48 protein-coding genes (1 of these 48 cut by a window edge) are annotated in these 57505 nt (G+C 66.5%); 16 read left to right on the top strand and 32 right to left on the bottom strand.

Translation table 11 applies throughout. The annotated features are described in order from the left end of the window. The 3 genes from GM672_RS12425 to GM672_RS12415 all read right to left on the bottom strand — a co-directional run. Window positions 1-271 carry the 5' end (the start) of a glutathione S-transferase family protein gene (locus GM672_RS12425; protein ID WP_155470844.1) on the bottom strand. Its footprint begins 347 nt before the window's first position, so 271 of the gene's 618 nt are visible here — the first part of the coding sequence; it begins with the start codon at window positions 269-271; its stop codon lies beyond the left edge, outside the window. Window positions 272-346: 75 nt separating this feature from the next. After that, the gene (locus GM672_RS12420; protein ID WP_371867063.1) at window positions 347-1066 is read right to left on the bottom strand and encodes a helix-turn-helix transcriptional regulator; all 720 of its coding nucleotides are present in this window, start codon (window positions 1064-1066) and stop codon (window positions 347-349) included. Beyond that, window positions 1036-1821 carry an FRG domain-containing protein gene (locus tag GM672_RS12415; RefSeq protein WP_155470843.1) on the bottom strand — a complete coding sequence of 262 codons (786 nt, stop codon included), beginning with the start codon at window positions 1819-1821 and terminating at the stop codon, window positions 1036-1038. The genes GM672_RS12420 and GM672_RS12415 overlap by 31 nt, the downstream gene beginning before the upstream one ends. 157 nt (window positions 1822-1978) lie before the next feature. On the opposite strand from GM672_RS12415, the gene gntR reads away from it, so the two are divergent. Beyond that, the gene (gene gntR / locus GM672_RS12410) at window positions 1979-3007 is read left to right on the top strand and encodes an HTH-type transcriptional regulator GntR (protein WP_155470842.1); all 1029 of its coding nucleotides are present in this window, start codon (window positions 1979-1981) and stop codon (window positions 3005-3007) included. A gap of 202 nt (window positions 3008-3209) precedes the next feature. After that, the gene (locus GM672_RS12405; RefSeq protein ID WP_155470849.1) at window positions 3210-3680 is read left to right on the top strand and encodes a gluconokinase; all 471 of its coding nucleotides are present in this window, start codon (window positions 3210-3212) and stop codon (window positions 3678-3680) included. Window positions 3681-3815: 135 nt separating this feature from the next. Here GM672_RS12405 and GM672_RS12400 read toward each other — a convergent pair whose 3' ends face one another. The 7 genes from GM672_RS12400 to queA all read right to left on the bottom strand — a co-directional run bounded on the left by GM672_RS12400 (window position 3816) and on the right by queA (window position 13487). Further along, window positions 3816-6179, bottom strand: a complete 2364-nt coding sequence (locus GM672_RS12400) for a GH36-type glycosyl hydrolase domain-containing protein (RefSeq protein WP_155470841.1) — start codon at window positions 6177-6179, stop codon at window positions 3816-3818. Window positions 6180-6190: 11 nt separating this feature from the next. Continuing rightward, a complete protein-coding gene (locus GM672_RS12395; RefSeq protein WP_155470840.1) occupies window positions 6191-7555 on the bottom strand; it encodes an MFS transporter in 1365 nt (454 codons plus the stop codon). Between the two features lie 268 nt (window positions 7556-7823). Continuing rightward, entirely contained in the window at window positions 7824-8846 is a 1023-nt protein-coding gene (gene secF / locus GM672_RS12390) for a protein translocase subunit SecF (RefSeq protein ID WP_155470839.1), read from the bottom strand. Between the two features lie 33 nt (window positions 8847-8879). Then, window positions 8880-10742 carry a protein translocase subunit SecD gene (secD, locus tag GM672_RS12385; RefSeq protein WP_155470838.1) on the bottom strand — a complete coding sequence of 621 codons (1863 nt, stop codon included), beginning with the start codon at window positions 10740-10742 and terminating at the stop codon, window positions 8880-8882. A gap of 91 nt (window positions 10743-10833) precedes the next feature. Further along, a complete protein-coding gene (gene yajC, locus GM672_RS12380) occupies window positions 10834-11166 on the bottom strand; it encodes a preprotein translocase subunit YajC (RefSeq protein WP_170300038.1) in 333 nt (110 codons plus the stop codon). 127 nt (window positions 11167-11293) lie between these two features. Next, complete coding sequence (gene tgt, locus GM672_RS12375; RefSeq protein ID WP_155470836.1) at window positions 11294-12433, bottom strand: tRNA guanosine(34) transglycosylase Tgt; 1140 nt, start codon at window positions 12431-12433, stop codon at window positions 11294-11296. A gap of 28 nt (window positions 12434-12461) precedes the next feature. Further along, window positions 12462-13487: a tRNA preQ1(34) S-adenosylmethionine ribosyltransferase-isomerase QueA gene (gene queA, locus GM672_RS12370; protein WP_155470835.1), complete on the bottom strand. Its 1026-nt coding sequence runs from the start codon at window positions 13485-13487 to the stop codon at window positions 12462-12464. A gap of 97 nt (window positions 13488-13584) precedes the next feature. On the opposite strand from queA, the gene recG reads away from it, so the two are divergent. The 5 genes from recG to GM672_RS12345 all read left to right on the top strand — a co-directional run bounded on the left by recG (window position 13585) and on the right by GM672_RS12345 (window position 20963). Then, window positions 13585-15657: an ATP-dependent DNA helicase RecG gene (recG, locus tag GM672_RS12365; protein WP_155470834.1), complete on the top strand. Its 2073-nt coding sequence runs from the start codon at window positions 13585-13587 to the stop codon at window positions 15655-15657. Window positions 15658-15752: 95 nt separating this feature from the next. Next, the gene (locus tag GM672_RS12360) at window positions 15753-16127 is read left to right on the top strand and encodes a BlaI/MecI/CopY family transcriptional regulator (protein WP_155470833.1); all 375 of its coding nucleotides are present in this window, start codon (window positions 15753-15755) and stop codon (window positions 16125-16127) included. A 2-nt stretch (window positions 16128-16129) separates the two neighbouring features. Next, the gene (locus GM672_RS29735) at window positions 16130-17626 is read left to right on the top strand and encodes a peptidoglycan DD-metalloendopeptidase family protein (RefSeq protein WP_155470832.1); all 1497 of its coding nucleotides are present in this window, start codon (window positions 16130-16132) and stop codon (window positions 17624-17626) included. A 107-nt stretch (window positions 17627-17733) separates the two neighbouring features. Then, complete coding sequence (locus GM672_RS12350; protein ID WP_155470831.1) at window positions 17734-19860, top strand: TonB-dependent receptor plug domain-containing protein; 2127 nt, start codon at window positions 17734-17736, stop codon at window positions 19858-19860. Continuing rightward, window positions 19857-20963 (top strand): acyltransferase family protein, encoded by a 1107-nt coding sequence (locus GM672_RS12345; protein WP_155470830.1) that lies wholly within the window; start codon window positions 19857-19859, stop codon window positions 20961-20963. The genes GM672_RS12350 and GM672_RS12345 overlap by 4 nt, the downstream gene beginning before the upstream one ends. Here GM672_RS12345 and GM672_RS29560 read toward each other — a convergent pair. The 6 genes from GM672_RS29560 to GM672_RS12320 all read right to left on the bottom strand — a co-directional run bounded on the left by GM672_RS29560 (window position 20923) and on the right by GM672_RS12320 (window position 26055). Next, window positions 20923-21051: a hypothetical protein gene (locus GM672_RS29560; RefSeq protein WP_260099187.1), complete on the bottom strand. Its 129-nt coding sequence runs from the start codon at window positions 21049-21051 to the stop codon at window positions 20923-20925. The two genes, GM672_RS12345 and GM672_RS29560, sit on opposite strands and share 41 nt — an antisense overlap. A 1-nt stretch (window position 21052) precedes the next feature. Then, a complete protein-coding gene (locus GM672_RS12340) occupies window positions 21053-22270 on the bottom strand; it encodes an MFS transporter (RefSeq protein WP_155470829.1) in 1218 nt (405 codons plus the stop codon). 106 nt (window positions 22271-22376) lie between these two features. Continuing rightward, window positions 22377-23387: a Gfo/Idh/MocA family protein gene (locus tag GM672_RS12335; RefSeq protein ID WP_155470828.1), complete on the bottom strand. Its 1011-nt coding sequence runs from the start codon at window positions 23385-23387 to the stop codon at window positions 22377-22379. Continuing rightward, the gene (locus tag GM672_RS12330) at window positions 23384-24193 is read right to left on the bottom strand and encodes a DUF3025 domain-containing protein (RefSeq protein ID WP_170300037.1); all 810 of its coding nucleotides are present in this window, start codon (window positions 24191-24193) and stop codon (window positions 23384-23386) included. Before GM672_RS12330 ends, GM672_RS12335 begins: the two co-directional genes overlap by 4 nt. Then, the gene (pyrC, locus tag GM672_RS12325) at window positions 24194-25255 is read right to left on the bottom strand and encodes a dihydroorotase (RefSeq protein WP_155470827.1); all 1062 of its coding nucleotides are present in this window, start codon (window positions 25253-25255) and stop codon (window positions 24194-24196) included. Between the two features lie 74 nt (window positions 25256-25329). Continuing rightward, a complete protein-coding gene (locus tag GM672_RS12320; RefSeq protein ID WP_155470826.1) occupies window positions 25330-26055 on the bottom strand; it encodes an amino acid ABC transporter ATP-binding protein in 726 nt (241 codons plus the stop codon). Window positions 26056-26322: 267 nt separating this feature from the next. Between GM672_RS12320 and GM672_RS12315 the strand changes: the two genes are divergently transcribed. Further along, window positions 26323-27585: a dicarboxylate/amino acid:cation symporter gene (locus tag GM672_RS12315; RefSeq protein ID WP_229427756.1), complete on the top strand. Its 1263-nt coding sequence runs from the start codon at window positions 26323-26325 to the stop codon at window positions 27583-27585. A gap of 69 nt (window positions 27586-27654) precedes the next feature. Here the strand turns inward: GM672_RS12315 and GM672_RS12310 are convergent, their stop codons facing one another. Beyond that, entirely contained in the window at window positions 27655-28011 is a 357-nt protein-coding gene (locus tag GM672_RS12310) for a hypothetical protein (protein WP_155470824.1), read from the bottom strand. A gap of 158 nt (window positions 28012-28169) precedes the next feature. Continuing rightward, a complete protein-coding gene (locus tag GM672_RS12305; RefSeq protein ID WP_155470823.1) occupies window positions 28170-29999 on the bottom strand; it encodes an ABCB family ABC transporter ATP-binding protein/permease in 1830 nt (609 codons plus the stop codon). A 109-nt stretch (window positions 30000-30108) separates the two neighbouring features. Between GM672_RS12305 and GM672_RS12300 the strand changes: the two genes are divergently transcribed. Continuing rightward, window positions 30109-30549, top strand: a complete 441-nt coding sequence (locus tag GM672_RS12300; protein ID WP_155470847.1) for an acyl-CoA thioesterase — start codon at window positions 30109-30111, stop codon at window positions 30547-30549. 9 nt (window positions 30550-30558) lie between these two features. Further along, window positions 30559-32133, top strand: coding sequence for an alkaline phosphatase D family protein (locus GM672_RS12295; protein WP_155470822.1), 1575 nt, complete (start codon window positions 30559-30561; stop codon window positions 32131-32133). Window position 32134: 1 nt separating this feature from the next. Here the strand turns inward: GM672_RS12295 and GM672_RS12290 are convergent, their stop codons facing one another. Genes GM672_RS12290 through GM672_RS12275 form a run of 4 tightly spaced genes read right to left on the bottom strand, consistent with a single transcriptional unit; the run spans window position 32135 to window position 37084 of the window. Beyond that, window positions 32135-33112 (bottom strand): NADPH:quinone oxidoreductase family protein, encoded by a 978-nt coding sequence (locus GM672_RS12290; RefSeq protein ID WP_155470821.1) that lies wholly within the window; start codon window positions 33110-33112, stop codon window positions 32135-32137. Between the two features lie 31 nt (window positions 33113-33143). After that, entirely contained in the window at window positions 33144-34982 is a 1839-nt protein-coding gene (locus GM672_RS12285; RefSeq protein WP_155470820.1) for an acyl-CoA dehydrogenase, read from the bottom strand. A 2-nt stretch (window positions 34983-34984) separates the two neighbouring features. Further along, a complete protein-coding gene (locus GM672_RS12280; protein ID WP_155470819.1) occupies window positions 34985-35821 on the bottom strand; it encodes an SDR family oxidoreductase in 837 nt (278 codons plus the stop codon). Window positions 35822-35839: 18 nt separating this feature from the next. Then, a complete protein-coding gene (locus GM672_RS12275; RefSeq protein ID WP_155470818.1) occupies window positions 35840-37084 on the bottom strand; it encodes an acyl-CoA dehydrogenase family protein in 1245 nt (414 codons plus the stop codon). A 130-nt stretch (window positions 37085-37214) separates the two neighbouring features. On the opposite strand from GM672_RS12275, the gene GM672_RS12270 reads away from it, so the two are divergent. Continuing rightward, complete coding sequence (locus GM672_RS12270; RefSeq protein ID WP_155470817.1) at window positions 37215-38111, top strand: LysR family transcriptional regulator; 897 nt, start codon at window positions 37215-37217, stop codon at window positions 38109-38111. A 50-nt stretch (window positions 38112-38161) separates the two neighbouring features. On the opposite strand, the gene GM672_RS12265 is transcribed toward GM672_RS12270, so the two are convergent. From GM672_RS12265 to GM672_RS12250, 4 genes are all read right to left on the bottom strand, one after another. Beyond that, a complete protein-coding gene (locus GM672_RS12265; protein WP_155470816.1) occupies window positions 38162-39832 on the bottom strand; it encodes a long-chain fatty acid--CoA ligase in 1671 nt (556 codons plus the stop codon). Window positions 39833-39911: 79 nt separating this feature from the next. Beyond that, window positions 39912-41609: a long-chain fatty acid--CoA ligase gene (locus GM672_RS12260; RefSeq protein ID WP_155470815.1), complete on the bottom strand. Its 1698-nt coding sequence runs from the start codon at window positions 41607-41609 to the stop codon at window positions 39912-39914. Window positions 41610-41911: 302 nt separating this feature from the next. Further along, entirely contained in the window at window positions 41912-43042 is a 1131-nt protein-coding gene (locus tag GM672_RS12255; RefSeq protein WP_229417700.1) for an aminopeptidase, read from the bottom strand. A 9-nt stretch (window positions 43043-43051) separates the two neighbouring features. Continuing rightward, entirely contained in the window at window positions 43052-45127 is a 2076-nt protein-coding gene (locus tag GM672_RS12250; RefSeq protein ID WP_155470814.1) for a molybdopterin-containing oxidoreductase family protein, read from the bottom strand. 169 nt (window positions 45128-45296) lie between these two features. On the opposite strand from GM672_RS12250, the gene GM672_RS12245 reads away from it, so the two are divergent. Beyond that, the gene (locus GM672_RS12245) at window positions 45297-46490 is read left to right on the top strand and encodes a M20 aminoacylase family protein (RefSeq protein WP_155470813.1); all 1194 of its coding nucleotides are present in this window, start codon (window positions 45297-45299) and stop codon (window positions 46488-46490) included. A gap of 3 nt (window positions 46491-46493) precedes the next feature. Here GM672_RS12245 and GM672_RS12240 read toward each other — a convergent pair whose 3' ends face one another. Further along, window positions 46494-47393 carry an NAD(P)-dependent oxidoreductase gene (locus GM672_RS12240; protein ID WP_260115687.1) on the bottom strand — a complete coding sequence of 300 codons (900 nt, stop codon included), beginning with the start codon at window positions 47391-47393 and terminating at the stop codon, window positions 46494-46496. A 147-nt stretch (window positions 47394-47540) separates the two neighbouring features. Here GM672_RS12240 and GM672_RS12235 point away from each other — a divergent pair, with 147 nt between their 5' ends. Both GM672_RS12235 and GM672_RS12230 read left to right on the top strand, forming a co-directional pair. Next, complete coding sequence (locus GM672_RS12235) at window positions 47541-48089, top strand: acyloxyacyl hydrolase (RefSeq protein WP_155470811.1); 549 nt, start codon at window positions 47541-47543, stop codon at window positions 48087-48089. Between the two features lie 192 nt (window positions 48090-48281). Continuing rightward, window positions 48282-50708 (top strand): glycoside hydrolase family 2 TIM barrel-domain containing protein, encoded by a 2427-nt coding sequence (locus tag GM672_RS12230; protein WP_155470810.1) that lies wholly within the window; start codon window positions 48282-48284, stop codon window positions 50706-50708. A 10-nt stretch (window positions 50709-50718) separates the two neighbouring features. On the opposite strand, the gene GM672_RS12225 is transcribed toward GM672_RS12230, so the two are convergent. Then, window positions 50719-51453, bottom strand: coding sequence for an SDR family NAD(P)-dependent oxidoreductase (locus GM672_RS12225; protein ID WP_170300036.1), 735 nt, complete (start codon window positions 51451-51453; stop codon window positions 50719-50721). Then, entirely contained in the window at window positions 51444-52490 is a 1047-nt protein-coding gene (locus tag GM672_RS12220; RefSeq protein ID WP_155470808.1) for a patatin-like phospholipase family protein, read from the bottom strand. Before GM672_RS12220 ends, GM672_RS12225 begins: the two co-directional genes overlap by 10 nt. A gap of 66 nt (window positions 52491-52556) precedes the next feature. On the opposite strand from GM672_RS12220, the gene GM672_RS28920 reads away from it, so the two are divergent. Both GM672_RS28920 and GM672_RS28915 read left to right on the top strand, forming a co-directional pair. Further along, window positions 52557-53738, top strand: a complete 1182-nt coding sequence (locus tag GM672_RS28920) for a phosphatase PAP2 family protein (protein WP_211517355.1) — start codon at window positions 52557-52559, stop codon at window positions 53736-53738. Continuing rightward, entirely contained in the window at window positions 53714-54331 is a 618-nt protein-coding gene (locus GM672_RS28915; protein ID WP_211517354.1) for a CDP-alcohol phosphatidyltransferase family protein, read from the top strand. Before GM672_RS28920 ends, GM672_RS28915 begins: the two co-directional genes overlap by 25 nt. Here the strand turns inward: GM672_RS28915 and GM672_RS12205 are convergent. From GM672_RS12205 to GM672_RS12195, 3 genes are all read right to left on the bottom strand, one after another. After that, window positions 54282-56075, bottom strand: a complete 1794-nt coding sequence (locus GM672_RS12205) for a bifunctional alpha/beta hydrolase/class I SAM-dependent methyltransferase (protein WP_155470805.1) — start codon at window positions 56073-56075, stop codon at window positions 54282-54284. The genes GM672_RS28915 and GM672_RS12205 overlap by 50 nt on opposite strands. An 8-nt stretch (window positions 56076-56083) precedes the next feature. Then, a complete protein-coding gene (locus GM672_RS12200) occupies window positions 56084-56935 on the bottom strand; it encodes a phosphatidate cytidylyltransferase (RefSeq protein ID WP_170300035.1) in 852 nt (283 codons plus the stop codon). A gap of 425 nt (window positions 56936-57360) precedes the next feature. Next, on the bottom strand, window positions 57361-57505 hold a 145-nt coding region (locus GM672_RS12195; protein WP_155470803.1), incomplete at its 5' end, for an integrase core domain-containing protein.

Here is a 57505-nt window from a genome sequence, read left to right as displayed (position 1 = left end):
CGTCGGCCCGGTCGCGCACATTCTGCGGATAGATTTGCTGACCAGGGGTGCGGTCGGCCAGGTACTGCATGATGGCGCCGGACTCCCACAGCACCAGGCTGCCGTCCTCCAGCACCGGTACTTGCGAATTCGGGTTGAGCTCGACCAGCCGGCGGCGATCCTCCGCGCTCATCAGGTCGATCACCGTCAGATCGAGCCCGGTGCCCAGATGCCTGGCCACTGCCAGGGTGCGGCGTGAATTCGAGGACTGGGGGGCGTAGTACAGGCGCATCGGACTCTCCTGGTGGACCGGGCTTGCCGGCGTTGTCGATGCGTCAATGGTAGGGGATGCCGCTGTCAGTTTCTGTCAGGAGTCTTCCTGGATGCCGTGTTCGGCGCGCCAGCCCTTGATGAGCTGGTGGCGCGGGGTCGGATAACGCTCGGCGATGGTGGCGGCGGCCCGGATGCGGTCGATGCGGAAGTGGCGCTGGGCGTCGCGCAGCTCGCACCACGCGGCGAGCAGCCGGCGCCCTTCGAAGAAGGCCAGCGCGAACGGCCAGACGGTGCGCTCGGTGGCCTGGCCCGCCTCGTCGCTGTAGCTGATGCGCAGCTTGTGCTGGTTGCGGATGGCCTCGCGCGCCGGCTGCACGAACTCGTCGAACGAGGGCTGCGGCGTGTTGATCGGCACCCACAGGCTGGTGTCGGCCATGTGGTCGCGCAAGTCCTGGGGCGCGGCCGTGGCGATTTTCGCCAGCGCGGCGGTGGCGGCGCGCGCCAGGGCCGGATCGCCCTGCCCGCGCACCCAGCGCGCACCCAGCACCAGCGCCTCCACCTCGTCGGCGCCGAACATCAGGGGCGGCAGGAAGAAACCCGTCTTGAGCAGGTAGCCCACGCCGGCCGAGCCTTCCACGGGCGCGCCCAGTTCGGCCAGCGTCTGGATATCGCGGTAGATCGTGCGTTCCGACACGCCCAGCTGCGCCGCCAGCGCGACCGCCGTCACCGGGCGCCGGTTGGCACGCAGCGCATCCATCAGCTGGAACAGGCGGCCGGCGCGGCTCATGCGGGCCCTGGGCGGTACCCCGGCCACGTGATTTCCAGCTCGTAGCCGATCGAACGGGCCAGGCCATCCAGGTCGGGAAACAGGGTCGCGTGCGTGATGTTCATCCGGTACAGCGACAGCATGGCCTCGGCCCGGATCGCCGGCGGCAGCACGAACTTGCGCAGCAGCGGCGCCTGCGATTCGTACTGCCCGATGATGGCGTCGAGCGGCTTGTCCAGCACCCCGGGCACGACGAAGGTGCCCGACTGCGCCACCAGGCGGCGGTCCATCGCTTCCGGTTCGCCGACCCAGATGATCTCCTTGCCGTTGCCGGCGAAGTGGCGCTCGAAATTGCCGGGCACGCGCGGGTCGATCGCCTCGCGCCGCAGGGAGACATCGTGGCGGGGCGCGGCCTGCCACAGGGTGGGCGTATCGAGCGCGAACACGGCGGCACTGCGGTTGGTATTGTTCAGCGCGAAAAAGGCGGCCACGAAGGGCGACTTGGTAAAGTCCAGCATGCGGGTCGGCGCACCGTGGTGCTGCATCAGGGCCAGGCAGCGCAGGTCGTCGACCAGCACGCCCGCGTCGGGCAGGTAGATGTGCGCCTTGCGCCGGAAGATGCGCAGCGCCCGCTCCTCGCGCTGGCGCCAGGAGGCGCGGTCCGGCACGAAACTGTGCAGGTAGCGCGACAATGAACTCATCAGCTGCCAGCCGGCGTCGGGCAGGCCGCGAAAGGCCCAGCCGTCGCAGGCCGACGTCAAGGTCACGAATTCGTCCCAGCTGTCGATGTGAACAATATCCATGGCGCGCGTGTCTTGCAATAAGATAAATATCTTCCCACACGGCGGCGCAGGGCGTCAAATCCACGGTGGATCGCCGGGAGCGGCGATAATTGACAGCCCGGGCGATTCATGGCGAAATCCAGCCCTGATCAGCGCCGCTAACGAAAACGATAACTTGATGAGCAAAAGCCCCTCCCCCCGCAGCCGCGCCAGCGGCCGCGTCACCCTGAGCGACGTGGCCGCACTGGCCGGCGTCGCGCCGATGACGGCCTCGCGCGCGATCAACCAGCCCGACCTGGTGTCGGCCGTGCTGCGCCAGCGCGTCGAACAAGCCGTGCAGGAACTGGGCTATGTGCCGAACCGGGCCGCGCGGGCGCTGGCGTCGGCCCAGTCGAACGTGATCGTGGTGCTGGTGCCGTCGCTGTCGAACACCGTGTTCACCGCCGTACTGCAGGGCATCCAGGACGTGCTGGACGCCGACAACTACCAGCTCCTGATCGGCAACACGCGCTACTCGGATGCGGAAGAGGAAAAGCTGCTCAATATTTATATGCAGTCCAATCCGGACGGCTTCCTGCTCTCCGGCCTGACGCACAGCGCGCGCGTGCAGCAGATGCTGGCGACGTCGAAAGTGCCGGTGGTGTCGATGATGGACCTGTCGGACGACCCGACGCAGCTGTGCGTGGGCTTCTCCCAGTTCGACGCCGGCTACACGATGACGCGCTACCTGATCGAAAAGGGCAGGAAGCGCATCGGCTTCATCGGCGCCCAGTTGGACGAGCGCACCCTGAAGCGCTGCGAAGGCTACCGCAAGGCCATGCACGATGCCGGCCTGGCCGATCCCCGGCTGGAGCTGATGGTGCCCGACCCGTCCACCATCGCACTGGGCGCGGAACTGCTGGGCCGCATGCTGGCCAAGGTGCCGGACTGCGACGCCATCTTCTGCTGCAACGACGACCTGGCCCACGGCGCGGTCTACCAGTGCCAGCGGCGCGGCATCGCCGTGCCCGAGCAGCTGGCGATTGCCGGCTTCAACGACCTGCCGGCATCGGCCTGGATGAAGCCGTCCCTGACCACCGTCGGCACGCCACGCTACCGCATCGGCTACGAGGCCGCCACGATGCTGCGCGCGGCGATCCGGGGCGAACCGGCGGCCCAGACACACGTCGACCTGGGCTTTACCCTGATGGCGCGGGAAAGCGCCTGACAGCGTGGCATTTTCCCAGCAGCTTGCGCAGATTCCGGGACAGTCCCGGAATTTTCCGACCGAGCACTTGCGCAGGGCGCTTGAGCAATCGGCGCGCTTCCATTAGACTGGCATTTTTTGTGATAGCGCTATCAGAATGAATCAAGACATTGGCGGGAACCGGGAAACCGGCGGTAACGGCGCGCCACCGCGCTGGGTGGTGATGGGCGTAAGCGGCTGCGGCAAGAGCGCCGTAGGCATCGCGCTGGCGAAGGCGCTCGACGTGCCGTTCGTGGAAGGCGACCAGTATCACTCGCCGGAGAACGTGGCGAAAATGGCATCGGGCACGCCGCTGACGGACAGCGACCGCGTGCACTGGCTGGCGCAGCTGCAGGGCCAGATCCGCGCGGCTGTCGAATCGGGGCAGGGCATCGTGCTGTCGTGCTCCGCGCTGAAACGGCGCTACCGCGACCTGCTGCGCCAGGCCGACCCGCGTCTGCGCTTCGCCCACCTGGCCGGCAGCAAGGAACTGATCGCCGAACGCATGGCCGCCCGCAAGGGCCACTATATGCCGCTGTCGCTGCTGGACAGCCAGCTGGCCGCGCTGGAACCGCTGCAGGACGACGAAGCGGGCTTGCAGCTCGACATCCGCTTCCCCGTGCCCCGGCTGGTGGACGAGATCGTCACACGCTGAGGCCCACGGCGGCGTCCCCGGCACCCGGCGCCGGACACCGAATCTGCCGCCCGTACCGGGCAGGCAGCCTTCCTGATTTCATTGCTCGAGAACCGGTGCCTGACACCGAAGTGCGAACACCGGATTGCAGTGGCGCTACGGCACTTCGACGTCGAGCCGGTAGCGGCGGCCCGGTTCGATGCCGGCGATATGCGGTGCGGCCAGCAGTTCGCCGTCGCAGCGCACGGCGATGCCTTCACGGCCCGTGCGCTTGATGGTGACCTCGAACGTGGCGCCGCGGAACTGGCGGATGGCGTGCATGCCGGGCCAGCCTTGCGGCAGCCGGGGTGCAATGCGCAGGCCTTCGGCGTCGCCGTGCAGGCCGCACAGGCCTTCGACCACGCAGCGGTAGATCCACGACACGGTGCCCGTATTGAACAACTGGCTGGAGCGGCCCGCCGTGCGGGGGTACTCGCGCCATGCGCCCCGATAGTAATTCGGGATGAAGATGGGCAGCTGGCCACGCCGCAGGTAGTCGTCCTCGCCCGGTCCGGGAATCATCCGGCGCAGCAGGTCGTAGGCGCGGTCGCCTTCGTCCACCGTGTACAGGCTGTAGATGTAGAAGGCGGCGGCATGGTTGTAGACGGCGCCGTTCTCGGCCGAGCCGGGGTGCTTTTGCGTGACGCGGCCGACGTCGTCGCGCATGACCGAATACGGCGGCGCGAACATCTGCACGCCATATGGCGTGTGCAACTGGCGCTCCACTTCTTCCAGCATCAGGGCACGCTGGGCGTCGCTGGCGGCGCCGGACAGCATCGACCACGCCTGGGGATTGAGCCAGATGCGCCCTTCGGCATCGTCCTTCACGCCGAACACGACACCGTCGTCGGTAATGCCGCGCGCGAACCAGCGGCCGTCCCACAGGTGGCGGTTGGCCGCATCGTTCAGCTGGCGCGCGCCGTCGTGGAAGCGGGCAGCGCCCGTGGCATCACCGTGCTGCGCGCACATGTTGCCCCACAGCTTCAAGGCGTAGGCGGCGGCCACCGTCAGCCAGCCCGACACGCCACGGCCCTTGTAGCCCACCATGTTCATCGGGTCGCACCAGTCGCCCTGCGCGATGAAGGACAGGCCCCGTTCGTCGCGCTCGGTCAGCAGCCAGTCCATCGCCCGGCCGATGCGCTGCGCCACCGTCAGCGTGCTGCCGTCGGCCGCCTGCACGGCTTCGTCCAGCAGCGCCCAGTCGGCCGTCTCGTCCAGGTAGGCCTTCAGGCAGACGGGCAGCCAGACGCAATGGTCCGTGTGCGGCACCTGGTTGATGTACTTCAGTTCGGCCCCGTCGACCAGCAATATCCCGTCCGGCATCGCGCCCGTCGCCTCCTGCTGCGACAGCGCGTGCAGGAAGGCGGCGCGCGCCGTGGCCGGGCGCACGAAGGTCATGCCCATATTGTCCTGCAGGTAGTTGCGCGTCTGCGGGTCGGTGGTCAGGCGGTTGACGTCGCCGTGGTAGTAGACCTGGCGCGGCAGCCAGTGGTTGACGAAGTTGTCCAGTTCCGCGTCCGGGGTATCGATGACGAGGCAGCCGGCGCCCTGGGCGATATAGTCGGCATACTCGGCGCGCGCCCGGGCGAACGGGGCTTCGCCCAGGTACCTGTCGCGCAGCGCCGCGATCTCTGCATCGTCGAAGGCGGGGCCGAACAGGAAGCGGTAGTCCTCGGCCGCGCCATCGGCCAGCGCCACGCGGTACTGCACGACGGCCGCCGGCGTCTCGTAGCGGGCGTCGCCACCGGCCAGCGTCTCGCCCTGCAGTGCCGTGGGCGCATGCAGGCCGCCCTCGCCCTCGAACGCTTCCTGCGCCGTCTCCCAGGAATCGGGCGCGCGCTCGCACAGGAAATACGTCTTGTCCTTGAAGTCCTTCTGCTTGAAGTAGTCCGCCACCTTCTGGTAAGGCGTGACGCTGCTGGCGACAATGCCGCCCAGGTCGGGCCGGTATTCGGCCGACTGGTTCATCCACGACATGTAGCCGATGGGGAAGTAGGGATAGATGCTGAGACGACGCGGCCGGCCCGAGACGTTCGTCACCCGCAGCGACCACAGTTCGACGACGTCGTCCATGGGCAGGCTCATGATCAGCTCGACGCGGATGCCCAGGTGCTCGACGGTCCACCCCAGGTCGCTTTTCCCGGCCGAGAAGGTAAAACGCGCCAGTGGTGCGCGCACCGGCTCGTATGGCGCCGAGAACAGCTCGCCCGTCTCGTCGTCCTTGATGTAGAAGAAGCGGCCCGGATGGTGCGCGTAATACCCCTGCTCCGGCTGCATGAAGGTCTTCGCTTCCAGGTTCGGCGCATGGGCGTACTTGGCCGGCTCCGGCTGCATGAACTGGGCCACCGCGTAGCCGCGGCAGGTCACCTGGATCATCATGCGGCGGTTCCACAGGAAGCCGGCGGCGCGCGGCATCGCCGTGGGCGAGGACAGTTCATAGCGTTGACCGGCATCGGCCGGGCGTAATACGTGGGACGACATCGACTTCTCCATCATGCAACGGGGTGGGACGGGATCAGCTTGCGCGCGGCCAGCTCGGCCTGGATCGCCTTCAGGCGCGTGCCGTCCAGCTGGTAGCAGCACATCACGGCCACGGCCAGCAGCGCGAACACGGCGGGAATCAAGGACATCAGCCAGACGATGCCGGCCTGCGAGCCCGTATTCTGCGCCGCGTTCGGCACATAGCCCAAGGTGGTAAACAAGGTGCCGATGACGGCCACCGCCACGGCCGTGCCGAGCTTTTGCGAGAAGGTGGCGGCGGCGAACGTCATGGCGGTGGCGCGCCGCCCCGTGCGCCATTCCGTGTAGTCGGCCGTGTCGGCATACATCGAAAAGGCCAGCGGCGACTTCGGCCCCAGCACCAGTCCCAGTGCCCCCTGCAGCACGAACATCAGCCAGACCTGGTCCGGTCCGATGGCGAAGAAGGCGGCCGACAGCACGGCCGACAGCGACATCAGGACGATCATCAGCGTCTTCTTGTCGATAAAGCGCGTCAGCAATGGCGTGGCGGCGGCCCCGAAGGCGGCAGCGACCATATACGTGGGCACGAAGCTGGCCATCAGCTCGGGCCGGCCGACGAAATACTTGAAGTAGTAAGCCGCCGTCGTGGTGCGCAGCGTGATCGTCACCATGATGATCAGGGCCAGGAAGAACAGCACCAGCCACGGTCCGTTGCGGGACAGGTCGCGCACGTCCTGCCACACGTTCGACTGCTGCCCCGGCGGCGGCGCAATGCGCTCGCGCGTGTTGGCGAAGGCGACGAGGAACAGCAGCGAGGCCGCCACGGCCCATATCGCCATCGTCAGCTGCCAGCCCACCTTCTCGTCGCCCTGCCCCAGCCAGGCCACCAGGGCGGGCGTGGCGGCCGTCACCAGGGTGCTGCCGCCAAAGGCGCAGATGAAGCGCAGGCCGTTGATGGTCGAGCGCTCCTGCGGATCGGCCGACATCACGCCCGACAGCGCGTTGTAGGGAATGTTGATGGCGGTGTAGCAGACCATCATCAGGAGGTAGCTGCCGTAGGCCCAGGCCAGCTTGCCGTCATGGTCCAGGTCCGGGGTCGTGTAGGTCAGCACGGCGGCCGCGCCCAGCGGCAGCGCGGCCCAGATCAGATAGGGCCGGAATTTGCCGAAGCGCGTCGTCGTGCGGTCGGCCAGCGCGCCGATCAGCGGATCGGTGAAGGCGTTGACCAGCTTGATCGCGAACATCATCGACGCGGCGGCGGCCGCCGAGATGCCGAACACGTCCGTGTAGAAGATCAGCAGGAAGGTGGCGATATTGGCCCAGTAAAAATTGAAGCCCATGTCGGCCACGCCGTAGCTGATTCTTTCCCGCCATGACAACGCATTCGGATCGGCCATCGCCACCTTCATTTTTGTGGAATCGCAAAAAGGCTGCGCGGACGAGCCGCCCGGCTCGTCCGCACAGTAAAAACGAGCCGTTCAAGCGCGGCCGGCTCGCCCATCGGACTTTTCAGCGCAATGATAGCGCTATCAACAGAACTCCAGTGTAATCAGGGATTTTTTCGAAGTCAACAAGAAATCGGCCTGGCAAGCGGATCGGCGCCGAAAGCGCCGGACAAAAAAAAGCCGCCCCGAAGGGCGGCTCGACTGACCGGCAGCACGGCGATTACACCACCGCGCCATCCGTTTCGTCTTTTTCCTTGACCGGCTTGATCAGGTCTTCGCGCTTCACGCCCAGCCACATGGCGATCGCGGCCGCCACGAACACGGACGAGTAGATACTGAACAGGATGCCGATCGCCAGCGCCAGCGCAAAATAATGCAGCGCCGGGCCACCCAGGAACAGCATCGCCAGTACCGACATTTCAGTCGAGGCATGGGTGATGATGGTGCGCGAAATCGTACTGGTGATGGCGTTGTCGATCACTTCGTGCACGCTCATCTTGCGCTGCTTGCGGAAGTTCTCGCGGATCCGGTCGAAGATCACGACCGACTCGTTGACCGAGTAACCCAGTACCGCAAGGATCGCAGCAAGAACCGTCAGCGAGAACTCCCACTGGAAGTATGCAAAGAAACCCATGATGATGATCACGTCGTGCAGGTTCGCGATGATCGCCGCGACGGCAAACTTCCACTCGAACCGGACTGCCAGGTAGATCATCACGCCGACGATCACCATGACCAGCGCGTTCAGGCCATTTTGCGTCAGCTCTTCGCCCACCTGGGGGCCGACGAACTCGACCCGCTGCAGTGAGACCAGTTCCTTGCCGGCTGCGTTGACGCACGCGGTGCGCGCGATACGCTCGCCCTGTGCGGTGACCTGCTCGAAGTGACGTGGCGTACCCTGGTCCGAGCGGCACAGTGCGTCGAAAGCCCGGGACGATGTCGTATCCGAACTGGAGCCCGGCATGATCGGCAGGCGGATCATCACATCGCTGGCGGTGCCGAAGGTCGATACCTCAGGGTGCTCGAAGCCGGCGGCAGACAGCGACTGTCGCATCCGTTCCAGCTCTGCCGCCTGGGGGTACTTCACTTCCAGGACAGTGCCACCCTTGAATTCGATCGACAGGTGCAGCCCGCGGTCGAACAGGAAGAACACGGCGGCGACGAACGTCAATACCGACACCACGTTGAACACCAACGCGTGCCGCATGAACGGGATGTCTTTTTGAATGCGGAAAAATTCCATGAAATCCTCTAGCTGTATCTGATGCGTTGGCGATTACTTCGTCGCCTGGCCGGGTACCCAGACGGTACCGATCGACAGCGATTGCAGTTTCTTCTTGCGGCCATACCACAGGTTGACCACGCCGCGCGACACGAAGACGGCGGAGAACATCGACGTCAGGATGCCGAGGCAGTGAACCACGGCAAAGCCGCGGATAGGGCCCGAACCGAAGATCAACAGGGCCAGACCGACAATCAAGGTCGTCACGTTCGAGTCGAGAATCGTGGCCCATGCACGCTCGAAGCCTGCGGCAATGGCGGCCTGCGGCGACGCGCCTGCGCGCAGCTCTTCCCGCACACGCTCGTTGATCAGCACGTTGGCATCGATGGCCATGCCAAGCGCCAGCGCAATTGCCGCGATACCGGGCAGGGTCAGCGTGGCCTGCATCATCGACAGGATGGCAACCAGCAGCAGCACGTTGACCGCCAGCGCGACCACGGAAAAGACACCGAACAGCATGTAGTAGGCGATCATGAAGACCGCAATCGCAGCAAAACCATACAGCGTCGCATTGAAGCCCTTCGCGATATTCTCGGCGCCCAGTTGCGGACCGACCAGGCGTTCCTCGATGACGGCCATCGGCGCATACAGGGCGCCGGAGCGCAGCAGCAGGGCCAGCTCGGTCGAGTTCTCGATATTGCCCATGCCCGTGATGCGGAAGCGGCTGCCCAGCTCATCCTGGATGGTGGCCACCGACAGCACTTCCGGCTTGCCCTTCTCGAACAGCACGATGGCCATCAGCTTGCCCACGTTGTTGCGGGTCGCTTCGCGCATCTTGCGGCCGCCGTCGCCATTCAGGTCGATCGACACGGCCGGCTGCTGGTTCTCGTCGAAGCTGGCGGTGGCGGACGAAATGTAGTCACCCGACAGGATCACGTCCTTCGACAGCACGACCGGGACGTTCTTGCCGACCGTGAAGAGCTCGGAGTTGAACGGAATCGACGCGCTCATCTCGGTGCCGCGTGGGACGGTTTCGTCGACCAGGCGCACTTCCAGGGTGGCGGTGCGGCCGATGATGGACTTGGCACGCGCCACGTCCTGCACGCCGGGCAGTTGCACGACGATGCGGTCGAGGCCCTGCTGCTGGATGATCGGCTCGGTCACGCCCAGTTCGTTGACGCGCTTGGACAAGGTGGCGATGTTCTGCTTGACGCCATTGTCCAGCGCCGCCTTCAGTGCGGCCGGGCTCATGCTGGCCGTCAGGGTCAGGTCGGCTCCGCTGGTGCCGTCGACGAAAGTCAGTTCGGCCATGTCGGCCAGCGCCTTGCGGGCAGCCTGGCGGGTGGCATCGTCGCGGAACTTGACGACGATGGCGTCGCCAACGCGTTCGATGCCGGCGTGGCGTACATTGGTATCGCGCAGTTGGCTGCGGATCGCCGCCTGGAAGCCCTGGATGCGCTTGTTCAAGGCCGCCTTGGTATCGACCTGCATCAGGAAGTGCACGCCGCCGCGCAAGTCCAGGCCCAGGTACATCGGCAGTGCGCGCACCTTCTGCATCCACTGCGGCGTATTGGCCAGCAGGTTGTTGGTGACGATATAGGTCGGGTCGTTCGGGTCGGTGTTCAGGCCGCGTTCCAGCGCCAGCTTGGCCTTGAACTGGATGTCGGTATCGGTAAAGCGGGCGCGCACGGAGTGGCTGGCGCCTTCGTCCAGCGTCACTTCGCTGGCGGGCAGGTTCTGCGCCTTCAGCACCTCGGCGACGCGGGCGGCGACGGCGCTGTCGACCTTGACGGTGGATTTGCCGCTGGTGATCTGCAGAGCGGGGGATTCGCCGAAGTAGTTGGGTGCCGTGTAGAGCGCACCCAGCAGCACGACCACGGCAATGACGATGTATTTCCAGACAGGATAGCGGTTCATATTCTTCAGCGTTCTAGTGAGACTGGCGTTGAAACGGGCCTCGATGCGGGCGTCGATACGCAAACGGGCGGCCAGGCCGCCCGCGCGTGTCTTACAGGCCTTTCAGCGTACCCTTCGGCAGCAGGGTCGTGATCGACGCCTTCTGCACGACGATTTCGGTACCGGCCGCGATTTCAACGGTCACGTAGATGTCGCTGACCTTGGACACCTTGCCGAGGATGCCACCTGCCGTCACGACTTCGTCGCCCCGGGCCAGTGCGTCCATCATGGCTTTCTGTTCCTTGGCGCGTTTCTGCTGGGGACGGATCATCAGGAAATACATGACCACGAACATCAGAATCAGCGGCACGAAGGTCGACAGGTTGCCCATCAGCGAAGCGTCGGCGGCGCCGGCGGTTTGAGCATATGCGTTGGAAATGAACACGGGTGACTCCAATATAGTTAAAAAATGCAGCGCTGTATTCTAGCACTGGCTAAAGTCGCAAAGATTGGGCAAATGGCGGATATTGCAAGAACTTTTCATTCCGCCACCATTTGCCCGGGCGGCGGGTTTACACGCCCCGGGCGCGGTCGGCATGGAAAGCCTTGACCCAGTCCGGGAAGCGGTCCTCATCCAGGGCCTCGCGCATCTGGCGCATGATGTCGAGGTAGTAGTGCAGGTTGTGGATGGTATTGAGCCGTGCGCCGAGGATCTCCTGGGCGCGGTGCAGGTGGTGCAGGTAGGCGCGGCTGAAATTGCGGCAGGCGTAGCAGGAGCAGGTGGCGTCGAGCGGTTCCTTGTCGTCCTTGTAGCGGGCATTCTTGATCTTGACGTCGCCGAAGCGGGTGAAGATCCAGCCGTTGCGGGCATTCCGGGTCGGCATCACGCAGTCGAACATGTCGACCCCGTTCGATACGCCAGCCACCAGGTCTTCCGGCGTGCCGACGCCCATCAGGTAGTGCGGCTTGTTGGCCGGCAGGCGCGGGCCCACGTGGGCCAGCACGCGCATCATGTCTTCCTTCGGTTCGCCCACCGACAGGCCGCCAATGGCCAGGCCGGGGAAGTCGATTTTTTCCAGGCCCTCGAGCGACTCGTCGCGCAGCGACTCGAACATGCCGCCCTGGACGATGCCGAACAGCGCGTTGGGGTTTTCGCCCCGCTTGAACTCATCCATCGAACGCTGGGCCCAGCGCAGCGACATGCGCATCGACTTGGCCGCCTCGTCGATGGTGGCGGGACGGCCGTTGATTTCGTACGGCGTGCATTCGTCGAACTGCATGACGATGTCGGAGTTCAGCACGCGCTGGATCTGCATCGAGATCTCGGGCGACAGGAACAGCTTGTCGCCGTTGATGGGCGAGTTGAAGTGCACGCCCTCTTCCGTGATCTTGCGCATCTCGCCCAGCGAGAACACCTGGAAGCCACCCGAGTCCGTCAGGATGGGCTTGTCCCAGCCCATGAAGCCGTGCAGGCCGCCGAATTTCGACATGACGTCGTTCCCGGGGCGCAGCCACAGGTGGAAGGTATTGCCGAGGATGATCTCGGCCTTGATTTCCTTCAGCTCCAGCGGCGACATCGCCTTGACCGAGCCATACGTCCCGACCGGCATGAAGATGGGCGTCTGGACTTCGCCGTGGTTCAGTTTCAGCGTGCCGCGGCGTGCCTTGGTCAGGCCGGTGGCATCGGTCTTGTGCAGTTTAAATTCCAGCATGGGTTTTCCGTTAGGGGTTACGCCGGGCTCAGGCCCGGTTCGGCGTCGTCAGCAGCATGGCGTCGCCATAGCTGAAGAAGCGGTATTCGTTGGCGATCGCGTGGGCATAGGCCGCGCGGATCTCGTCATAGCCGGCAAAGGCCGACACCAGCATCAGCAGGGTCGACTTGGGCAGGTGGAAGTTGGTGATCAGGCGCGTCACAGTCTTGAACAGGTAGCCCGGCGTGATGAACAGGGCCGTGTCGGCGCTGCCGGCCGCCAGCGCGCCCGTCTGCGAGGCCGACTCCAGCGCGCGCAGGCTGGTGGTGCCGACGGCGATGACGTCGCGCCCGGCCGCGCGCGCCGCCTGCACGGCGTCCACCGTCGCCTGCGGCATCGTGTACCACTCCGTGTGCATCTTGTGCTCGGCCAGGTTCTCCGTCCGCACGGGTTGGAAGGTCCCGGCGCCCACGTGCAAGGTGACGTAGGCGAACTGCACGCCCTTGTCCTTGAGCTTTTGCAGCAGCGCTTCGTCGAAGTGCAGCCCGGCCGTGGGCGCGGCGACGGCGCCGGGCACCTTGTTGAACACGGTCTGGTAGCGCGTTTCGTCGAATTCGCCCGGCGCGTGCTCGATATACGGCGGCAGCGGCAGGCGGCCGTACTGTTCGATCAGGTCGAAGACGTCGTCCTCGAAGGCCAGCGTATAGAATTCGCCGGCACGCTCGCCGACGGTGACGTCGAAGGCATCGGCCAGGCGGATTTTCACGCCCGGGCCGGGCGACTTGGACGCACGCACCTGGGCCAGCACGGTACGGGTGTCGAGCACGCGCTCGACCAGCACCTCGACCTTGCCGCCGCTGTCCTTGACGCCGAAGAAGCGGGCCTTCAACACGCGGGTGTCGTTCATCACCAGCAGGTCGCCCGGAGCGAGCTGGTCGAGGATGTCGGTGAACTGGCGGTCGACCAGGCGCGCGCCGTCGACGTGCAGCAGGCGCGAGGCACTGCGGTCCGGTAGAGGAAATTGAGCGATACGCTCGGGCGGCAAGTTAAAATCGAAGTCGGATAGCGAATACATGACGTGTTCAGATGCAGTACGTGGCGGATGCCGAGAAAACCCCAAAAACCAACAGGCAACCCTCTATTTTACGCTACTGCCCAAAAATCGCGCAAAAATGGCTGAAACGAAGCAAAGCAAGCCCGCAGTAAAAAAAGCGGCGACCGCCGAAAGCAAACTGGCCAGACTGGGATTGCGCACCGATATGGACCTGGTGCTGCACCTGCCGATGCGCTACGAAGACGAAACGGAAGTCATTTCCATTCGCGAGGCCTGCCTGCGCGGCGGCCACGTGTCGCAGGTGGAAGGCATCGTCACGAGCAACGAGATCACGTACAAGCCGCGGCGCCAGTTCATCGTCCATATCGCCGACGACACGGGCGAACTGCAGCTGCGCTTCATGAATTTCTACGGCAGCCAGGTCAAGCAGATGGCCGAGGGCACGCGGGTGCGCGCGCGGGGCGAGCTGAAACACGGCTTCTTCGGCGCCGAGATGGTCCACCCGGCCTACAAGATCGTCACCGAAGGGGCGCCGCTGCCGACGTCGCTCACGCCCGTCTACCCGTCCGGCGAAGGCCTGTCGCAGGCCGTGCTGCGCCGTTCCATCGCCGAGGCGATGCGGCGGGTCGACTGGACCGATACCCTGCCGGCAGCGCTGCGCGAGCGCCTGCACCTGCAACCCTTCGAGCCGGCCATCCGCCTGCTGCACTACCCGCCGCACGACGTCAACGAACACGAGCTGGAAGAGCGCAGCCACCCGGCCTGGACGCGCATGAAGTTCGACGAGCTGCTGGCCCAGCAGCTTTCGCTGAAACGCGCGCAGCAGTCGCGCCGGCAGAAGGGCGCGGCGCCGCTGCACGCCATCGGTTCGCTGTCGGCCGCGTTCCAGGCCGTGCTGCCGTTCCAGCTGACGAAAGCCCAGCAGCGCGTGCTGGACGAGATCCGTACCGACCTGCGCCAGCAGTACCCGATGCAGCGGTTGCTGCAGGGCGATGTCGGCAGCGGCAAGACCGTGGTGGCGGCGCTGGCGGCCGCCCAGGCCATCGACAGCGGCTTCCAGGCCGCCCTGATGGCGCCCACCGAGATCCTGGCCGAGCAGCACTTCCGCAAGATCGCCGCGTGGATGGAACCGCTGGGCGTGCAGGTGGCGTGGCTGACGGGCAGCCTGAAAAAGAAGGACAAGCAGGCCGCCGTGGAGCTGGTCGAATCGGGCGCGGCCCGCCTCGTCATCGGCACGCACGCGCTGATCCAGGACACCGTGCAGTTCGACCGTCTCGGCCTCGTCATCGTCGACGAGCAGCACCGCTTCGGCGTGGGCCAGCGCCTGACCCTGCGCAACAAGGGCGCGGACGGGCTGGTGCCGCACCAGCTGATGATGTCGGCCACGCCGATCCCGCGCACCCTGGCGATGACGTATTACGCCGACCTGGAAGTGTCCGTCATCGACGAGCTGCCGCCCGGGCGCACGCCCATCGTCACACGGGTGATCGACCAGAACCGGCGCGACGAGGTGATCGAACGGGTCCATGCGGCCGCGCTGGAAGGACGCCAGGTCTACTGGGTCTGCCCCCTGATCGAGGAATCCGAGGCACTGCAGCTGCAGACGGCGACGGAAACCTACGAGACGCTCGCCGCCGCCCTGCCCGACCTGCGCGTGGGCCTGGTGCACGGACGCCTGAAGCCGGCGGAAAAGCAGGTCGTCATGGATGCGTTCACTGCGGCCGAGGTGCACGTGCTGGTGGCCACCACCGTCATCGAGGTGGGCGTGGACGTGCCCAATGCGTCGCTGATGGTGATCGAGCATGCGGAGCGCTTCGGCCTGTCGCAGCTGCACCAGCTGCGCGGGCGGGTCGGACGCGGCTCGGCGGCCAGCGTCTGCCTGCTGCTGTACCAGAGTCCGCTGGGGCCGATCGCCAAGCAGCGCCTGATGACGATGCGCGAGACGACGGACGGCTTCGAGATCGCCCGGCGCGACCTGGAAATCCGCGGCCCCGGCGAGTTCCTCGGTGCGCGCCAGTCCGGCCAGGCCATGCTGCGCTTCGCCGACCTGGAAACGGACGGCTGGCTGGTCGACCAGGCCCGCGACCTGGCGCACGCCTTGCTGCACGACGAGCTGCCCGGCAGCGCCGCCATCGTGGCAGCCCACCTGGAGCGCTGGCTGGGCGGGAAGGAAGAGTTCCTGAAGGTGTAAGGTGCCGTCGCCCCTGCGCGACACGTGTCGCATATAAGCATTGCAACCATGCGACAACTGTCGTACGATAGCGGCACTCGTCACAAGGAGCCGTCATGTCCATCCCGTCCGTTACCGAACTCACGCTGCTCAAATGCCTGTGGAAGCAGCAGCCCCTGTCCGCCCGCGAAATCCACCAGCAGGTCGAGGCCGAACTGCAGTGGTCCTATTCGTCCACCCGCAAGACGCTCGACCGCATGCTGGAAAAACAGATGGTGGTGCAGCAGGTGGCCCATGGCATCAACGTGTATGCCGCCGCGCTGGACAAGGTGGAGACCCTGGCCGCCTTTGCCCGCGACTTCGGCAGCCGCGTGATGGAGATGGACCACCCGCTGCCCGTGAATATGTTCACGGGCTCGAAGCTGGTCAACCGCAGCGAGCTGGCGGAGTTGGAACAGCTGCTGCACGACTGGCCGGTGGACAAGGAGTGACGATGGCCTACTCCAGCTATCCCCTGGTGTTCCTGCAGGCCAGCCTTACCGCGCTGGCCGTGTGCACCGCGGCCTGGGCCGGGCTGCTGCTGGCAAGGCGTCGCTGGCCGGGACTGGCGCAGCGCCGCTTGCCCTGGCTGCTGGCCCAGCTGGCCGGTGCCGCGTCGCTGGTATTGGCGATGCTGCCCGGCCTGCCCCGTTACAGCCTGCTGCCGGCCGACGCGCCGGCGGCGGCGTCCATCACGGCACCGGCCGGCGGCAGCGCGCCGCTCGCCGGGGGCGGCACCGGCAGCGACGACCTGGACGAGGCCGAACGCCTGCCCTTGTTGGGCTGGCTGTGGCTGGCCTGCTATGGCGGCGGCCTGGCGTGGCACGCAGGACGCTGGCACAGGGCCCACCGTGCCGTACGCGGGCTGCTGCATGCGGGCGAACGCTGCGACGTGCAAACGCATCCGGCATTCGCCGCCGTGCATGCCGCCACGCCGCCCGTGCGCGAAGTCGATGCCCCGATCGCGCCGATGCTGGCCGGATTGCGCCGCCCCGCCCTGCTGCTGCCACGTCACCTGCGCGCCTTCCCGGCCGAACAGCAACAACTGATCGTGGCCCATGAGCTGGCGCACCTGCGCCGCCGCGACCACCTGTGGCAGCATGCCGGCGTGCTGCTGCAAACGCTGCTGTGGTTTATCCCGGCGGCCCACGGCCTGCGCGCCCACCTGCACTGGGCCCTGGAACTCGGTTGCGACCGCGCCGTGCTGGCCGGCCGGCCGGCGGCCACGCGCCGCAGCTATGCCGCCGCCCTGGTGGCGCAGCTGGCCGTACAGGTCGATGCACGGCATGCCGGCACGCCGCTGGCGGCCTTGGGCTTCGGCTGGTCCGCCACGGGCGCCGCCGCCCTTGCCGACCGCATCCGCATGATCCGTGATACGGGTCCCGCCGCGCCGGCACCGCTGGCCGGAGCCATCGCCCTGCTGCTGCTGGCGCCCCTGTGCGGTGCCAGCGTGCTGCTGCAACCGCAACCGGGCTGGCGCGACGAGCCCGGCATGCCCGCCCCGCCCCAAGCCACCGTGGCCCCCGCCGTTCGCTGGCAGGCGCCATTGGCGCAAGTGCAGGTGACGAGCGACTTCGGTACCACCAACCGGCCCAGCGGCAAGCCGCACCGGGGCATGGATCTGCGCGCCATGCGCGGCACGCTCGTCATGGCGCCGGCCGATGGCATGGTGGCCGTCTCCACCGACACGTATGCAGGTGGGCAGCGATACGGCAAGGTCGTCGTCATCGAGCATGCCGATGGCCTGCGCACCCTGTATGCCCACCTGGACAAACGCACCGTTCGCGCCGGCGACCAAGTCCGGGCCGGCCAGCAGATCGGGACGAGCGGCGCCACCGGCAAGGTCACCGGCCCGCACCTGCACTTCGAAGTGCAGCGTGGCGGCGCACAGGTCGACCCGCGCGACGTGCTAGGCGCTTCACTGCCGCCGATGGCCTCCACCCGACGCTGAAATCCCCGCCGCCGTCCCGGCGGCGTTCCCCGACCCCGACGTTCCCTTTACATCGAACCGCTGCCGCCAGGCGGCGCGGCTTCGCTCATCCATCGAAAAGAGACACCATGCAGTCATTTCGCCTTGGCCGCCTTCGGCTTGTCATCGCCATCGCCAACGCCATCGCCTGCGGCCATGCCGTGGCTTCCGAACCGCCTGTCGTGCAGGTCACCGGCGCGCGCTACGACCAGCGCCGCGAAGACACCGCCAGCACCGTCGTACTGGGCCGCGCGCAACTGGCGGCGGACGGCGGGCGCACGCTGGCCGACGCCTTGCAGCGCGTGCCCGGCATCACCGTCGATATCACCGGCCGCGGTACGGAAATCCGCATGCGCGGCCTGGGTGCCGGCTACACGCAGGTGCTGCTGAACGGCGTGCCGGCGCCGGCCGGTTTCAGCATCGACACCCTGGCGCCGGAACTGGTGGAGAAGGTGGAGATCGTGCGCGCCGCATCGGCCGAACTGGGGACGCAGGCCATCGCCGGCACCGTCAACATCGTGCTGCGCAAGTCGGCCGGCAAGGCCGGACGAGAACTGAACGCGGCCACCGAACGGCTGGGCCGGCGCTGGTCGCCCCGCGCCGGCGCCCAGTGGTCCGGCAAGGATCATCACTGGTCATGGCTGGCCGGCGTCAACGTCTTGCGTACCGCGCTGCCGGAACGGCAGTTGCAGCAGGAACGGGGCAGCGACGGTGCACGCGATACCGCCTTCGACAGCCTGGGCGTCATCGACAGTGCCGCGCTGACGCCGCGCCTGGCGTGGAAGCCCAACGATACCGACACGGTGACGTCGCAAAGCTTCGCCAGCTTCACGCGCCGGCGCATCGGGCTGGCGGGCCGGGAAACCCTGCTGGCCGGCGCGGCCACCGACTTCCCCGAACTGGACAGCCGGTTCCGTGCGCGCGCAACCCTGCTGCGCAGCGACCTGACGTGGCTGCACCGGCTCGAGTCGGGCGCCACGCTGGAACTGACGGCCGGCGCCAGCCACCATCCACGCAGCACCGACTTCACGTTTGCCGGTCACGCCGGCGCTGACACGACCACGCGGCACGTCCAGGCCGACATCGGCGACGACCTGCTGCTGACGAAGGGGAAGTTCACGGCCACGCCGTGGGGGCGCCATGCGCTGGTGGCAGGTTGGGACGTCAGCCGGGGCGAGCGCACGCAGACGCGGGTCGAGCAGGAATATGCGCCGGACGGCACCTTGAACTTTGCTCTGGACCAGCGCTACCGGGGCCGGATCGACCGCACCGCCTTCTATTTGCAGGACGATTGGACTGCCGGCGCGTGGTCGCTGTCGGCCGGGCTGCGCCACGAAACCCTGGTCACCGCCATTGCCGGTGGCGATGCCGCGCGCACGCGGCAGGTCGGCCGGCTGTGGAGCCCCGTGCTGCAGGCCGCGTGGAAGCTGGCGGACACCACCACCTGGCGCGCCGGCGTCAGCCGCACCTTCAAGGCACCGACGATGGTCGAGCTGATCCCCCGCCGCTACACGACCGACAACGGCAACAGCGCCACCAATCCGGACACGGAAGGCAATCCGGCGCTGCGTCCGGAACTGGCATGGGGCCTCGACACCGGCATCGAGCGCTACCTGGGTCCGGACGCCCTGGTCGGCGCGAGCGCCTATGCGCGACGTATCGAGGACGTGACCTTGCAGCAGCTGTACCAGGATGGCAGCCGTTGGGTGAGCCGGCCCGCCAACAGCGGCCGCGCCAGCACGCATGGTGTCGCATTCGAGGCCAGGCTGGCATTGACGCCGGCGCTTTCCGTGCGCGCCGACGTGGCACGCAACTGGTCGCGCGTCGCCGCCGTTCCGGGCCCGGACAACCGGCTGGACCGGCAGGTGCCCGTCAGCGGCACGCTGGGCCTGGACTACCGCACCGGCGCCATGGCATTCGGGGCCAATTTCGGCTACCAGGGCGGCGCGCGGACACGTCCTTCCGCGCGGCTGACGACGGCCGCGTCGGCGCAGCGCAAGCTCGATGCCTACGCCACGTGGCAGCTGGCCCCGGGCTGGCGCTTGCGCGTCGATGCAATCAACCTGCTGCGGCGAGACAGCGTGGCACGCCGCGCGTATTCTGCCGCCGCTGCCGATGCCCCTGCTGCATACAACTTGGGCGGCGACTGGCGCGAGGCCGTCACGGCCACGCAAACGCGCACGGCACTGCGCATCGGACTGGAGACGCGCCAATGACCCGCAATCCCCATGTCGACGTGCTGCGCGGCGCCGCCATCGCCTGCGTGCTGCTGCTGCACTTCGCGCTGGCCTTCGGCCTGAAGGACAGTCCCCTGGCCACCCTGTTCGGGCCGGACTTCGTGCGCGCCCTGGTCCTGAACGGCAATTTCGGCGTGACGGTGTTCTTCGTCATTTCCGGCTACCTGATCACGGCCAACTCGCTGGCGCGCTGGGACAGCCTGGCCCGGATCGACGCCCGCGCCTTCTATGCGGCACGGGCGCGCCGCATCCTGCCGCCGCTGCTGCTGGCCCTGGCCGTGATCGTGGCGCTGGGTTGCGCCGGCGTGCCCTACTTCGATAATTCCGATGCCGAGCCGGCGCTGTCGGCGTCGTTCTTCGTGCTGGGTGTGGGCTCCGTGCTGACCTTCTGGCACAACGTGCTGATGCAGTCGGCCGGCTACTTCAACTACTGCCTCAATATCTACTGGTCGCTGTCGGTGGAGGAGATGTTCTACCTGCTGCTGCCGCCGGCCGGCGTGCTGCTGCGCCGCACGTGGCTGTTCGTGCTGCTGTGCGCGGCGGCCATCGTGGCCGGGCCGCTGTACCGGGCCCACCATGCGGACAATGAACTGTATTTCATGTACGGCTACCTGGCCTGTTTCGACGCCATCGCCATCGGCTGCCTGACCGCGCTGCTGGTGCGGCGGCTGGCGTTGCCACTGCCATATGCGCGACTGCTGCGGTGGCTCGCCTGTATCGTGCTGGCGGCGGTGTACCTGCGCGGCATTCACGGGCACGAGGCGCTCGGCTTCACATGGGTTGCGCTGGCCGCCGCGCTGTTCCTGCTGGCCGCCGCCGGCGCACCGCAAGACCGGTCGGGCATCGGCGCCGGGCCGGCGCTGGCGCCGCTGCGGTGGATGGGGCGGCACAGCTATGAGCTCTACCTGTTCCACATCATCGTGCTGGCGCTGCTGCGCAATATGTTCGAGCGGGGGGACGTCGCCTATGCCGGCCGCCTGCCGCTGCTGGCCGGCTTCGTCGCGGCCAGCGCATTGGTGGCGTTCGGCGCCCAACGCCTGTTCAGAAGCACAGGTAGATCCGGTTCGCCAGGTCCAGCATGAAGGCCGGGCGCAGGTAGGCCGCGAAGCACAGTGCCAGCACGGCGGCACCGGCCAGCCAGGCCGCCGCCCGTTTCAGGCCGGGCTTCATGTCATGCCGCTTTCAAGCCGCCACGCACCAGCGGGCGTTCGTCGACGGGCAGGTTGGCCAGGGCAGCCAGCAGGCCCAGGCCCATGGCGATGCCCCACACCATGTCGTAGCTGCCCTGCAGGTCGAACAGGTAGCCGCCCAGCCAGACGCCGATGAAGCTGCCGATCTGGTGCGACAAGAACACCACGCCGGCCAGCATCGACATGTGCGACAGGCCGAACACGCCGGCAATGATGCCGTTCGTCAGCGGCACCGTGGACAGCCACAGCACGCCCATGGCGGCGGCGAACAGGTAGACCGACCACGGTGTCAGGGGTGCCAGCAGGAACAGGGCGATGACGGCCGAGCGGGCGAAGTAGATGAAGGACAGCAGGTAGCGCTTGGGCAGCTTGCCGCCCAGCTGGCCCGCCATGTAGGAACCGAAGATATTAAAGAGGCCGATCAGCGCCAGCGCCGTCACGGCCACCTTCGGGTCGGTCACGCCCTTGTCCTTCAGGTAGGCCGGCATGTGCACGCCGATGAACACGAGCTGGAAGCCGCAGACGAAATAACCGGCCACCAGCAGAAGGAAGGAGCGGTTGCCGACGGCTTCGCCCATGGCCTCGCGGATGCTCTGGTGGTGTCCGGCCGATTTGGCATGGGCCGGTTCGCGCAGCCGGAACGACATCGGCACCATCAGGAACAGCACCAGGCAGGCCAGCAGGTAGAAGGCATTCTGCCATCCGACCGACGAGATCAGGGTCTGCTCGATGGGCATCAGGAGGAACTGGCCGAAGGAGCTGGCGGCGCCGGAAATGCCGAAGGCCCAGGAACGCCGCTCCGGCGGCGCGGCCCGGCCGATGATGCCGCTGACGGCGCCAAAGCCCGTGCAGGCCAGCCCCAGGCCGATCAGGATGCCCGAGCCGATGATGAACAAGGTCGGCTCCTTGACGACGGCCATCCACACCAGGCCCGCCATATACGCCACCGCCCCCACCAGCACGACGCGCATGGTGCCGAAGCGGTCCGCCACCATGCCGGCCAGCGGACCGAAGGCGCCCCACATCAAGTTCTGCAACGCCATCGCCAGCGAATACGTCTCGCGGCTCCAGCCGTTGGCCTGCGAAATGGGCTGCATCCAGAAGCCGAAGCCATGGCGCACGCCCATCGCCAGGGTCAGCACGACGCCGCTGGCGATCAGGACGGCTTTCAGGTCGGGGGCGCGTTGGCTGGTGAACATGGCGAATCCGTCGATGAGGGCAGGCTAGTGTACTCCAAACAACATGTCCCGATATCGGGCCGCCTGGCGGCTGGGCCCGGGCTGGACTGGGCTGTTGACGTCCGCGTTACGCTGCCCGGTCCGCGTCGTACACAACGCCGATCTGCCGGCGGATGTCGTCCAGCACGCCCATCAGCGCCACCGTTTCGTCCAGCGGCATGACGGGGCTTTCCAGCAGGCCCTCGCGCAGGCAGCGGTTCACTTCGATGATTTCATGGGCGTAGCCGTTGCCGATGCGGGGCGTGTTGACGGTGCGGCGGCTGCCGTCGTTCAGTTCCACCGTCAGGTCCTGCGTGTTGTGGAAGCGGCTGTGCAGGCGGATGAAGCCCTTGCTGCCGCAGATCGTGCATTCGACCGGGGTGCGGGCCAGGAGGCTCGTATTGCAGCTCGACAGGCCGCCGTTCTCGTGGGTCAGCACGAAGCTGGACTGCACGTCCACGCCAGTCGGACCCAGCTGGCCGGCCGCCTTGACGGAGGCCACGGGCCCGAGGAAGTAGGCCGCGATCGACAGCGGGTAAATACCCAGGTCGAGCAGCGCGCCGCCGCCCAGGGCCGGGTTGAACAGGCGGTGTTCGGGACCGGCGTCGGAGTAGAAGCCCAGGTCGGCCTGGATGGTGGCGACGGTGCCGATCTCGCCGCTGGCGATGATGCGCTTCGCTTCCAGCAGCGACGGGTGGAAGCGCGTCCACATGGCCTCCATCGCGAACAGCTTTTTCGCCCGCGCCAGCGCCACGATCTCTTCGGCCTCGCGGCGGTTGATGGTAAAGGCCTTCTCCACCAGCACGGCCTTGCCGGCGTTCAGGCACATCAGCGCATTTTCGCGGTGCATCGGGTGCGGCGTGGCGACATAGATGGCATCGACATCCGGATCATCGGCCAGGGCCTGGTAGCTGCCGTGGCTTTTCGTCAGCTCGTGCGAGCCGTATTCGCCGGCGAAGGCGGTAGCGCTATCGACACGGCGTGAGGCAACGGCCGTCAGCACGGCGTCAGGCGTGTCCTTCAGCGCCGTGGCGAAGGCCTTGGCGATCTTGCCGGTGCCGAGGATGCCCCAGCGGATGGTCGGTACTGTCGCGGTCATGCTTTCTCCTGTGTGTGCGTGTTCCGCCTGGGGCGGAACACGGTGGTGTCGTCATAAAAAGCGTCGTCCTGCTGCGCCCACCAGCCGGGTATGCCCAGCACGGGGAGCGGCGTGAAATCGGCATTGCACAGTTCTTCCTGGGCCAGCTGGTGCGCCACGTGGGCGTCGATCCAGGCCTGGCGTTCCTCGCGCGGCAGCGTGAAGTATGTGTCGGCGGCGACGACGATGCGGGTGTGCGCCGTGATGGCCTTGTACGGCGCCACCAGTTTTTCCATCAGCGCGTGGCCGAACAGCCAGACTTCGGCATCGGCGCCGAACATGCCGGCGCGCTGCACGAAGGCTTCGCGCCAGCGGTGGCTGCGCAAGGCATCCACCAGCGCGGCGCCCTCCCCGCCTTCGCGCACGACCAGCAGCGCGGCATTTTCGTCGAAGATGGTGGCCGCATCCCTGGCCGGCCCGCGCGACTTGCCGATGCCGTCGCGCGCAATGCGTCCGGCCTGCAGCGCGTTGAGCTGGCGCTTCACCAGCGGGAAGGTCAGCCATACGAGGCCGTTGAAGAAGTCGTGCAGGTTCTCGCGCGTGGGCACGCCGCCGGTGGCGCCGATGAATTCCTCGTACGCCACGCCGTCCGGCAGCGCGGACTGGGGCACGAAGCGCAACGGCAGGCCCTGGTGGTTGACCAGCCCGAGCGCCTGCGCCCGGGCGTTGAAGGCGGGGATGACGTCGTCGCCCAGCCGACCGGCCTGCCCGGCCGCGGGCCGCACGGAGGCGTACCAGGGCCGGGACCAGTCGATCGTGCCGAACACTTAGGCCATTTTCCAGTTGATGGTTTCGCCCGCGTTCAGCGGCACCAGGTCCTGGTCGCCGAACGGCAGCGTTTGCGGCAGGGTCCACTGCTCGCGCTGGAGCGTGATGGTGCCCGCGTTCGGCGCCAAGCCGTAGAAGGTGGGGCCGTTCAGGCTGGCGAAGGCTTCCAGCTTGTCCAGCGCGCCGGCGCGCTCGAAGGCTTCGGTATACAGCTCCATCGCGTGCAGCGCCGTGTAGCAGCCGGCGCAGCCGCAGGCCGCTTCCTTGGCGCCCTGTGCGTGCGGTGCCGAGTCGGTGCCGAGGAAGAAGCGTTCGTCGCCGCTGGTGGCGGCCGTGACGAGCGCCAGGCGGTGTTCCTCGCGCTTCAGCACGGGCAGGCAGTAGTAATGGGGGCGGATGCCGCCCTTGAATATCTCGTTGCGGTTGTACAGCAGGTGGTGGGCCGTGATCGTGGCGCCGATCGGGCCTTCCGCCTCGGCCACGTACTGGGCCGCATCCTTGGTGGTGATGTGCTCGAACACGATGGGCAGCGCCGGGAAGTCCTTGCGCAGCGGGCGCATGATGCGCTCGATGAAGACGGCTTCACGGTCGAACAGGTCGATGTCGGCATCGGTCACTTCGCCGTGCACGAGGAAAGGCAGGCCCACTTCCTGCATCGTCTCCAGCACCTTGTAGCAGTTGGCCAGGTCGGTCACGCCGGCGTCGGAATTGGTGGTGGCGCCGGCCGGGTACAGCTTGACGGCATGAATAAAGTCCGTTTCCGCGGCGCGGCGGATTTCGTCGGGCGAGGTGTTATTGGTCAGGTACAGCGTCATCAGGGGCTCGAACGCCAGCTCCGCCGGCAGCGCGGCCAGGATGCGGTCGCGGTAGGCCGCGGCCTGCGCCACCGTCGTGACGGGCGGCTTCAGGTTCGGCATCACGATGGCGCGGCCGAACTGGCGCGCGCTGTGCGGCAGCACGGCCGCCATGGTAGCGCCGTCGCGCAGGTGCAGGTGCCAGTCGTCGGGACGGATGATGGTCAGGGACGACGGCGCGGAGAACGGGGAAGCTGTGGTGGACATGGCAACTCTCGAAAAACGGATGCGACATTCTACCCTCAGCGGGCGCCGGCACCGCAGCCCTTGCTTCCGGTGCGCTAGCGGATGATCCGGGCCAGGAACTCGCGCGCCCGCGCCGAGCGGGGCGCGCCGAAGAAGGCCTCGGTGGCGCAGTCCTCGACGATGCGGCCCTGGTCCATGAACACGACGCGGTTCGCCACCTTGCGGGCAAAGCCCATTTCATGGGTCACCACCATCATCGTCATGCCCTCGCGCGCCAGGTCGACCATCACGTCGAGCACCTCGTTGATCATTTCCGGGTCGAGCGCGGACGTGGGCTCGTCGAACAGCAGCGCCACTGGGTCCATCGCCAGCGCCCGCGCGATCGCCACGCGCTGCTGCTGGCCGCCGGAGAGCTGGTGCGGATGCTTGTCCTGCTGCGCCAGCAGGCCCACCCGCTCCAGGAAATGCAGGCCGCGCGCCTCGGCTTCCTCGCGCCCTCGCCCCAGCACCTTGACCTGGCCAAGCACCAGGTTGGCGCGCACGGAAAGGTGCGGGAACAATTCGAAATTCTGGAATACCATTCCGATACGGGCACGCAGCCGGGGCAGGTCGGTGCCGGCCGCGCCGACCGAAGTGCCGTCGACGATGATTTCGCCCTGCTGGAAGGGCTCCAGGCCGTTGACGGTCTTGATCAAGGTGGATTTGCCGGAGCCGGAAGGGCCGCAGATGACCATCACGTCGCCCCGGGCTACCTGCGTGCTGCAATCGGCCAGTACCTGGAACTTGTCGTACCACTTGCTGACGTTTCTCAGTTCGATCATCGCTGTCCACATGCGCCCGCGGCGGCCTGTGGGCGCCCATCCACAGTCGCTTGACAGTGCTGTGAGCCACAAGGATACTGCGGGACTTATTGATTAAATTGCCTGATCTTTTAGCAACGACGGCAAGAAGATCGTAACGGATAACCCCGAAAACGGCCGTCTCGCGGCGCGCGGTTTTCAGCATTCTAGCGGCAAAACCGGCCCCGCCCCCTTACCCGGCAAGGCGTGGCCCTACCAGGAGAAAGATATATGGAGACCAAAAACCATATCGAGAAAAGAAGCCGCCTGACCACCTGGATCCTGGTGGCACTGGCCCTGGGTATCCTGGCCGGATACGTATTGAATATCTCGATGACGGCGCCGGCCAGCTATTCGGAGGCGATGTCACTCGTTACCACGCTGTTCCTCCGCCTGATCAAGATGATCATCGCGCCGCTGGTGTTTTCCACGCTGGTGGTGGGCATCGCGCGCATGGGCGATGCCGGTGAAGTGGGCCGCATCGGCCTGAAGACGCTGGGCTGGTTCTTTATTGCCTCGGTGATGTCGCTGGCATTGGGCCTGGTGCTGGTGAATATCTTCCGCCCCGGCGATGCGCTGGCCGGCACCCTGAGCACCACCGGTGCCGCCGCCAACCTGGCCACCAGCAGCCTGACCTTGAAGGACTTCATCACCCACCTGGTGCCGTCGTCGATCGTGGACGGCATGGCCAAGAACGAGATCCTGCAGATCGTCGTGTTCTCGCTGTTCTTCGGCCTGGCCGCCGCCGCCGTGGGCAAGAAGGCCGAGCCGACCATCGAAGCCATCGACGGTGTCGCCCACGTGATGCTGAAGGTGACGCATTACGTGATGCAGTTCGCGCCGATCGCCGTGTTCGCGGCCGTGTCGGGCATCATCGCCAAGGAAGGCCTGGGCGTGCTGAAGACCTATGGCGTCTTCATGGCCGAGTTCTACTTCGGTATCGCCGTGCTGTGGGGCCTGTTGATCGCCGCAGGCTTCATTTTCCTCGGCAAGCGCGTTTTCGACCTGCTGCGCGAAGTGCGCGGCCCGACCCTGCTGGCCTTTTCCACGGCGTCGTCGGAAGCGGCATTCCCGAAAACTCTGGAAGGCCTGGAGCGTTTCGGTGTACGCAACCGCATCGCCGCCTTCGTGCTGCCGATCGGTTATTCGTTCAACCTGGACGGCTCGATGATGTACTGCACCTTCGCGGCCGTCTTCATCGCCCAGGCCTACGGCATCGACCTGTCGCTGGGCACGCAGATGACGATGATGGCCGTGCTGATGCTGACGTCCAAGGGCATGGCCGGCGTGCCGCGCGCCTCGCTGGTGGTGATCGCCGCCACGCTGAACCAGTTCAATATCCCGGAAGCGGGCCTGGTGCTGCTGCTCAGTATCGACCACTTCCTCGACATGGCCCGCTCGGCCACGAACGTCGTCGGCAACAGCATCGCGACGGCCGTGGTGGCGAAATGGGAAGGCGAACTGACGGCGCCGCAGACCGACAAGGACCTGGCGACGGCGCCGCTGACCTGATCGGTCGCACGCCGCAAGACATCAGGCCGGGCCGCAAGCCCGGCCTTTTTCATGGGCGCGCCGCCTGCGTCAGGGGCCGTTCTCCCCCAGCAGGCGGCGCCGGTCGCCCAGGTGCGACCATTCGGCCAGCCAGGCCCCCGGCATAATCAGCAGCATGCCGCAGGCCAGCATCACCACCAGCATCGGCTCCGGCACGGGCGGGGGATTGAGCGGCAGCACGGCGCGGTGGATGGCGGGAACGTCTTCCGCCAGCGGCTCGATGGGCAGCGCCGGGACGTGGGGCACGGTGGCCCAGTCCGCAGGCAATGCAGCCGGCGTGGTCGACAGGGTGCCGGGCGGATATTCCTCCAGCCAGATCGCGGCGGCAGCCGGCAGGCTGGTCGACAGCAGCAGCGCGGCAAACCACGCACTCAGGAGCGATTTCACGATGACCTCCGCCGGATGCCGCCCGAACGACGGCTCACCTCAACGCAGGCAAGGATCGCGCCAGTGAAAAACCCGTCAAGGAATCATCGGCTTACTGCGCAGTCATCAGCGTACTGGACAATAATGTAAGAAATCCCGACGGCGCCGCGCGGCCGGGCTCAAGCCAGCGCCTCGGCCGGAGCCTCCTCGTCGCCCCGTGCCTGCTGGCGCTCCCACATCTGCGCATAGACGCCGCCGCTGGCCAGCAGTGACTGGTGCGTGCCCCGTTCGACGATGCGGCCATGGTCCATCACGAGGATCTGCTGGGCATCGGCAATGGTCGACAGGCGGTGCGCGATCACCATCGTCGTGCGGTTTTTCGCGATCTCCTTCAACTGCGCCTGGATGGCCTGCTCCGACTTCGAATCCAGTGCCGACGTGGCCTCGTCGAAGATCAGGATGGCGGGGTTCTTCAGCAGGGTGCGGGCAATGGCCACGCGCTGCTTCTCGCCGCCGGACAGCTTCAGGCCACGCTCGCCGACCATCGAGCCATAGCCGTCGGGCAGGCTTTCGATGAAGTCGTGGATCGACGCGGCGCGCGCGGCCGCGACGATTTCCTCATGCGTGGCGCCAGGCTTGCCGTAGCCGATGTTGTACGCGATGGTGTCGTTGAACAGCACCGTATCCTGCGGCACGATGCCGATGGCATGGCGCAGCGAATCCTGGGTCACGCCGCGCAGGTCCTGGCCGTCGATCGTGATGGCGCCGGCGTTGACGTCATAGAAGCGGAACAGCAGGCGTGACAGGGTCGACTTGCCCGAGCCGCTGTGGCCGACGACGGCCGTGGTGGTGCCGGCCGGGATGGTGAAGTCGACGTCGAACAGGATCTGGCGCTTCGCTTCGTAGCTGAAGTCGACGTGGGAGAACTTCACCTGGGCGGCAGGGGTTTGCAGCGGCCGCGCGTCCGGCGCATCGGCCACCTCGCGGTTCTGGTCCAGCAGGGCGAACAGGCGCTCCATGTCGGCCAGGCTTTGCTTGATCTCGCGGTAGATCACGCCCAGGAAGTTCAGCGGAATATACAACTGGATCATGAAGGAATTGACCAGCACCAGGTCACCCAGGGTCATGCTGCCGTCGATCACGCCCACCGTGGCGCGCCACAGGATCAGCGTGACGGCCGTGGCGATGATGGCCGACTGGCCCGTGTTCAGCAGCGACAGCGAGGTCTGCGACTTGACGGCGGCCGACTCGAAATGCTGCAGCCCTTCGTCGTAGCGGCGCGCCTCGTAGTCCTCGTTGCCGAAGTACTTGACGGTCTCGTAGTTGATCAGCGAATCGATGGCCTTCGTGTTGGCCTTCGAATCGAGATCGTTCATGGTGCGCCGGAAGTGCGTACGCCAGTTCGTCACCAGCACGGTAAAGGTGATGTACAGAACCAGCGCCCCGACCGTGATGGCGGTAAACCAGATGTCGTAATGGGTGACGAGGTAGGCCAGCACCAGCGTGATCTCGACCAGGGTCGGCAGGATATTGAACAAGGTATACGAGATCAGCGAACCGACCCCGCGCGTGCCCCGCTCGATATCGCGCGTCATGCCGCCCGTCTGCCGGTTCAGGTGGAAGCGCAGCGACAGCGCATGCAGGTGCCGGAATACCTTCAGCGCGATGGTGCGCACGGCGCGCTGCGTGACGCGGGCGAACAGGAACTCGCGCAGCTCGGTAAACATCGTCGTCGACAGCCGCAGCGCGCCGTAGGCCAGCAGCAGCCCGGCGGGCAGGATCAGCAGCGCGTGCGGATCGCCCGGCTTGACCGTCATCGAATCGACCAGGTGCTTGAGCACGACGGGCACGCCGACGTTGGCCAGCTTGGCGCCCACCAGCGCCAGCAGCGCCGCCCCCACGCGCCATTTGTAGACCCACAGGTAGGGCAACAGGGTTTTCAGGGTAGCAAGGTCGCCACGGCTGTTGGCGGCGGCGGGCGGGGGGGACGAGTAGGCGGAACGGCGCATGACGGGCTTTGGGCTGGCGGTGAAAGACCCCCGCGCCGGCTGGCGCCGGGCTGGCCGGGGTCCCGTGGTTTACAATTTGGGCCATTGTAGCCCCAGAAGAGAATTCATGATGACCACGTCCCAAGCCAATCACGTCCCGCCGCAGATCAACGGCCTGCCCCCCGGCAAGATGCCCGAACTGCGCGTGATGCCCGCCCCCGCCGATGCCAATGTCTACGGCGACGTGTTCGGCGGCTGGATCATGGCGCAGGTCGATATCGCCGGCTCGCTGCCGGCCACGCGGCGCGCCAACGGCCGCGTCGCCACCATTGCCGTCAACTCCTTCGTCTTCAAGAACCCCGTGTTCGTCGGCGACCTGCTGTCGTTCTATGCCGATATCGTCAAGGTCGGCAATACCTCGATCACCGTCAACGTGGAGGTCTACGCGGAACGCAACCGCCTGCAGGCTGATATCGTCAAGGTCACGGAAGCAACCCTGACCTATGTCGCCACCGGTCCGGATCGCAAGCCCCGCCAGGTGCCGCCGATCGAGAGCCTGCTGCAAAAATAAGAGGCAGCCATGGACGACGGCCGCCGCCTGCTGCTGCTGACCGGTGCCCGCATGGCGGGCCTGGCGGCACTGTCGGCGGCCGCGCCCCGGCTGTTCGCCGCGCCCCGCAACAGCCCCTATCCGTTCAGCCTGGGCGTGGCCTCCGGCGCGCCGCTGCCCGATTCGGTCGTGCTGTGGACGCGCATCCTGCACGATCCGTTGAACGCGGCCGCCACGCCACCGGTTGCCTTCACGGTGCGCTGGGAAGTGGCCGAGGACGAAGCCTTTCGCACCATCGCCGCGCGCGGCAGCGCCACCGCCCTGCCCGCACTGGCGCACAGCGTGCACGTCGATGTGCGTGGATTGCGGCCGGACCGCTGGTACTGGTACCGCTTCCTGCTGGGCGACGCCGCCAGCCCCGTCGGCCGCACCCGCACGTCCCCCGCGGCGGATGCGCAGCCGGCCACGCTGAAACTGGCCGTCGCCTCGTGCCAGCACTGGGAATTCGGCGCCTATGGCGCGCACCGCCATATCGCCAGCGCCGCGCCGGACCTGGTGGCCTTCCTGGGCGACTACATCTACGAATGGGGCGCCTACCAGCTGCGCCATCCCGAGCGGGCCATCCGGCGCGACGAGAGCTTCACCCTGGCCGAGTACCGCGCCCGTTATGCCCAGTACAAGAGCGACGCCGACCTGCAGGCCGCGCACCATGCGGCGCCGTGGATCATGACGTGGGACGACCACGAGGTGGCCAACGACTACGGCGGCCTGCGGGACGAACTGCTGTCGGCAGGCTTCGCGGCCCGGCGCGCGGCGGCCTACCAGGCCTATTGCGAGCACCAGCCGGTGCGCTTCGCCGCCGGCGGCTTCAGCGACGTACGCATGTACCAGCGATACGATTGGGGCCGGCTGGCGCGCTTCCACATGCTGGATAACCGCCAGTACCGCTCGCCGCAGGCCTGCCCGCGTCCGGGCCGGGGCGGTTCCAGCTCCGTCTATCGCAATGCCTGCGCGCTGCTGGCGGACGGCAGCCGCACGATGCTGGGCAAGGCCCAGGAACAGTGGCTGAAGGAGGGATTGCGCGGGTCGAAGACGCGCTGGAATATCCTGGGCCAGCAGACCTTGATGGCGCAGTCGTCGCAGGTGGAAATCCACCGCGTCAGCGACGGCCGCTTCTGGACCGATGGCTGGGACGGTTATCCGGCGGCGCGCCAGCGCCTGCTCGACACCTTGCGCGCCAGCGGGGCCGCCAATCCCATCGTGCTGTCGGGCGACGTGCACACGTTTTACGCGGCCGAGCTGCGGCGCGACCCGACCGGCCCGGCGCGCGCCGGCAACCCGGTGGTGGCGACGGAGTTCTGCGGCACCTCCGTCACGTCCAGCTCGCGCCCGCAGCAGCGCACGGCGCAGTACGTGGCGATGAACCCCCATATCAAATACGGCCGCAGCGACCGGCGCGGCTACATGCTGTGCGAGCTGACGCCGCAGCGCACCACGGTGCTGTTCCAGGGGCTGGACGATGTGCGCGACCGGGCCAGCCCCGTCACCACGCTGGCCCGGTTTGCCGTGACGGCAGACCAGCCCCGCGTGGTGCAGCGCACCTGACTCATTCGGGCACGATCACGACCTTCCCCGTCACCTTGCGCGCGGCCATGTCGTTCAGCGCCTGCGCGGTCTGCTCCAGCGGGTAGCGCGCCGAGATGTGCGGGCGGATCTTCCCTCCGGCCATCCAGCCCATCAGCTGGCGCATGGCGCGCGCGTTGGCGGCCGGCTCGCGCTTGGCGTACTCGCCCCAGAACACGCCGACGATGGACGCGCCCTTGAGCAGCGCCAGGTTGAACGGCAGCTTCGGAATCTCGCCGTTGGCGAAACCCACCACCAGGTAGCGCCCGCGCCAGCCGATCGAGCGGAAGGCCGCTTCGGCGTATTCGCCGCCGACCGGGTCGTAGATCACGTCCGGGCCCTTGCCGCCAGTGGCCGCCTTGATCGCTTCGCGCAGATCCTCGGTGGCGTAGTTGATCGTGGCATCGGCGCCATGCTCGCGGCACACGGCCAGCTTTTCCTCGCTGGAGGCGGCGGCGATGACTCTTGCGCCCAGCGCCTTGCCGATCTCGATGGCGGCCAGTCCGACGCCGCCGGCGGCGCCCAGCACCAGCATGGTTTCACCGGCCTGCAGCGCGGCGCGGTCGACCACGGCGTGGTGCGAGGTGCCGTAGGTGAGCGTGACGGCGGCGCCCGTGTCGAAGTCCATCCCCGGCGGCATCGGCATCACGGCTTGCGCGGCCACGACGATCTGCTGGGCAAAGGCGCCGCTGGACGTAAAGGCGATCACCTTGTCGCCCACGGCCGGCGTCGTCACGCCCTCGCCCACCGCGCGCACCACGCCGGACAGCTCGCTGCCTGGCGTGAACGGCAGCTCCGGCTTGAACTGGTACTTGCCCTGGATGATCAGCACATCCGGAAAATTGACGCCGGCCGCCTTGACGTCGATGGCCACCTGGCCCGGGCCCGGCACCACGTCCGGGCCGTCTTCCACCACCAGGGTGTCGGGCAGGCCCCAGGCCTTGCATACCACTGCTTTCATGCTGTCTCCTCCAGTCGATGTTTCGTCATTGTCAGAACCAGGGGTCCTGCATGTCCAGCGCCGTCGTGTCGAGCTGCGCCAGCAGGTCCAGCTGCGGCCCCGTCTTCGGCAGTTCCCATTGGTAGAAGTAGCGGCAGGCCTGCAGCTTGCCCCGGTAGAAATCGGGCTCGCTGCCGCCATCGGGCGGGCAGGCCAGCGCCTGCTCCAGCCACAGCCACGCCACCACCACGTGGCCCACCGCCTCCAGGTACAGGCTGGCGTTGGCCAGGGTGCGGTTCATGTCGCCGGCGCCGTACATGGCCTGGGTGACCGTCACGACGCGCTGCCAGGCCGCGTCCAGTTGCGCCGCATGGCCGCGCAGGTCGGCCGAGGCGACGTCGCGGGCACGCGCCACCGTCGCGCCGATTTCCTCGCCCAGCGCGGCGAACAGGGCGCCATTCTGGATCGACACCTTCCGGCCCAGCAGGTCGAGGCCATGGATGCCGTGCGTGCCTTCGTGGATGGCGTTCAGGCGGTTGTCGCGGTAGAACTGCTCGACATTGTATTCACGCGTGTAGCCGTAGCCGCCGTGGACCTGGATGGCCAGGCTGTTCGCTTCCAGGCACCACTGGGCCGGCCACGATTTCGTGATCGGCGTCAGGATGTCGAGCAGCCGGTCCGCCTTCAGGCGCGCCGCCTCGTCGGGCGCGGTGCGCTGCTCGTCGACCAGCCTGGCCGAATACAGCACCAGCGCCAGCGCACCTTCCGCATAGGCCTTCTGTGCCAGCAGCATGCGCCGCACATCCGTGTGCGCGATGATGGGCAGCTGCGGCTGGGCCGGGTCCTTCTGGGCCGGGTGGCGCCCCTGCAGGCGGGTGCGGGCATAGTCCAGCGCGTGCAGGTAGCCCGTTACGCCCAGCACCGTCGCGCCCATGCCGACGCCAATGCGGGCCTCGTTCATCATGTGGAACATATTGGCCAGACCCTGGTGCTGCTGGCCCACCAGGTAGCCGATGGCGCCGGCCCGGCCGCCCGGCCGGTGCTGGCCTTCGCCGAAGTTGAGCAGGCAGTTGGTGGTGCCGCGATTGCCCATCTTGTGGTTCAGGCCCGCCAGCACGACGTCGTTGCGCTCGCCCGGCTTGCCGTCGGCATCCAGCAGGTATTTCGGCACGATGAACAGCGAAATGCCCTTCACGCCGGGGATGGGGCGGCCGTCCGGGCCGGGAATCTTGGCCAGCACGAGGTGGACGATATTGCCGGCCAGTTCATGCTCGCCGCCGGAGATCCACATCTTGTTGCCACGCAGCCGGTACTGGCGTTCGCCGTCCGGGCCGTCCTGCGGGTCCGGCTCGGCGCGCGTGGTGATGTCGGACAGGCTGGAGCCGGCCTGCGGCTCGGACAGGCACATGGTGCCGAAGAAGTCGCCGGCCAGCATCGGGCGCACGAAGCGTTCCACCTGCAGCGGCGTGGCCGTCTTCAGCAGCGTATTCGCATTGCCCAGGGTGAGCAGCAGGTAGGCCGACGTGGCCACGTTGGCGGCCATGCCGTAGGCCGACACGGCTTTCTCGACCACGCAGGGCAGCTGCATGCCGCCCAGTTCATAGTCCTGCGCGGCGGCCAGCAGGCCCGCCTCGGACCAGGCGTCCAGCGCGGCCTTCACTTCCGGGATGATGGCGACCTTGCCGTCGACCACATGCGGTTCGTTCTGGTCGTTCTTCTTGTTGTGCGGCGCGAACAGGTCAGTGGCAATGCGTTCGGCCGTGTCGAGGGCGGCATCGAAGGTTTCGCGGCCATGGTCGGCAAAGCGCTCCCGCTCGGCCAGGCGCTCCACGTCCAGCCATTCGTACAGCAGGAAGGCCAGGTCGCGGCGGGACAGGATGGTCGATGGCATTCTCAAGCTCCTTTCGGTGCGTCCGGCACGGCGCGGGGGCGGCCGAACGATTTGCTGGTCAGCTTCGTCATCTTCTGCAGGTAGGAACGGACCGGCAGGTAGCACTTCATCAGGTAGGTCTTGCGGTCGTCCTTGTGCGGCAGCACGAGGAACTGGCGAACCTGCACGGCGTTGAAGATGCTGTCGGCCACCTGCGCCGCCGTCACGCGGCCCCGGCGCAGCAGCTTCTGCACATTGGCCGCCGCCTTCGGATCGGTGGTGCGCAGCGACTCGGCCAGGTTGGTCTGGAAGAACGAGGGGCAGACCACGGACACGCCGATATTCTCATTGGCCAGCTCCAGGTGCAGCGTTTCGGAAAATGCGACGACGGCGGCCTTGCTGGCGTTGTAGCTGCCCATGCCGGGCGGATGCACCAGCCCCGCCATCGACGCGATATTGACGAAGTAGCCCCGCCGCTGCGCGCGGAACAGGGGCGCGAAGGCCTGGCAGCCCCGCACCACGCCCAGCAGGTTGATGTTCAGGATCCACTCCCACTGCTCGATCGGCTCGGCGTCGAGCGTGCCGGCCGTGGCCACGCCGGCGTTGTTGACGACGATGTCGACGCCGTTCCACTCGGTGACAAGGCGGTTGGCCGCGGCCTGCAGGTCAGCCGTGCTGGTGACGTCGCAATGGAGGAACAGGCCCGTACCGCCGGCCTGCCTGATTTCTTCCAGCACGGTCGCGCCCCTTGCATCATGCACGTCGCCGATGCACACGCGCGCGCCGGTGCGGGCCCAGCGCAATGCGATCTCGCGTCCCAGTCCCGACGCGCCGCCGGTGATGAAAATCCTGTTGGTCATGGTGTCCTTGCGATGAAATCAGTGGGAGCGCAGCTTGCCGTAGCCGAGCCGTTTCAGTTCCAGCTTCGCGATCAAGGTCTTGTGCACTTCGTCGGGGCCGTCGGCCAGCCGGATCGAACGGGCCTGGATGAAGAATGCCGATAATGGCGTATCGTCGGACAGGCCGGCGCCGCCGTGGATCTGGATCGCCATGTCGCATACCTGCTGCAGCACGTTCGGCGCCACCACCTTGATCAGCGAGATCTCCTTCATCGCCTTGGCCCCGCCGACGGTGTCGATCTTCCACGCCGCGTGCAGGGTCAGGAGGCGGGCCTGGTCGATGGCGATGCGGGCCTCGGCCAGGCGCTCGGCATTACCGCCCAGCTCCATCAGGGGCTTGCCGAAGGCTTCACGCGCCATGCCGCGGTGGACCATCAGTTCCAGCGCCGCCTCGGCCGCGCCGATGCAGCGCATGGCGTGGTGGATGCGGCCCGGCCCCAGGCGGCCCTGGGCGATCTCGAAGCCCCGTCCCGGACCGGCGATGACGGCCGACAGCGGCAGGCGCACATTGTCGAAGTGGATTTCGCCGTGGCCGTGCGGCTCGTCATACCAGCCGAACACGGGCAGCATGCGCACGATCTTCACGCCCGGCGTATCGACCGGCACCAGCACCATCGTGTGCTGCTCGTGCTTGCCCTTGGCGGGGTCCGGCGTGTGCGCCATGACGACGAGGATTTTCGTGTGCGGATCGCCGATGCCGCTGGACCACCACTTCTTCCCGTCGATGACGATCTGGTCGCCGTCGACGACGGCGGTGGCGCGCATATTGGTGGCGTCCGACGACGCCACGTCCGGCTCCGTCATGCAGAAGGCCGAGCGGATTTCGCCGGCCAGCAGCGGGTGCAGCCACCGTTCCTTCTGCTCCGGCGAGCCGTAGCGGAACAGCAGTTCCATATTGCCGCTGTCGGGCGCATTGCAGTTGAAGACCGTGGGCGCCAGCAGGCTGCGGCCGGTTTCCTCGGCAATCGGCGCATACTCCAGCACCGACAGGCCGGCGCCCAGCTGCGCGTCCGGCAGGAACATGTTCCACAGGCCCTGGGCGCGCGCCTTGCGCTTGAGCTCTTCCAGGGCGGGCGGTACGGTCCAGCGGCTCCAGTCGGCGCCGTGGTTGGCCTGGCGGATGCCGGCCCAGAATGCCGGTTCGACGGGCGCGATCTCGTCGCGCATGAAGGCCTGGACTCTGGCCAGGTAGTCGGCCGCCTTGCTGCTGGGGGTGAAATCCATCATGGCTCCTGTGCTGTGGGTGCGGGACCAGTCTAGAGCAGTTGCCGATTAAATCAAATTGACGTATTTTTATGGAGGTCATCAATTATATTGATGGCCTCAGTTACTCCTGAAACCATTGGAAGAGCCCATGCGCTTCGACGTCAACCTGCTGAAAGTGCTGGAATCGATCTACGCCAACGGCGGCATCACGGGCGCCGCCAACGCCCTGCACCTGACCCAGCCGGCCATTACCCATTCGCTGAACCGGCTGCGCGAGATCTTCGACGATCCCCTGTTCGTCCGCCAGGGCAACCGCATGGTGCCGACCCATAAGACGCGCACCCTGATGCCGAAGCTGCAGTTCCACCTGAGCGGCCTGCGCGCCGCCATCGAGGCGGTCGGCCAGTTCGACCCGGCCCAGGTCGACGCCGTGTTTACGGTGGGGTTTCGGGACGTGCTGGAGTCGATCATGTTTCCCGCGCTGGTGCGCCACATCACGGCGGTGGCGCCGAAAGTGCGCCTGGTGAGCCGGCGCGTGCAGCGCGACGACGTCGACCGCCAGCTGGTCTCCGGCGCGATCGACCTGGTGATCGACCGCAGCACCCACACGGACAGCCGCATCCACAGCGAGTTCCTGGCGCACGACGCGATGGTGCTGGCGATGCGGGCGGACCATCCGCTGGCCGCCGGCACCCTGCGAACGCGCGACTTCCTGGCGGCCCGGCACGTCTCCGTGGTGTCGCACGGCACGGTGGACCCGCTCGACCAGCTGCTGCTCGAAGGCGGCAAGGCGCGCGATATCGGCATCGTCTGCCAGCACTATTTTTCGGCCTGCCAGGTAGTGGCCGACAGCGACTGGCTGGTGGCCGTGCCGGCCGCCTACGCCAACGCCATGTGCCGCCTGCTGCCCATCGTCGTGCGGCCGCTGCCGATCCGGCTGAAACCCCTGCGCATCGAGATGTACTGGCATGCGGCGATGGACGAGGACCCCGCGCAGCGGTGGCTGCGGGGCCTCATCGCCCAGGTGTTCCGGGAGCAGATGTAGGGCCGTAAAAAAGGCTCCTTGCGGAGCCTTGTTCCTGCATGCGGGCGCGCTTACGCGGCCTGCTTTTCATCGCGCAGCTGGCGCCGCAGGATCTTGCCGACATTCGTCTTCGGCAGTTCGTCGCGGAACTCGATGTACTTCGGCTTTTTATACGCCGTCAGTTCGTGCTTGCAGAAGTCCAGCAACTGCTCGGCCGTCAGGGCCGGGTCCTTGCGCACGACGAACAGCTTGACGGCTTCGCCGGAATTCTTGTCCGGCACGCCGATGCAGGCGCATTCCAGCACGCCAGGGTGGGCCGCAACGACGCCTTCGACTTCGTTCGGGTAGACGTTGAAGCCCGAGACGATGATCATGTCCTTCTTGCGGTCGACGATGCGGGTGTAGCCCCGTTCGTCCATGATGCCGATGTCGCCCGTCTTGAAGAAACCGTCCGGCGTGATGGACTTGGCCGTTTCGTCCGGGCGCTTCCAGTAGCCGGCCATCACCTGCGGGCCGCGGATGGCGATCTCGCCGGCCGTGCCCAGCGGGACGGGGTTGCCGTCGTCGTCCAGGATGGCCACTTCCGTCGACGGGATCGGCAGGCCGATGGTGCCCGTGAACTCCTTGATGTCGACGCGGTTGGCGGTGGCCACGGGCGACGTCTCGGACAGCCCGTAGCCTTCGATGATGGGCGTGCCCGTCAGCTTGAGCCAGCGGTCCGCCACGGCGCGCTGCACAGCCATGCCGCCGCCGTTGCAGATCTTGTAGCTGGAGAAGTCCAGTTTGGCGAATTCCGCGTTGTTCAGCAGCGCGTTGTACAGCGTGTTCACGGCCGGGAACACGGTGACCTTGTACTTGGCCAGTTCCTTGACGAAGCCGGGAATGTCGCGCGGGTTCGGGATCAAAAGGTTCAGGCCCCCCAGGCGCATGCTCATGAAGGCACTGATGGTGAGCGAATAGATGTGATACAGCGGCAGCGCGCAGACGAATACGGGCTGCTCCGTCTGCGGCTTCATCTGCAGCCACGCTTCGTTCTGCAGCACGTTGGCGACGACGTTCCGGTGCAGCAGCATGGCGCCTTTCGATACGCCCGTGGTGCCGCCTGTGTACTGCAGGAAGGCGACATCGTCATGCCCCGCCTTCACCGGGCTGAGCGTCATGCGGCTGCCTTCGGCCAGCACCTGCTTGAACGTGACGGCGTTCGGCAGCGAGAACGCCGGCACCATCTTCTTCACGCGGCGCACGACGAAGTTGACGATGGCGCCCTTGATCCCGCCCAGCAGGTCGCCCATCGAGGCGACGATGACGTGCTTGACCTGGGTCTGCGCCAGCACTTCCTGCACCGTGGTGGCGAAGTTTTCCAGCACGATGATGGCTTCCGCGTCCGAGTCCTTCAGCTGGTGCTCCAGTTCACGGGGCGTGTACAGCGGGTTGACGTTGACCACCGTGTAGCCGGCGCGCAGGATGCCGGCCATCGCCACCGGATACTGCAGCACGTTGGGCAGCATGATGGCCACGCGCGCGCCCGGTTTCAGGCCCTTGCCCTGAAGCCAGGCACCGAATTTCTGCGACATCTGGTCGACCTGGGCATAGGTCAGGAACTTGTCCATGCAGACGTACGCATTCTGGTCCGCATACTTGCGGAAGGAATCCTCCAGCAGGTGCGTCACCGAGCGATATTGCGTGCTGTCGATCTCCGCCGGTACGCCTTCGGGATAGGATTTCAACCAGATTTTTTCCATTCGATGCCTCTTCTTTCGTTGTAGCCGGCTGCGTAAAAAGCCGCCTGACGAGCAGGCGGCCGGGCCCCGTGCGGGGGATCTACGCTGCCTTCTTGGCGCCGGCCGTCATTTCGTCGCGCAGGGCGCGGCGCAGGATCTTGCCGACATTGGTTTTCGGGAGCTCGTCGCGGAACTCGATATATTTCGGCTTCTTGTAGCCGGTCAGGTTTTCCTTGCAGTAGGCCATCAGGGTGTCGACCGTCAGCGCCGGGTCCTTGCGCACGACGAAGACTTTCACGGCCTCGCCGGAATGCTCGTCCGGCACGCCGATGCAGGCGCATTCCAGCACGCCCGGATGGGCCGCCACCACCGACTCGATCTCGTTCGGGTAGACGTTGAAGCCCGAGACGAGCACCATGTCCTTCTTGCGGTCGACGATCTTCACATAGCCGCGCTCGTCCATGATGCCGACGTCGCCGGATTTGAAGTAGCCGTCCGGCGTCATCACCTTGGCCGTTTCGTCCGGCCGGTTCCAGTAGCCCTGCATCACCTGCGGGCCCCGGATGGCGATTTCGCCGGGCTGGCCCAGCGGCACTTCGTTGCCGTCGTCGTCCAGGATGGCGATCTCGGTGGACGGCACCGGCAGGCCGATGGTGCCGGAAAACGCCGTGCTGTCGGCGCGGTTGCAGGTTGCCACCGGCGCCGTCTCGGACAGGCCGTAGCCTTCGATGATGGCCACGCCCGTGGCGGCCAGCCACTTGTCGTTGACGGCCTGCTGCACGGCCATGCCGCCGCCGTTGGCGATCTTCAGGCCGGAGAAGTCCAGGTGGCGGAAGTCGGGATGGTTCACCAGCGCGTTGTACAGCGTGTTCACGGCCGGCAGCATATTGAACTTGTGCTTCGACAGCTCGCGGATCAGGCCCGGAATATCGCGCGGGTTCGGGATCAGGATATTGAGCGCGCCCACGCGCATACCCCACATGGCGCACGCCGTCAGCGCGAAGATATGGTACAGCGGCAGCGCGCAGACGATCGACACCGTCTCCACCACGGGGTCCTTCTTCAGGCCCGGCTGGGACCATGCCTCCGACTGCAGCACGTTGGCGATGATGTTCCGGTGCGTCAGGGTGGCGCCCTTGGCCACGCCGGTGGTGCCGCCCGTGTACTGCAGGAAGGCGACGTCCTCCTGGCCCACGTCGACGGGCGTGAGCTTCATGCTCGAGGCGTGCTTCAGCGCCGCGTTGAAGCGCACGGCGTTCGGCAGGGAGTAAGCCGGCACCATCTTCTTGACGTTGCGCACGACGAAATTGACCAGCATGCCCTTGGCGCCGCCCAGCATCTCGCCCATGCTGGCGACGATGATGTGCTTGACGGGCGTGCGCGGCAGCACCTGCTCGAGCGTGTGGGCGAAGTTCTCCAGGATGACGATGGCTTCCGCGCCGGAATCGGTGAGCTGGTGTTCCAGCTCGCGCGGCGTGTACAGGGGATTGACGTTGACGACGGTGTAGCCGGCGCGCAGTACGGCGGCGATGGCGACGGGATACTGCAGCACGTTCGGCATCATCAGGGCCACGCGCGCACCGGGCTTCATGCCGCGGCTTTGCAGCCACGCGCCCAGGCGGCGCGAGTAGGCATCGAGTTCGCCGTAGGTCATGAATTTATCCATGCACACGAACGCATTGCGTTGCGCGTACTGCTGGAACGACGCTTCCAGCAGCTGAACCAGCGAGCGGTACTGGTTCGGATCGATGTCGGCGGGGACGCCGGGCGGGTACGACTTCAACCAGATTTTATCCATCCTGTGCCTCTTGTCTCGATATTATCGTCGGGAGGTCGTCCGCCCTGGGTGCGTTGGTACGGGCCGTGACCGCCTGCGTGCCGGCGGCGCGGCACGCCAGCGCGTGGCCGTGCGAGCCTTCCCTACCTGTTTTAGTTGACGCCGGCAGCACAGCACCGGCGGCGATTCGGCCCTGCATTTCAAAAAAACGAACGCTCGTACTATCTGCAGATAAGATGCTATCGGCCCACCGTCCCCGATGCAAGTGCTTTTTGCGCCCGGACGAGGCCGCGACACGGCCTTTTCCTACTGCAACGCAACAATCACCGACCGCCGGTCGTGTCCGGCTGTTTCTCGGCCAGCACGGTGGCTTCGGGTGGCGCCATCTGGCGTGCGAGCTCGACAAGGCGCTCGTGCCGCTCGACGGAAGGCAGATTGCTCATGCGCTGCACCGCAGCATAGAAATGTGGAAAGTTTTTTTCCTTTGCCAACAACGCTCTGAAGCCGGGCAGAAGGTCATTATAGGTGGCGACCGCGGCCAGGTGGGCATTGGTCAGCTTGTCGGCGAAGAAACGGTCGTAGCCGGCATAGCCGCCCCAGTCGGCCTTCAGGACCTTGTACTCGTCCTGCAGCGCGGCGAAGATGCGGGCCTTTTCCTCGCGCTTCTTCTTCACGCTGGCCTTGCTGGCATACAGGTCCGACAGCATCTGCCGGTGCTTGACCAGCAGCGCCAGGAATTGCTTGCGCCGGCCGCTGTAGCGCACGTAGGCTTCGCGCATGGCGTCGTTGCCGTACAGCTCCAGCCAGCGGTCGACGCCGGCCTCCTCGACGGCGGTGGCGAAGGCTTCGTTGAAGCGCGAGTCGCCGGCGATATACACCACCTGGTGCGCCAGCTCGTGGAACACCATGCGCGCCAGCTCGGCATCGGAATAATTGATGAAGGTCGACAGCAGCGGATCGCTGAACCAGCCCAAGGTGGAATAGGCCGGCACGCCGCCCACCTGCACGTCGTCGCCTTCGGCGCGCAGCTCTTCGGCATAGGCCGTGGCGTCGGCCTTGTCGTAGTAGCCGCGGTAGGCGACGCAGCCGGCGATGGGGAAGCACCACTGGATCGGGCGCAGCGACAGCTCCGGCGTGGCGACGACGTTCCACAGCACGAAGGGGCGGTTCAGGGCCGCGTAATTCTTGTAGCTGGCGTTGTCGGGCAGGCCCAGTTCCTTGACGGCGAAACGGCGGATGAAGACGGCTTTTTCCAGCCGTGCGCGCAGCTTGGCGTCCGTGGCGGGGTCGCCCAGCCAGTCGTCGATGGGACGGGAATCAGACCACAGCGAATACTGCCCCTGCGCGGCCTGATAGTAATACTTAACCTGGGCGCAACCGGCCAGCATGGCCGCGCACGACAGCCCCGCCAGCAGATACTTGGCTCGTGTTTTTAAAGAGGCAATCTTGCGCATACATCGGACTCACAGGGCTTTCTCCACCTGAACGAGTGTATCGTAAAACGTGGGCGCACGGCCCATGTCGGTCAGGCGCTGGCTCGTCACTTCGTTGGCGTTCTTGCCATCGCGGGCGAGCTTCTTCCACCAGATCGACAGGCCCACGACAAGGCCCCGGCGGGCCTTGTCCGTCACCCGCGCCTTGCACGTGAACGAGCCACGATCGTTGAAGATGCGCACGGTTTCGCCGTGGTTGATGCCACGTGTTGTCGCATCGTCAGGGTGCATGTCGAGCCACGGTTCGCCCTCCGTGTTGCGCAGGCTTTGCACGTTGACGAAAGTCGAGTTCAGGAAGTTGCGCGCCGGCGGAGATATCATCGCCAACGGGTATTTTGCCGCCAGTTCGGGGGTAGATGCCGCCGATTCGTAGTTCGGGATGTAGTCTGGCACGGGCTCCAGGCCATCGGCTTGCATGCTGGCCGAAAAGAATTCACATTTTCCCGAAGGTGTGGGGAAATTGCCGCAGGCAAATGGTGCATCCGGCATGTTCAGCTTCTGCCAGCCCTTCTGCTTCAGCGCTTCCCAATCGAAATGCACGGCCCGCGCGTCGTCCTTGCGGAAGGCGTACGCTGCCATCTCGTCATCGCTTTCGCGGAAAGCAGGCTCGTCGAAGCCCATGCGCGCGGCCAGCAGGCGGAAGATTTCCGTATTCGGCTTGGCTTCGCCCATCGGCGCAATGGCCGGGTTGTTCGCCATCATGTACAGGTGGCCATAGGCCAGGTGGGCGTCCATGTGCTCCAGCTGGGTGGTGGCGGGCAGCACGATGTCGGCGTAGTCGACGCTGTCGGTCTGGAAGTGCTCCAGCACGACGGTGAACAGGTCCTCGCGGGCAAAGCCGGCCGCCACCTTCGACGAATCCGGCGCGATCGCCAGCGGGTTGGCGTTGTAGACGATGACCGCTTCCACCCGCGGGCCGAATTCCGGCGACGCGGGGCGCAGCAGGTCGTCGCCGATGGTCGTCATGTTGATCGTGCGGGGCCGCTTTTTCAGCAGGTCGGGCCGCTGCAAGGCCCGCTGGTTGGTGGGGAAGGAGCCGGAGGTGGACAGCTGGATGCCGCCGGCCGCGTGGCGCCACGCGCCCACCAGCGCGGGCAGGCAGGCGATATTACGCACGGCCATGCCGCCGCCGCGCACCCGCTGCACGCCGTAGTTGACGCGGATGGCGGCCGGCTCGCCCGCCTTGGCCGTTTCGCCATACAGGCGGGCCAGCGCCAGCACTTCGTCCACCGTGATGCCGCAGGTCTCGGCAGTGCGCTCCGGCGTCCACTCGGCGGCGCGCGCCTTGAGCTGCTCGAAGCCCAGCGTGTAGCGCTCGATGTAGTCGTCGTCGACCAGGTTTTCCGCGATCAGCACATGCATCATGCCCAGCGCCAGCGCCGCATCGGTGCCGGGCAGCAGGGCGATGTGCATATGGCACTTCTCTGCCGTCAGCGAGCGGTACGGGTCGATCGCCACCAGCTTGGCGCCGCGCCGCTTGGCTTCCTGCGCGCGGGTCCAGAAATGCAGGTTCGACGCGATCGGGTTGCCGCCCCAGATGACGATCAGCTTCGCGTTCTGGAACTGTTCCAGGTCGGTGCCGATGGAGCCGCCCACGGTGTATTTGTAGCCGGTGGCGCCGGCCATCGCGCAGATGGTGCGATCGAGCAGCGAGGCGCCGATGCGGTTGAAGAAGCGGGACGACATCGATTCGCCCTGCAGCAATCCCATCGTGCCGCAGTAGCTGTACGGCAGGATCGCTTCGGGGCGTGTGTCGGCCAGGGGTTTCAGGCGCGCGGCGATGGTGTCGAGCGCTTCGTCCCAGCTGATGCGTTCGAACTTGCCCTCGCCCTTGGCGCCCGTGCGGCGCATCGGGTACAGCAGGCGGTCGGGCGAATAGGTGCGTTCGGCATAGCGCGACACCTTGGTGCACAGCACGCCGGCCGTGGTGGGGTGATCGGGATCGCCCTTGATTTCGGTGGCAACGCCGTTATCGACGGTGACGAGAATGGCGCAGGTATCGGGGCAGTCGTGCGGGCAGGCGGCGCGCACTTGGGTGGTGGTCATGGGAATCGCTTCGGTGTTGCGGGGGAAAGCGCTATCGTAAACCATTCCGGCGATGGCGGCACCGTCCGGCGATGGTCTGGCAATGGGGCGCCTGCTGGGACTACAATGTCCGAACCGCTGCTGGCGACATGCCTTACCGAGGCACTGAGAATAAAACCTGGAGAGCCAGATGAAACTCGTCGAACCGATTATTGCGTTTCAATCCGAGCTGCAGCAGATCCGGCGCGATCTGCATGCCCACCCGGAACTGTCCTATGAAGAAGTGCGCACCGCCGATGCCGTTGCCGCCAGGCTGACCGAATGGGGTATCCCCGTCGTGCGCGGGCTGGGGCTGACGGGCGTGGTGGGCATCATCAAGAACGGCACGTCGGAGCGGGCCATCGGCCTGCGCGCCGACATGGATGCCCTGCCGATGCAGGAAGTGAACACCTTCGCGCACGCGTCGCGCCACCCTGGCAAGATGCACGCCTGCGGCCACGACGGCCACACGGCCATGCTGCTGGGTGCGGCCTACCACCTGGCGCGCCAGCGCGATTTCGACGGCACCGTCTACCTGGTGTTTCAGCCGGCCGAGGAAGGCGGCGCGGGCGCCCGGCGCATGATCGAGGACGGCCTGTTCGAACGCTTTCCGATGGACGCCATCTACGGCATGCACAACTGGCCCGGCTACGCGGCCGGCACGATGAATGTGTGCAGCGGGCCGATGATGGCCTCCTCCAACGAATTCCACGTGACGGTCAAGGGCAAGGGTGCCCACGCGGCACAGCCCCATAACGGCATCGACCCGATCATGATCGCCGTGCAGATCGCGCAGGCCTGGCAGACCATCATCACGCGCAACAAGAGCCCCCTGGACACGGCCGTGCTGTCGATCACGCAGATCCACGCCGGCAGCGCCACCAATGTGATTCCCGATACGGCCCAGCTGGTCGGTACAGTGCGCACGTTCACGACGCCCGTGCTGGACCTGATCCAGCGCCGCATGCAGGCGCTGGCGGAAAGCATCGCCGCCGGCTTCGACGCGCAAGTGCAATTCGACTTCAAGCGCAACTACCCGCCGCTGGTCAACCATGCGCGCGAGACGGCCTTTGCCGTCGAGGTGATGGAGGAAGTGGTTGGCGCCGAGCGCGTCAATGCCAATGTGGAGCCCACCATGGGCGCCGAGGACTTCGCCTTCTTCCTGCAGGAAAAGCCGGGCTGCTACATCTTCATCGGCAACGGCGAAGGCGACCACCGCGCGGGCGGCCACGGCATGGGGCCCTGCGTGCTGCACAACGGCAGCTACGACTTCAACGACAACCTGCTGCCCGTGGGCGCCAGCTTCTGGGTGCGGCTCGTCGAACGGGCCCTGCCGCTGCGCTGAGCTTTATTCCGGTAACCGGTCCGGCGCATCGCCGACGCGCTGGCCGGGATTGAGGCGTTCCAGCGCCAGCAGCGCGGCCGCGTGGTCAGCCTGCGGATATACGTCCCGGATCGACTCGTAACGCTCCGTCACCAGGCTGGTGACGGGCAAGGCCACACCGGCGGCCGCGGCCGCGGCCAGGATGTTGTGCATATCCTTCAGCTGCGTCGTGACCTGGCCGCCCGGCAACCAGTTACGCTCCAGCATGCGCTGGCCGTGCACGTCGAGAACCTTGCTTTCGGCAAAACCGCCCCGGATGGCGGCCCGCACGGAGGCCGGATCGGCCCCGGCCGCCTGGGCCAGCAGCAGTGCTTCCGCCACGATATTGATGGTGCCGCCCACGATCAGCTGGTTGCACAGCTTGGCGACCTGGCCGGCGCCGGCCGGGCCCACCCGCGTCAGCCGGCCCATCGCTTCGAACACGGGCCGGGCGCCTTCGATATCGTCTTCGCCACCGCCCGCCATGATGGCCAGGGTGCCCGCCTGGGCGCCGCCGACGCCGCCGGACACGGGCGCATCGACGAAGCGGCATCCGGCCGCCGCCAGCCGCGCGTGGAAGTCCTGCGCTTCGGCCTGCCGGGTGGAGCTCATGTCGATCCACAGGGTGCCCGAGCGCAATGCCGGCAGTGCCGCATCGATGACGGCGCCCACCACGGGCCCCGCCTCCAGCATTGTGATGACGACGTCCGCCTCGCGCACGGCATCGGCCAGCAGGGGCGCGACGGTGGCGCCGGCCTCGGCCAGGGCCTCGGCCTTGCTGACGGTGCGGTTCCACACGGTGACGGGCAGCCCCGCCGCCAGCAGCCGGCGCGCCATCGGGTCTCCCATCAGGCCCATACCAAGAAATGCGATTTTCGAAAACAATGCCACGATTTTGCTCTCCAAAACGTTGACTATTGCAGCAATTTTAACGTCCGTTTGGTTTCCGGAAGGATTTTGCGAAGATGAGTACAATGACGCCATTGTTTTATCGCTACGGATAAAGCATCCACAACAGACGAGAATACACCCATGAAAAAAATCATCGCGGCCCTGGCCGCCCTGGTGGCTGCACAAGCCGCGTTCGCCGCCGACGGCAAGCTGGTCGACACGGCCTACACGGAATTTGCCACCGCATCGAAAATCCGCATGGTGCGCATCGGCGCCACGCAGGACTGGAAACCGAGCTGGAGCTGGTTCAATTCGAACGGCACCCACCTGACCGGTTACTGGGACGCCAGCTTCGGCGCCTGGGAAGGCCGCCAGTACAACAACGTGCCTGGGGACAAGCAGCACATCGTCGACATCGGCTTCACGCCCGTGTTCCGCTTCGAGAACGTCAACAAGCTGGGCCTCTACGCGGAAATCGGCATCGGCGCCCACCTGATGTCGCACACCTATAACAACAACGACGACCGCCTGTCGACGGCCTTCCAGTTCGGCGACCACATCGGCATCGGCTATGTGTTCAACAAGAACTGGGAAGTGGCCGTCAAGATGCAGCACTTCTCCAACGGCAGCATCAAGAAGCCCAACAGCGGCGTCGACTACGGCGTGGTCAAGCTCGCTTACCGCTTCTAAGCCTCCGCACGCGCCCGACCACAGCCCGCCTCGCGCGGGCTTTTTGTTGCCCGAAAACCGACCGGGTTGCCCAGTATGGCTTCGCTGGCCGCCCCACGCTATGCCAATGCGATATCCGTCTCACTGAAAATGGCATACCTTGCCCGATTGTCATGCTGCTAGCATGCGCGGATTCCTTTTCCGCCATCGCCCATGCCATCGACTTCGCGCCTGCTGCATCGCCTCTCCCTCATCGCCGCGCTGCTGTGCGCCCACGCTTCGGCCGAACAGCGCAGCCTGTCGCAGGGCTGGCTGTTCAAGGCCGGCCCGGTGCCGGAGGCGCAACGAGCCGCCTTCGACGACAAGGGCTGGCGCCGCATCACCGTGCCGCACGATTTCTCCATCATGGACAAGGCCGACGGCTCGCCGCCGTTTGACGCCAAGGCCGTCGGCGGCCAGGATTCGGGCTACCTGCCGGGCGGGCAAGGCTGGTATCGCCACCGTCTGGACCTGAGCGCGGCGGATGCGGCACGCGTACTGCGGTTGAACTTCGAAGCTGTCTACATGAACGCCGACATCTGGCTGAACGGCGAACACGTGGGCAATCACCGCTACGGCTACACGGCCTTCACGCTGGACCTGACGGGCAAGGCCCGGGCGGGCGAGAACGTCATCGTGGTGCGGGTCAATCACGTCGACCCTTCGTCGCGCTGGTATGCCGGCTCGGGCCTGATCCGCCCCGTCACCCTCGACCTGCTCGACCCGGTGCACATCGCGCCGGACAGCGTGTTCGTCACGACGCCCGTCGCGACAGCCGAACGGGGCGACGTGCAGGTCAGCGCCGGCATCGCCAATCGGGGCAAAAGCCCGGCCCGCGTCGAGCTGATTTCAACGGTGGTGGGGACAAGCGATGCCGCGCTGGCGCAAGCCCGGCGCCAGTTGACGGTGGCCGCGCGCGGCAGCGTCGACGTCACCCAGCGCCTGGCCGTGCCGCAGCCGAAACTGTGGTCGCCCGACGCGCCCAACCTGTACACCTTGGTGCAGGAAGTGCGAGTCGACGGCGTCGTGAAGGACGTGCGCCGCACCCGCTTCGGCATCCGCACCGTGACGGCCGATGCCACCAACGGCCTGCGCATCAACGGCCGCAAGGTGCTCCTGCGCGGCGGGAATATCCATCACGACAACTACATGCTGGGCGCCGCCGGCAGCCCCGACGCCGATGCACGCAAGGTCGCGCTGATGAAGCAGGCCGGCTACAACGCCATCCGCAGCGCCCACAATCCGGCCAGCCAGGCCACCCTGCGCGCCGCCGACGAACTGGGCATGCTGGTCATCGACGAGGCCTTCGACATGTGGCGCATATCCAAGCGCGACGCCGACTCCTCGCGCTTCTTCGACAGCGACTGGCGGCAGGACATCGACAGCCTGGTGACGAGCGGGCGCAATCACCCCAGTGTGCTGTTCTGGAGCGTGGGAAACGAGATCCCCGAACAGGGCACGCCGGCCGGGGCACGCACGGCACGCGAACTGGCCGCGCGCATCCGCCGGCTCGACCCGACCCGGCCCGTGACGCAAGGCGTCAACATGGACACTCCGCACAACGCGGTGCAGTTCGCCGAACTCGATGTGGCGGGCTACAACTACCGCGCCCACCTGTTCGGCAGCGACCACCTTACTCATCCCGCGCGCGTGATGTACACCTCGGAGTCGACGTCGAAGGACGCCTTCCGCTATTGGGACCCGGTCGAGACAATGCCTTGGGTAATCGGCGACTTCGTCTGGACCTCGTTCGACTACCTGGGCGAAACGGGTATCGGCTGGATGGGCTACTCGCAGGACTGGAAGCAGCTGGGTGCCTACCCGTGGCACCTGGCCTACTGCGGCGAGATCGATGCCACCGGCCGCAAGCGCCCCGCCGCCTTCTACCGGCAGGTGCTGTGGAAGACGGGCATCGATCCCGTCGCCGCCTTCGTCGAGCAGCCGCCCGGCACCGCCGACCTGCCGGACCGGGACATGTTCAAGACCCATCCGGAGCTGGACTGGTCGCTGGAAGACCTGCACCCGAGCTGGAGCTGGCGGGGCCAGGAAGGCAAGCCGCTGAAGGTGGTGGTGTATTCCGAGCATCCGGAAGTGGAGCTGTTCCTGAACGGCCGCAGCCTGGGACGCCGTGCCGTCGACCGCGCCACCGCATACAAGACCGACTACCGCGTGCCGTATGCGGCGGGCCGCCTGGTCGCCGTCGGCTACCGGGACGGCAAGCCCGCCGCCAGCTGGGAACTGCGTACCGCCGGCGCGCCGGCCGCCATCACGCTGCAGGCAGATCGCCAGCAGGTACGCGCCAATGGCGAAGACCTGGTCTATGTCAGCGCCGCCTTGGTCGACAGCGACGGCGCACCCGTTTACGCCCAAGGCGGCGACCGCCACGTGACGGTCACCGTCAAGGGCGCCGGTACCTTGGCGGGCGCCGGCAATGGCAATCCGATGGACGCATCGAGCCTGCAGTCAGGCCGGCGCAGCACGTTCCATGGCCGCCTGGTGGCCGTCGTGCGCGCCGGTACCGACGCGGGCCCCATCGACGTCGAGTTCGCGGCGCAAGGCTTGCCGGTGCAGCGGGTACGTATCGACGCCGTGGCCCGCTGACGCCGGCGTTCTATTTGCGGCGCAGCTGCCGCAATCCCAGCGGCAGGCAGTTGAACAGCCTGACCAGCGCGTGCAGCTGCCAGGGGAAGACACAGCGCTCGGCGCGGCGCTCGATGGCACCGGCCATGCGCTGCACGGCATCGGCCTCGGGCTGCAGGAAGGGCTTGGCGGCGGCGCTGCCGCCATTGAGTTCGCGCAGGCGCGCCGTGTCGACATAGCCCGGCACCAGGGTCGTGACGGCGATCCCGAACGGTGCCAGGGCCTTGCGATAGGTGTCGCAGATGGCGATGGCCGCGCGCTTGCTGGCGCTGTACAGGGAACCGGCCGGATAGTCCTTCACCAGCCCCGCAATCGACGCCACCGCCACCAGGTGGCCATGGCCCTGCCGGCGCATGAGCGCGCCGGCCGCGTCGAAGGCCAGGCACAGGCCGCCGACATTGGTGGCCAGCACGGGCAGTGCCGCTTCCGGCCGCACGGCCAGGGTGGCCGCATCCGTGTACTGGCCGGCCGTGACGATCAGCAGGTCCAGGCCGTCGCTGCCGAAGTCCTGCACCGCGGCCTCCAGCGCCGCGCGGTCGGCGATATCGAAGGCGTAACGCCGCACTTGCGGGTGCGCCGCCAGCGCATGTCCGTCGAGCCGGCCCGTATCGCGCCCGCACAGCGCCACTTGCGCGTCCTGGCTGGCGTAGTGCTGGCCGAGCGCCAGGCCGATGCCGCTGGTGCCGCCGATGATCATCACGCGCATGCCATGCTCCCCGCGGCGGCAAAGGCGGCCAGCCCCTTGCGGTAGCCGTATTGCCATTGCGCTTCGACCTGGTTCGCGTACGCAGCCAGTGTCGGCGGCATGGCCAGCGCGATGCGGTTGCGGCGCCAGTCGATGCGCTTGCCGATGCCCTGCGCGCGCAGGGCAGTGCCGACATCGCTGGTATCGAACCACGCGTCGGCGGCCTGGTCATGCACGTGCCGCAAGCGCGCGGAGCCGTCGATGCCCAGCACCGCGCGCAACGCCGGCAAGGCCAGGTGTGGATGGAACGGCGCCTTGCGTTCCATCGTCACGCGCCGTGCCAGTCGCTGCGCCAGCTCGATGGGGAACAGGTCGATCACGCCGCCGGTATAGTCGCGGCCCTGATGGCGGTGGCTACGGAAGTAGAACATGTCCGCCACCGAGATGCGCACGGCGTCGGCCACCGGCATGGCGCTGTCGGTGGCCAGTGCAGGTGCCACGGCGCCGCTGCTCCAGCGGCTGTCCGCCGCCGGCGCGGTACCTGCCACCAGCGCGGCAGCACGGGCGGGCCCGAAGACGATTTCTTCGTAAAGCTCGCGCCCTGTACGCGCGGCGCCCGCTTCGTACGGCTGGAACAGCAGCCGGCCGCCGACGATCGCCAGCGCCGGGCCGACGGCGCGCGGCGGCGGCAACGGCAGCGCGGCGGGCACGTCGAACAGGTAGTCGTTGAACAGGTCGGGAACGGTGGCGACGGGCGTGCGGGCCAGCCAGCGCCGTGCGATATCGGCCAGCGCGCGGCGTGGCGCGGCATAGCGGGTCGGCTGCACGGCGCACAGGAAATCATACATCGCCGGCGATGCGGCCCAGGCGCGACGTGCGGTCGCATCGGGCAGCGCCTGGATGATCGCCGCGGCAATCGCGCCGCCGCAGCTGGCCAGCACGATGTCCGGCGCATTGCCGGTGTCCTCGGCGGCGGCATGCACGCCCAGGTAGTAGCCGAAGCGGAAGCCGCCGCCGGCCAGGACCAGGCAGTGCCGGTACTTTTCAGGTGTCTCCATCGAATGCATAATGCCCAAATGCGGCCAAACCCACAACAGGCGCGACACCTTGCCGGCAGCGCGGCATTGCCGGCACGATTGACGCACCTGGTGCTGAACTGGCTCGTGTTCGCCCTGTGCTACCCGCTGGCGAACCAGCTGGCGGCGCAGCAGCAGGTGCGGCGCAGCCTGGCGCTTGCGCTCGATGCAGACATCCCCTTCCTGCCGTGGATGATCGTGCCCTACGCCACCTCCGGCGCTTTCTTTACCTTGGTGTTCTTCCTGGTGCGCACGCCGGAGCAGTTGCGCGTGGCGAGCCGGCGTCTGCTGGTGGCGACCGTGCTGGGCACGATGGCATTTGCCCTCTTTCCTGCCCGTTTCTCGCTGACGCGCCCTGCGCTCGATGGTGCGCTGGCGCTGCTGTACGGCGGCCTCGACCTGATCGACCAGCCCTATAACCAGTTCCCGTCGCTGCATGTGGCGTACTGCGTGATTTTCTGGCTGGCGCTGGTGCCGCTGGTGCGTGGCGGATTGCGCGCGCTCCTCGGTGCGTGGCTGGCGCTGATCGTCGCCAGCACGGTGTTCACGTGGCAGCACCATGTGTTGGACGTGGCCGGCGGCCTCGCACTAGGCCTCCTTGCAGCGCTGCTGGTGCAACCTGGCCGCACGCGGCGACACACGGTGGCTTTCTACTATGGCATCGGCACCGGCGTGCTGCTGCTGGCCGGCGCATGGGCCCTGCGCAGCTGGCTGCTGGCCTATGTCGCGGTCAGCCTGGCGCTGGTGGCAGTGGCTTACTGGCGCAGGCATGCCGGCTTCCTCGGCAAGCAGGGTGGGCGGCATGGTCTGGCAAGCTGGCTGCTGTACTGGCCTTACCTGGCCGGCTACCGGCTGACGTGGGCGGCCGTGCTGCTGCGCGAACGGCAGCGCCCCGCGTTCGTCCGTCACGACGGGCAGTTGTGGGTGGGCCGCCGCCTGACCGGACGCGAGGCGCGGCAGCTACCGGCGAACTGCTGGGTGATCGACCTGTCGTGCGAGCTGCCCGAAACCCCTTCGCTGCGCCACGAACGTTATCGCCACGTGCCGCTGCTGGACCTGCACGCGCCGAAGGCGGCGCAGATCCGCGCGGTGCTGGCACTGCTGGAGGACTGCGAACGCGCCGGAGAGCCGGTTTATCTTCATTGCGCGATGGGTTACAGTCGCAGCCGTTTTATCGCCCGCCTTTATCAACGAAAGAAATCACGATGTCCTTCTCGATCTACCAGTTGAAGCCCCGCTTCCAGCAGTTGCTGCGCCCCGTACTGTCGGCGCTGACCCGCACCGGCATCACGCCGAACCAGGTGACGCTGTTCGCGATGGTGCTGTCGATCGCCTACGGCGTGGCGCTGGCATTCATGCCCACGTGTGCCGGATGGTGGCTCGGTTTGCCGGCCTTCCTCCTGGCGCGAATGGCCCTGAATGCCATCGACGGCATGCTGGCCACGGCCACCGGCAACAAGACGCCGCTGGGCGCATTGCTCAACGAAGTGTGCGACCAGGTCTCCGACGCGGCGCTGTACCTGCCTTTCGCGCTGGTGGTGGGCGTCTCGGCGCCGCTGGCCGTAGTGGTGGTGGTGTTTTCCCTGCTGGCCGAATTCGCCGGCGTGCTGGCCCAGGCCATCGGCGCGCCGCGCCGCTTCGACGGTCCGATGGGCAAGAGCGACCGTGCCTTTGCCTTCGGCCTGATCGCGCTGCTGATCGGCTTCGGCACGGCGCCCCTGTGGTGGAACGGCCTGCTGGCCGTGCTGCTGCTGCTGTCGCTGCTGACGGTGTTCAACCGCCTGCGCCAGGCGCTGCGCCTTTCCGCGCCAGCGACACGGTAAAGATTCCCTCGACGCCGATGGCCGTGTCGACCTTCGTGGCGCCGGCCAGGGCGACCAGCCCGTCCATCTCCGCCTGCGGGCGTGGCCGCATCTGCCATGCACCGCCGCGGTGGTTGGTCAGCGTGCCGGCGATCATGTCCAGCTGCGGATGCCATGGCTGCGCCGTGTAGATCAGGTAACCGCCCGGCCGCAGGCTGCGTACCACGCCTTCCAGCGAGCGCCGTACCATTGCATTGTCGCTGAAGAGCTCATACAGGCCGGAGACGATGGCGATGTCGTAACGCCCTTCCAGGCCGTCGTAGCTGCTGTCGCTGAACGCGTCGCGCTGCTGGAAGTCGAGCGTGGCGCGCACCTGCAAGGTGACGGCCAGCTGGCGCGCCCGGTCCAGGTTATGCTGGGCATAGTCGCGCAAGGTGACGTCGATATCGCGGTCCTGGAAGCGCTTGACCGTCTCCAGCACGTACCGCGCCGAGCCGGTGGCGATATCGAGGATGCGCAGCGGTGCATCGCCCGGGTGGGCGGCGATGCGTTCGGCCAGCATCTGCTGCAGCTGGACCTTGCGCACGCGGATGCCGCGCCAGCCTACCGCATCCAGATAGCCACGGTCGATGATCGCGCCCAATCCCAGCTTGCCGCCGGCCTGGTTACGGTACACGTAGTCGAGCGATTCGCCCGAATCGAAACCGTGCGTCAGGCCGATCCGCATGCCGTCGCTCAGCGGACCCAGCACACCCAGCATGCGGCGCTGCAGGCCGAACCAGGCGCGGCTCACTGCCGTGCCGTTCTCGTTGCGCAGCAAGGCCGCGTACTCGCGCGCGCTGTGGCTGGCCGTGTCGGCGGCGGCGTAGTGGGCGGCCGGCAGCGGCGGCGTGTTGAAGCACTGATCGACGAAGGCCGTGCTGGCGGCCATCGCGGCCGAGGTATCGCGTTCGTAGAAGACGGCGTGGTAGCAGTCGCGCAGCTTGACGTAGCGTTTCACCGGCGATGATAGCCGCTCGAAGAAGGCCTTCTGCGGCGCCTCGCTGACGACGAAGTCCTTGTCCGCCGCCAGCATCAGCACGGGCACGTCGATCGCGGCAGCGTCCCGCACGATGCGCCCGGCCGTATTGGCCAGTTCCAGCAGGATCTTGGCGGAGATGGCCTTGGCGATCAGCGGATCGGAGGCGTAGGCCGTGGCCTCGGCGGCGGAATGGGTCAGCATGCCGGGGCGGATATAGCTGGTGACGAACAGGTCCGGCTTGAAGCGGCGCGCCAGGCGCAGGCCGGGCTTGGCCAGCGGGACATACAGCTTGATACTGAACGCGGCTGCCGCCATGATCAGGCCCCGGATACGGGGCGCATAGTCGTGTACCCAGGTCGCGGCGACAACGGCGCCGACGCTGTTGGCCACCACGACGATGTTTTCCGGCGCAATGCCGTAGCGTGAACCGATGTGACGCACGAACGCATCGAGGTCGTCGACCAGGGTGGCAAAGCTGGGCGCGTCTCCACGCTCGCCGGGTGAGTGGCCATGGCCCCGTGCATCGTAGGCGAAGGCCCAGTCCTGCTGGCGGTTGAAGCGCTCGACCAGCTGCGTGATGCGGCCGGAGTGCTCATGACCCCGATGCAGGAACACCAGCGCACGGGCGGGGCCTGATGCGGCGGGCGAGCGGGGCTGCCAGGCGCGATAGAACAGGTAGGTGCCGTCATTGCCGGCGAAACCGGACTCGATGCCGGTCCATGCCGCTGGGTGCTCGATCTTCATGTAAAACCTTATTCAAATGTGCGGATTAGCCAGTACAGCAATGGCGCCGTGATGACCAGGCTGTCGACCCGATCAAGAATGCCGCCGTGACCGGGAATCAGTTGCGAGAAGTCCTTGATGCCCAGGTGGCGTTTCGCTGCCGAGTACATCAAGTCACCAACAAAACCGCCCAGCGACAACAGCAGCGCATAAACGGCCAGGCGTGGCGCACTGCCAAGTCCGAAATATCGACCCAGTACCAGGGTAACAAGTTGGGAGACCACGACGCCACCTATCAGACCTTGCCATGTTTTATTCGGGCTGATATGCGGCGCGATTTTCTGTCGGCCGAAGAGTTTTCCGGAAATAAACTGGCCGATATCGTTCAATGCGGTGAGCACGAATAAATAGAACAGCCAGGCCAGATTGGTCGGCGAATCAAAAGGCAACCGCGCAAACAGTGGCAAGACAGCCAAGGCACCAACCGTCACCAGTAATAATAAGTTGACGAGTTTGTCATGATCCGGGTGAGCATTGAAACGCCAATACTGAATAACGATCAGCCCGGAAAATACACCGGACAACAGGTACGGTGCGAAAGCTTGCAGTGCCAACGCCAACGCCGACGCGGCTGCGCCGCCAGCCCAGAAGCGTGGCCGGGCCTTGCTCTGGTACGGCGCCAGTTCAGCGATCGCCAGCAGCCAGATCGCGCAGGCCAGCAGGGCAGACCCCACGGGGTAAATCACCAAGGCCAGGCTAATAAAAGGAAATATCCGCCACCATGCATTGACCTGGGCACTCAATGTGCTCGAAGGAGCTGCGCCGGCAGCAAGCCGTACGGACAAGGAAGTCAGGCCCAGCAGTCCATACAGCGCCGTCATTGCCACGCCGATCTGGGAACCCATGCTGAGAAAAGGAAGCATATTTAGGAAGAGAAATTGCGTCCTATTAATTATAGCGAGTTCAACCGCGAATACTTCCTAAATATGTAATCGTTGAGGCAGCTCAGCCGAAGGGACAACACTGACGGATGACTGGTACAAGTTAATCAATGCGAGATCAGCAAGAATTATCACTCCCTTGCTTGCCTGCCAACGACGGAGAACGGCTGATCAGCATGCAGTCGCAACATGCCGTGCCAGCAATATTTGCCATAAAACCAGTCGGTCGCTGTAGCGGGCGGACGCCGCTTTGGCGGACAGTCGCCAGAAAAGTGGTCGGTCCGCCGCAGCGGTGTGACACTGGTTTTGAAGCAACTAAATCCCTCGGTAATCCCCCCATTTTTAGAGCACGCTAAAAGTAGAGGTTAAGCGGCAAGTGCCAATTTCTGTTTTGGCGTGATACCGCCGAGCGCCATATTGGGTCGGTCGTGATTGTAGGTCCACAACCAGTTGGCGGCAAATTCCTGGATTTCGTCGAGCGTCTCAAACAGGTGATGAGCGAGCCAGTCA

The sequence above is a fragment of the Pseudoduganella buxea genome (assembly GCF_009720835.1).
GTDB lineage: Bacteria > Pseudomonadota > Gammaproteobacteria > Burkholderiales > Burkholderiaceae_D > Rugamonas > Rugamonas buxea.
This window is presented reverse-complemented; position numbering and strand designations above follow the sequence as displayed.

What these genes read in the sequence shown, in the direction of transcription:
- GM672_RS12415 (WP_155470843.1), bottom strand. Translation starts at nt 1,821, where the DNA reads ATGGATATTGTTCACATCGACAGCTGGGACGAATTCGTGACCTTGACG.
- gntR (WP_155470842.1), top strand. Translation starts at nt 1,979, where the DNA reads ATGAGCAAAAGCCCCTCCCCCCGCAGCCGCGCCAGCGGCCGCGTCACC.
- GM672_RS12405 (WP_155470849.1), top strand. Translation starts at nt 3,210, where the DNA reads ATGGGCGTAAGCGGCTGCGGCAAGAGCGCCGTAGGCATCGCGCTGGCG.
- GM672_RS12400 (WP_155470841.1), bottom strand. Translation starts at nt 6,179, where the DNA reads ATGTCGTCCCACGTATTACGCCCGGCCGATGCCGGTCAACGCTATGAA.
- GM672_RS12395 (WP_155470840.1), bottom strand. Translation starts at nt 7,555, where the DNA reads ATGGCCGATCCGAATGCGTTGTCATGGCGGGAAAGAATCAGCTACGGC.
- secF (WP_155470839.1), bottom strand. Translation starts at nt 8,846, where the DNA reads ATGGAATTTTTCCGCATTCAAAAAGACATCCCGTTCATGCGGCACGCG.
- secD (WP_155470838.1), bottom strand. Translation starts at nt 10,742, where the DNA reads ATGAACCGCTATCCTGTCTGGAAATACATCGTCATTGCCGTGGTCGTG.
- tgt (WP_155470836.1), bottom strand. Translation starts at nt 12,433, where the DNA reads ATGCTGGAATTTAAACTGCACAAGACCGATGCCACCGGCCTGACCAAG.
- queA (WP_155470835.1), bottom strand. Translation starts at nt 13,487, where the DNA reads ATGTATTCGCTATCCGACTTCGATTTTAACTTGCCGCCCGAGCGTATC.
- recG (WP_155470834.1), top strand. Translation starts at nt 13,585, where the DNA reads ATGGCTGAAACGAAGCAAAGCAAGCCCGCAGTAAAAAAAGCGGCGACC.
- GM672_RS12360 (WP_155470833.1), top strand. Translation starts at nt 15,753, where the DNA reads ATGTCCATCCCGTCCGTTACCGAACTCACGCTGCTCAAATGCCTGTGG.
- GM672_RS29735 (WP_155470832.1), top strand. Translation starts at nt 16,130, where the DNA reads ATGGCCTACTCCAGCTATCCCCTGGTGTTCCTGCAGGCCAGCCTTACC.
- GM672_RS12350 (WP_155470831.1), top strand. Translation starts at nt 17,734, where the DNA reads ATGCAGTCATTTCGCCTTGGCCGCCTTCGGCTTGTCATCGCCATCGCC.
- GM672_RS12345 (WP_155470830.1), top strand. Translation starts at nt 19,857, where the DNA reads ATGACCCGCAATCCCCATGTCGACGTGCTGCGCGGCGCCGCCATCGCC.
- GM672_RS29560 (WP_260099187.1), bottom strand. Translation starts at nt 21,051, where the DNA reads ATGAAGCCCGGCCTGAAACGGGCGGCGGCCTGGCTGGCCGGTGCCGCC.
- GM672_RS12340 (WP_155470829.1), bottom strand. Translation starts at nt 22,270, where the DNA reads ATGTTCACCAGCCAACGCGCCCCCGACCTGAAAGCCGTCCTGATCGCC.
- GM672_RS12335 (WP_155470828.1), bottom strand. Translation starts at nt 23,387, where the DNA reads ATGACCGCGACAGTACCGACCATCCGCTGGGGCATCCTCGGCACCGGC.
- pyrC (WP_155470827.1), bottom strand. Translation starts at nt 25,255, where the DNA reads ATGTCCACCACAGCTTCCCCGTTCTCCGCGCCGTCGTCCCTGACCATC.
- GM672_RS12320 (WP_155470826.1), bottom strand. Translation starts at nt 26,055, where the DNA reads ATGATCGAACTGAGAAACGTCAGCAAGTGGTACGACAAGTTCCAGGTA.
- GM672_RS12305 (WP_155470823.1), bottom strand. Translation starts at nt 29,999, where the DNA reads ATGCGCCGTTCCGCCTACTCGTCCCCCCCGCCCGCCGCCGCCAACAGC.
- GM672_RS12300 (WP_155470847.1), top strand. Translation starts at nt 30,109, where the DNA reads ATGACCACGTCCCAAGCCAATCACGTCCCGCCGCAGATCAACGGCCTG.
- GM672_RS12295 (WP_155470822.1), top strand. Translation starts at nt 30,559, where the DNA reads ATGGACGACGGCCGCCGCCTGCTGCTGCTGACCGGTGCCCGCATGGCG.
- GM672_RS12290 (WP_155470821.1), bottom strand. Translation starts at nt 33,112, where the DNA reads ATGAAAGCAGTGGTATGCAAGGCCTGGGGCCTGCCCGACACCCTGGTG.
- GM672_RS12285 (WP_155470820.1), bottom strand. Translation starts at nt 34,982, where the DNA reads ATGCCATCGACCATCCTGTCCCGCCGCGACCTGGCCTTCCTGCTGTAC.
- GM672_RS12280 (WP_155470819.1), bottom strand. Translation starts at nt 35,821, where the DNA reads ATGACCAACAGGATTTTCATCACCGGCGGCGCGTCGGGACTGGGACGC.
- GM672_RS12275 (WP_155470818.1), bottom strand. Translation starts at nt 37,084, where the DNA reads ATGGATTTCACCCCCAGCAGCAAGGCGGCCGACTACCTGGCCAGAGTC.
- GM672_RS12270 (WP_155470817.1), top strand. Translation starts at nt 37,215, where the DNA reads ATGCGCTTCGACGTCAACCTGCTGAAAGTGCTGGAATCGATCTACGCC.
- GM672_RS12265 (WP_155470816.1), bottom strand. Translation starts at nt 39,832, where the DNA reads ATGGAAAAAATCTGGTTGAAATCCTATCCCGAAGGCGTACCGGCGGAG.
- GM672_RS12260 (WP_155470815.1), bottom strand. Translation starts at nt 41,609, where the DNA reads ATGGATAAAATCTGGTTGAAGTCGTACCCGCCCGGCGTCCCCGCCGAC.
- GM672_RS12255 (WP_229417700.1), bottom strand. Translation starts at nt 43,042, where the DNA reads ATGCGCAAGATTGCCTCTTTAAAAACACGAGCCAAGTATCTGCTGGCG.
- GM672_RS12250 (WP_155470814.1), bottom strand. Translation starts at nt 45,127, where the DNA reads ATGACCACCACCCAAGTGCGCGCCGCCTGCCCGCACGACTGCCCCGAT.
- GM672_RS12245 (WP_155470813.1), top strand. Translation starts at nt 45,297, where the DNA reads ATGAAACTCGTCGAACCGATTATTGCGTTTCAATCCGAGCTGCAGCAG.
- GM672_RS12235 (WP_155470811.1), top strand. Translation starts at nt 47,541, where the DNA reads ATGAAAAAAATCATCGCGGCCCTGGCCGCCCTGGTGGCTGCACAAGCC.
- GM672_RS12230 (WP_155470810.1), top strand. Translation starts at nt 48,282, where the DNA reads ATGCCATCGACTTCGCGCCTGCTGCATCGCCTCTCCCTCATCGCCGCG.
- GM672_RS12225 (WP_170300036.1), bottom strand. Translation starts at nt 51,453, where the DNA reads ATGCGCGTGATGATCATCGGCGGCACCAGCGGCATCGGCCTGGCGCTC.
- GM672_RS12220 (WP_155470808.1), bottom strand. Translation starts at nt 52,490, where the DNA reads ATGGAGACACCTGAAAAGTACCGGCACTGCCTGGTCCTGGCCGGCGGC.
- GM672_RS28915 (WP_211517354.1), top strand. Translation starts at nt 53,714, where the DNA reads ATGTCCTTCTCGATCTACCAGTTGAAGCCCCGCTTCCAGCAGTTGCTG.
- GM672_RS12205 (WP_155470805.1), bottom strand. Translation starts at nt 56,075, where the DNA reads ATGAAGATCGAGCACCCAGCGGCATGGACCGGCATCGAGTCCGGTTTC.
- GM672_RS12200 (WP_170300035.1), bottom strand. Translation starts at nt 56,935, where the DNA reads ATGACGGCGCTGTATGGACTGCTGGGCCTGACTTCCTTGTCCGTACGG.